Origin of the sequence: Pseudomonas sp. FSL L8-0168 (assembly GCF_037976155.1) — a bacterium.
Classification (GTDB): domain Bacteria; phylum Pseudomonadota; class Gammaproteobacteria; order Pseudomonadales; family Pseudomonadaceae; genus Aquipseudomonas; species Aquipseudomonas paracarnis.
Window position 1 is genome coordinate 345511 of sequence record NZ_CP150262.1, and the last position, 56854, is coordinate 402364.

General features: G+C 60.6%; 50 protein-coding genes and 1 pseudogene (1 of these 51 cut by a window edge). 32 read left to right on the top strand and 19 right to left on the bottom strand.

The genetic code is table 11. The annotated features are described in order from the left end of the window. Positions 1-72, bottom strand: partial view of a carboxynorspermidine decarboxylase gene (locus tag MHH62_RS01435; protein ID WP_019817180.1) — the beginning only. It extends 1026 nt beyond the left edge of the window; only the first 72 of its 1098 coding nucleotides appear in the window; its start codon is at positions 70-72; the stop codon falls past the left edge of the window. A gap of 344 nt (positions 73-416) precedes the next feature. Between MHH62_RS01435 and metE the strand changes: the two genes are divergently transcribed. Next, entirely contained in the window at positions 417-2705 is a 2289-nt protein-coding gene (gene metE / locus MHH62_RS01440; protein ID WP_339232287.1) for a 5-methyltetrahydropteroyltriglutamate--homocysteine S-methyltransferase, read from the top strand. A gap of 249 nt (positions 2706-2954) precedes the next feature. Here the strand turns inward: metE and MHH62_RS01445 are convergent, their stop codons facing one another. Beyond that, positions 2955-4109, bottom strand: a complete 1155-nt coding sequence (locus MHH62_RS01445; protein WP_038450415.1) for a DUF1624 domain-containing protein — start codon at positions 4107-4109, stop codon at positions 2955-2957. A 71-nt stretch (positions 4110-4180) separates the two neighbouring features. Between MHH62_RS01445 and MHH62_RS01450 the strand changes: the two genes are divergently transcribed. Further along, positions 4181-4723, top strand: coding sequence for a DUF924 family protein (locus MHH62_RS01450; RefSeq protein WP_019817183.1), 543 nt, complete (start codon positions 4181-4183; stop codon positions 4721-4723). On the opposite strand, the gene MHH62_RS01455 is transcribed toward MHH62_RS01450, so the two are convergent. After that, the gene (locus MHH62_RS01455; RefSeq protein WP_339232289.1) at positions 4720-6159 is read right to left on the bottom strand and encodes a hypothetical protein; all 1440 of its coding nucleotides are present in this window, start codon (positions 6157-6159) and stop codon (positions 4720-4722) included. The two genes, MHH62_RS01450 and MHH62_RS01455, sit on opposite strands and share 4 nt — an antisense overlap. Positions 6160-6305: 146 nt before the next feature. Between MHH62_RS01455 and yfcF the strand changes: the two genes are divergently transcribed. After that, positions 6306-6938 carry a glutathione transferase gene (gene yfcF / locus MHH62_RS01460; RefSeq protein ID WP_020301788.1) on the top strand — a complete coding sequence of 211 codons (633 nt, stop codon included), beginning with the start codon at positions 6306-6308 and terminating at the stop codon, positions 6936-6938. Here yfcF and MHH62_RS01465 read toward each other — a convergent pair. Next, the gene (locus tag MHH62_RS01465) at positions 6897-7181 is read right to left on the bottom strand and encodes a hypothetical protein (protein ID WP_014718781.1); all 285 of its coding nucleotides are present in this window, start codon (positions 7179-7181) and stop codon (positions 6897-6899) included. The two genes, yfcF and MHH62_RS01465, sit on opposite strands and share 42 nt — an antisense overlap. A gap of 139 nt (positions 7182-7320) precedes the next feature. On the opposite strand from MHH62_RS01465, the gene MHH62_RS01470 reads away from it, so the two are divergent. Continuing rightward, entirely contained in the window at positions 7321-7965 is a 645-nt protein-coding gene (locus MHH62_RS01470; protein WP_014718780.1) for a hypothetical protein, read from the top strand. Between the two features lie 45 nt (positions 7966-8010). Next, positions 8011-8352, top strand: coding sequence for a hypothetical protein (locus tag MHH62_RS01475; protein WP_014718779.1), 342 nt, complete (start codon positions 8011-8013; stop codon positions 8350-8352). Positions 8353-8634: 282 nt separating this feature from the next. Here MHH62_RS01475 and MHH62_RS01480 read toward each other — a convergent pair whose 3' ends face one another. Further along, entirely contained in the window at positions 8635-9381 is a 747-nt protein-coding gene (locus MHH62_RS01480) for a creatininase family protein (protein WP_339232292.1), read from the bottom strand. 30 nt (positions 9382-9411) lie between these two features. Continuing rightward, positions 9412-10140: a murein L,D-transpeptidase catalytic domain family protein gene (locus MHH62_RS01485; RefSeq protein WP_019817186.1), complete on the bottom strand. Its 729-nt coding sequence runs from the start codon at positions 10138-10140 to the stop codon at positions 9412-9414. Positions 10141-10179: 39 nt separating this feature from the next. Between MHH62_RS01485 and MHH62_RS01490 the strand changes: the two genes are divergently transcribed. Further along, positions 10180-11781 carry a L,D-transpeptidase family protein gene (locus tag MHH62_RS01490; protein ID WP_020301790.1) on the top strand — a complete coding sequence of 534 codons (1602 nt, stop codon included), beginning with the start codon at positions 10180-10182 and terminating at the stop codon, positions 11779-11781. A gap of 7 nt (positions 11782-11788) precedes the next feature. On the opposite strand, the gene MHH62_RS01495 is transcribed toward MHH62_RS01490, so the two are convergent. Beyond that, positions 11789-13180, bottom strand: a complete 1392-nt coding sequence (locus tag MHH62_RS01495) for a HAMP domain-containing sensor histidine kinase (protein WP_014718775.1) — start codon at positions 13178-13180, stop codon at positions 11789-11791. Next, positions 13158-13841, bottom strand: a complete 684-nt coding sequence (locus MHH62_RS01500; RefSeq protein ID WP_003191687.1) for a response regulator transcription factor — start codon at positions 13839-13841, stop codon at positions 13158-13160. The genes MHH62_RS01495 and MHH62_RS01500 overlap by 23 nt, the downstream gene beginning before the upstream one ends. A gap of 375 nt (positions 13842-14216) precedes the next feature. On the opposite strand from MHH62_RS01500, the gene MHH62_RS01505 reads away from it, so the two are divergent. After that, complete coding sequence (locus MHH62_RS01505; protein ID WP_014718774.1) at positions 14217-15122, top strand: hypothetical protein; 906 nt, start codon at positions 14217-14219, stop codon at positions 15120-15122. Positions 15123-15321: 199 nt separating this feature from the next. Here MHH62_RS01505 and MHH62_RS01510 read toward each other — a convergent pair whose 3' ends face one another. Beyond that, positions 15322-16230, bottom strand: coding sequence for a MurR/RpiR family transcriptional regulator (locus tag MHH62_RS01510; protein WP_005787722.1), 909 nt, complete (start codon positions 16228-16230; stop codon positions 15322-15324). Between the two features lie 284 nt (positions 16231-16514). On the opposite strand from MHH62_RS01510, the gene iolC reads away from it, so the two are divergent. The 13 genes and pseudogenes from iolC (at position 16515) to MHH62_RS01575 (ending at position 30547) form a co-directional block, all read left to right on the top strand. After that, positions 16515-18452 carry a 5-dehydro-2-deoxygluconokinase gene (gene iolC / locus MHH62_RS01515; protein WP_339232294.1) on the top strand — a complete coding sequence of 646 codons (1938 nt, stop codon included), beginning with the start codon at positions 16515-16517 and terminating at the stop codon, positions 18450-18452. A gap of 148 nt (positions 18453-18600) precedes the next feature. Next, positions 18601-19488 carry a myo-inosose-2 dehydratase gene (gene iolE, locus MHH62_RS01520; protein ID WP_019817189.1) on the top strand — a complete coding sequence of 296 codons (888 nt, stop codon included), beginning with the start codon at positions 18601-18603 and terminating at the stop codon, positions 19486-19488. A gap of 3 nt (positions 19489-19491) precedes the next feature. Next, positions 19492-20280 (top strand): 5-deoxy-glucuronate isomerase, encoded by a 789-nt coding sequence (gene iolB, locus MHH62_RS01525; protein WP_339232297.1) that lies wholly within the window; start codon positions 19492-19494, stop codon positions 20278-20280. A gap of 26 nt (positions 20281-20306) precedes the next feature. After that, the gene (locus MHH62_RS01530; protein WP_014718770.1) at positions 20307-21128 is read left to right on the top strand and encodes a TIM barrel protein; all 822 of its coding nucleotides are present in this window, start codon (positions 20307-20309) and stop codon (positions 21126-21128) included. Positions 21129-21277: 149 nt separating this feature from the next. Next, positions 21278-23203: pseudogene (gene iolD / locus MHH62_RS01535) on the top strand (3D-(3,5/4)-trihydroxycyclohexane-1,2-dione acylhydrolase (decyclizing)). Positions 23204-23222: 19 nt separating this feature from the next. Then, a complete protein-coding gene (locus MHH62_RS01540) occupies positions 23223-24233 on the top strand; it encodes a Gfo/Idh/MocA family oxidoreductase (protein ID WP_019817191.1) in 1011 nt (336 codons plus the stop codon). Positions 24234-24383: 150 nt separating this feature from the next. Beyond that, entirely contained in the window at positions 24384-25412 is a 1029-nt protein-coding gene (locus tag MHH62_RS01545; RefSeq protein ID WP_339232302.1) for a Gfo/Idh/MocA family oxidoreductase, read from the top strand. 126 nt (positions 25413-25538) lie between these two features. Continuing rightward, complete coding sequence (locus MHH62_RS01550; protein ID WP_003191673.1) at positions 25539-25715, top strand: hypothetical protein; 177 nt, start codon at positions 25539-25541, stop codon at positions 25713-25715. A gap of 49 nt (positions 25716-25764) precedes the next feature. Then, a complete protein-coding gene (locus MHH62_RS01555) occupies positions 25765-26700 on the top strand; it encodes a sugar ABC transporter substrate-binding protein (protein ID WP_014718766.1) in 936 nt (311 codons plus the stop codon). Between the two features lie 65 nt (positions 26701-26765). After that, positions 26766-28319: a sugar ABC transporter ATP-binding protein gene (locus tag MHH62_RS01560; protein WP_014718765.1), complete on the top strand. Its 1554-nt coding sequence runs from the start codon at positions 26766-26768 to the stop codon at positions 28317-28319. Positions 28320-28345: 26 nt separating this feature from the next. Next, complete coding sequence (locus MHH62_RS01565) at positions 28346-29368, top strand: ABC transporter permease (RefSeq protein WP_003191668.1); 1023 nt, start codon at positions 28346-28348, stop codon at positions 29366-29368. A gap of 412 nt (positions 29369-29780) precedes the next feature. Then, positions 29781-30185 (top strand): TraR/DksA C4-type zinc finger protein, encoded by a 405-nt coding sequence (locus MHH62_RS01570; protein ID WP_003191666.1) that lies wholly within the window; start codon positions 29781-29783, stop codon positions 30183-30185. A 158-nt stretch (positions 30186-30343) separates the two neighbouring features. After that, complete coding sequence (locus MHH62_RS01575) at positions 30344-30547, top strand: hypothetical protein (protein WP_014718764.1); 204 nt, start codon at positions 30344-30346, stop codon at positions 30545-30547. A gap of 1 nt (position 30548) precedes the next feature. Here the strand turns inward: MHH62_RS01575 and MHH62_RS01580 are convergent, their stop codons facing one another. The 3 genes from MHH62_RS01580 to MHH62_RS01590 form a co-directional block, all read right to left on the bottom strand. After that, entirely contained in the window at positions 30549-30791 is a 243-nt protein-coding gene (locus tag MHH62_RS01580) for a DUF2789 domain-containing protein (RefSeq protein WP_014718763.1), read from the bottom strand. A 69-nt stretch (positions 30792-30860) separates the two neighbouring features. Beyond that, positions 30861-31091, bottom strand: a complete 231-nt coding sequence (locus MHH62_RS01585; protein WP_014718762.1) for a hypothetical protein — start codon at positions 31089-31091, stop codon at positions 30861-30863. A gap of 110 nt (positions 31092-31201) precedes the next feature. After that, positions 31202-31477, bottom strand: coding sequence for a hypothetical protein (locus MHH62_RS01590; protein ID WP_032872432.1), 276 nt, complete (start codon positions 31475-31477; stop codon positions 31202-31204). 395 nt (positions 31478-31872) lie between these two features. On the opposite strand from MHH62_RS01590, the gene MHH62_RS01595 reads away from it, so the two are divergent. Further along, a complete protein-coding gene (locus MHH62_RS01595) occupies positions 31873-32322 on the top strand; it encodes a hypothetical protein (RefSeq protein ID WP_019817194.1) in 450 nt (149 codons plus the stop codon). Between the two features lie 131 nt (positions 32323-32453). Further along, on the top strand, positions 32454-33461 hold the full coding sequence (locus MHH62_RS01600) for an ABC transporter substrate-binding protein (RefSeq protein ID WP_014718759.1): 1008 nt from the start codon (positions 32454-32456) through the stop codon (positions 33459-33461). 157 nt (positions 33462-33618) lie between these two features. On the opposite strand, the gene MHH62_RS01605 is transcribed toward MHH62_RS01600, so the two are convergent. Beyond that, positions 33619-35745: a TonB-dependent receptor gene (locus MHH62_RS01605; RefSeq protein WP_339232307.1), complete on the bottom strand. Its 2127-nt coding sequence runs from the start codon at positions 35743-35745 to the stop codon at positions 33619-33621. A gap of 92 nt (positions 35746-35837) precedes the next feature. Beyond that, positions 35838-36227 carry a DUF2946 domain-containing protein gene (locus MHH62_RS01610; protein ID WP_014718757.1) on the bottom strand — a complete coding sequence of 130 codons (390 nt, stop codon included), beginning with the start codon at positions 36225-36227 and terminating at the stop codon, positions 35838-35840. A 93-nt stretch (positions 36228-36320) separates the two neighbouring features. Here MHH62_RS01610 and MHH62_RS01615 point away from each other — a divergent pair, with 93 nt between their 5' ends. The 6 genes from MHH62_RS01615 to MHH62_RS01640 all read left to right on the top strand — a co-directional run bounded on the left by MHH62_RS01615 (position 36321) and on the right by MHH62_RS01640 (position 45179). Continuing rightward, a complete protein-coding gene (locus MHH62_RS01615; protein WP_014718756.1) occupies positions 36321-36758 on the top strand; it encodes a DUF3995 domain-containing protein in 438 nt (145 codons plus the stop codon). Positions 36759-37072: 314 nt separating this feature from the next. Then, positions 37073-38239 carry an efflux RND transporter periplasmic adaptor subunit gene (locus MHH62_RS01620; RefSeq protein ID WP_014718755.1) on the top strand — a complete coding sequence of 389 codons (1167 nt, stop codon included), beginning with the start codon at positions 37073-37075 and terminating at the stop codon, positions 38237-38239. Then, a complete protein-coding gene (locus tag MHH62_RS01625; RefSeq protein ID WP_339232308.1) occupies positions 38236-41412 on the top strand; it encodes an efflux RND transporter permease subunit in 3177 nt (1058 codons plus the stop codon). Before MHH62_RS01620 ends, MHH62_RS01625 begins: the two co-directional genes overlap by 4 nt. Further along, complete coding sequence (locus MHH62_RS01630; protein ID WP_032901662.1) at positions 41409-42860, top strand: efflux transporter outer membrane subunit; 1452 nt, start codon at positions 41409-41411, stop codon at positions 42858-42860. Before MHH62_RS01625 ends, MHH62_RS01630 begins: the two co-directional genes overlap by 4 nt. Positions 42861-43415: 555 nt before the next feature. Continuing rightward, positions 43416-44522, top strand: coding sequence for a cell division protein ZapE (gene zapE, locus MHH62_RS01635; protein ID WP_032901681.1), 1107 nt, complete (start codon positions 43416-43418; stop codon positions 44520-44522). A gap of 165 nt (positions 44523-44687) precedes the next feature. Continuing rightward, the gene (locus tag MHH62_RS01640; protein WP_014718751.1) at positions 44688-45179 is read left to right on the top strand and encodes a GNAT family N-acetyltransferase; all 492 of its coding nucleotides are present in this window, start codon (positions 44688-44690) and stop codon (positions 45177-45179) included. Between the two features lie 101 nt (positions 45180-45280). Here the strand turns inward: MHH62_RS01640 and MHH62_RS01645 are convergent, their stop codons facing one another. From MHH62_RS01645 to MHH62_RS01660, 4 genes are all read right to left on the bottom strand, one after another. Next, entirely contained in the window at positions 45281-45493 is a 213-nt protein-coding gene (locus tag MHH62_RS01645; RefSeq protein ID WP_014718750.1) for a hypothetical protein, read from the bottom strand. Between the two features lie 141 nt (positions 45494-45634). Beyond that, complete coding sequence (locus MHH62_RS01650; protein ID WP_032901661.1) at positions 45635-47872, bottom strand: TonB-dependent siderophore receptor; 2238 nt, start codon at positions 47870-47872, stop codon at positions 45635-45637. Positions 47873-48000: 128 nt separating this feature from the next. Then, positions 48001-49743 carry a phosphoethanolamine transferase CptA gene (locus MHH62_RS01655; protein WP_020302095.1) on the bottom strand — a complete coding sequence of 581 codons (1743 nt, stop codon included), beginning with the start codon at positions 49741-49743 and terminating at the stop codon, positions 48001-48003. A 157-nt stretch (positions 49744-49900) separates the two neighbouring features. After that, positions 49901-50077: a DUF6026 family protein gene (locus MHH62_RS01660; RefSeq protein ID WP_196492057.1), complete on the bottom strand. Its 177-nt coding sequence runs from the start codon at positions 50075-50077 to the stop codon at positions 49901-49903. A 259-nt stretch (positions 50078-50336) separates the two neighbouring features. On the opposite strand from MHH62_RS01660, the gene gnd reads away from it, so the two are divergent. From gnd to MHH62_RS01675, 3 genes are read left to right on the top strand one after another with little or no spacing between them, the layout of a single operon-like run. Further along, complete coding sequence (gene gnd / locus MHH62_RS01665) at positions 50337-51320, top strand: phosphogluconate dehydrogenase (NAD(+)-dependent, decarboxylating) (RefSeq protein WP_019817573.1); 984 nt, start codon at positions 50337-50339, stop codon at positions 51318-51320. Next, positions 51317-52840, top strand: coding sequence for a glucose-6-phosphate dehydrogenase (zwf, locus tag MHH62_RS01670; RefSeq protein ID WP_019817572.1), 1524 nt, complete (start codon positions 51317-51319; stop codon positions 52838-52840). The genes gnd and zwf overlap by 4 nt, the downstream gene beginning before the upstream one ends. Then, positions 52837-53661: a Cof-type HAD-IIB family hydrolase gene (locus tag MHH62_RS01675; RefSeq protein WP_014718745.1), complete on the top strand. Its 825-nt coding sequence runs from the start codon at positions 52837-52839 to the stop codon at positions 53659-53661. Before zwf ends, MHH62_RS01675 begins: the two co-directional genes overlap by 4 nt. Positions 53662-53728: 67 nt before the next feature. Here the strand turns inward: MHH62_RS01675 and MHH62_RS01680 are convergent, their stop codons facing one another. Next, the gene (locus MHH62_RS01680) at positions 53729-53989 is read right to left on the bottom strand and encodes a hypothetical protein (protein ID WP_014718744.1); all 261 of its coding nucleotides are present in this window, start codon (positions 53987-53989) and stop codon (positions 53729-53731) included. 344 nt (positions 53990-54333) lie between these two features. On the opposite strand from MHH62_RS01680, the gene MHH62_RS01685 reads away from it, so the two are divergent. Then, positions 54334-55656, top strand: a complete 1323-nt coding sequence (locus MHH62_RS01685) for a sigma-54 dependent transcriptional regulator (RefSeq protein ID WP_014718743.1) — start codon at positions 54334-54336, stop codon at positions 55654-55656. The last annotated feature ends 1198 nt before the right edge of the window (positions 55657-56854 follow it).

Sequence of the window (56854 nt, forward strand, 5' to 3'; positions counted from 1 at the left end):
CACGTAGGCAATCTTCTGCATGTTGACCAGAAGCTTCTGTTTATCGATGAGGTAGTACGGCGTTTTGATCATTTTTGAGAGCCTGCGGCGGTGCCTGCCAAAAAAGGACACGCATTGTGCCCGCACTTGGAACAGATCGAAAGGTTAGCCGGCGGATTTTGCGTGCCACGTTAAGCATAGGGCGTAAGTATGACCGTTCATAAGAATCACCCCGCCCCCTGTGGGAGCGCTCGAGCCTCAGCGAGGCCGCGATGACGCCGGCTCTGGCACCACAAACACCCACAGTAGCGCCGCTAATATCATGCCCACCTGAACATGAGTGAATCTTGTGATGATCTATAGCAAAATGAGTTTGTCTCAAGACATACCTCTGCCGACAATGATCGCCATCAATTAGACCATCGGAGTTGTAAGTCATGGCAGTCGCTCATTCCCTCGGGTTTCCACGCATTGGACGCGATCGTGAACTGAAAAAAGCGCAGGAAGCGTTCTGGAAGGGTGAACTCGACGAGGCCGGCCTGCGCGCCGTTGGCCGTGACTTGCGCAGCACCCACTGGGCGCTGCAACAGCAAGCCGGTATCGAACTGTTGCCGGTCGGTGATTTCGCCTGGTACGACCAGGTGCTGACCCATTCGTTGATGTTCGGTGTGGTCCCTGAGCGGTTCCGCCCGGTCGATGGCCAGGCCACGTTGCATACCTTGTTCGCCATGGCCCGTGGCGTCAGTGACAGCTGCTGCGGCGGTGCCCATGCCCAGGAGATGACCAAGTGGTTCGACACCAACTATCACTACCTGGTGCCGGAGTTCAGCGTCGATCAGCAATTCCACCTGGCGTGGGATCAACTTTTCGAAGAGGTCCAGGAAGCCCTCGACCTGGGGCACAGCGTCAAGCCCGTGGTGATCGGCCCGCTGACCTATTTGTGGCTGGGCAAGGCCAAGGGCGCTGACTTCGACAGGCTCGACCTGCTCGAGCGACTGCTGCCGCTGTATGGCCAGATATTCCAGCGCCTGGCCGAATTGGGCGTGGAATGGGTGCAGATCGATGAGCCAATCCTGGCGCTCGATCTGCCCCAGGACTGGAAGAACGCTTTTGAGCGCGCCTATAACCTGATCCAGCGCGACCCGCTGAAAAAATTGGTGGCCACTTACTTCGGCGGCCTGGAGGAAAACCTTGGCCTGGCTGCCAATCTTCCGGTGGATGGCCTGCATATCGACCTGGTGCGTGCACCGGACCAGTACCCGACCATCCTCGACCGCCTGCCAGCGTACAAGGTGCTGTCCCTGGGCGTGGTCAACGGCCGAAACGTGTGGCGTTGCGACCTGGAAAAAAACCTGGCCATCTTGCAGCATGCCCATGAGAAGTTGGGCGATCGCCTGTGGGTCGCGCCGTCCTGCTCGCTGCTGCACAGCCCGGTGGACCTGGAACGGGAAGACCAGTTGGATGCCGAATTGAAAAGCTGGCTGGCCTTCGCCGTGCAGAAGTGTGCGGAAGTGGCGCTACTGGCCAAGGCCGTTGATCAGCCCGAAGCCCCTGGCGTACTCACCGCCCTGGCTGAGAGCCGCGCGGTGCAGGCAGCTCGCGCCGCATCGTCACGCATTCACAAACCTGCCGTTCAAGCTCGTGTGGCCGCCATCACGGCGCAGGACAGCCAGCGCCAGTCGCCGTTTGCCCAGCGCATCGAAAAGCAACGGGCCGGCCTTAACCTGCCGCTGTTCCCGACCACCACCATCGGCTCGTTCCCACAGACCGCGTCGATCCGCCTGGCGCGCCAATCGTACAAGGCCGGCAAGTTGAGCCACGCCGAATACGTCGATGCCATGCACAGTGAGATCAAGCACGCTGTCGAGGTGCAGGAAAACCTCGGCCTCGACGTGTTGGTGCACGGTGAAGCCGAGCGTAACGACATGGTCGAGTACTTCGCCGAACAACTGGATGGCTACGTGTTTACCCGGTTCGGTTGGGTGCAGAGTTACGGTTCGCGTTGCGTGAAACCCGCAGTGATTGTCGGCGACCTGAGCCGCCCGAACGCCATGACCGTGGAGTGGATTCGCTATGCCCAAGGTCTTACCGACAAGGTGATGAAGGGCATGCTGACGGGCCCGGTGACCATGTTGATGTGGTCGTTCCCACGGGAAGACGTGAGCCGAGAAGTGCAAGCCCGGCAACTGGCCCTGGCGATTCGTGACGAAGTGGTCGATCTGGAAGCCGCCGGCATCAAGATCGTGCAGATCGACGAAGCGGCTTTTCGTGAGGGCTTGCCGTTGCGCCAGGCGCAGTGGCAACCCTACCTCGACTGGGCGACTGAAGTGTTTCGTTTGTGCGCGAGTGGCGTGAGCGATGAAACCCAGATCCACACCCACATGTGCTACAGCGAGTTCAACGATGTGATCGAGTCCATCGCCGCCATGGATGCCGACGTGATCACCATCGAAACCTCCCGCTCGGACATGGAGCTGCTCGACGCATTCGAAGCCTTCGCCTACCCGAATGAGATCGGCCCGGGGGTCTACGACATTCACTCGCCGCGGGTGCCGGATGCCTCGGAAATGACCAACTTGCTGCGCAAGGCCGCCAAGCGGATTCCGGCAGAGCGCTTATGGGTGAACCCCGATTGCGGCTTGAAGACGCGGGGCTGGCCGGAGACCGAGGCGGCGCTCATTCATATGGTCACCGCCGCTCGCCAACTGCGTGCTGAACTGGCCTGATTCCTGAGCCCGGGCGCGGTTAAAAACTGTGGGAGCGGGCTTGCTCGCGAATGCGGTCTTCCAGTCACCGCAGCAGTGGCTGGCACACCGTATTCGCGAGCAAGCCCGCTCCCACAGGGGATCTGTGGCAGGCGCTGATTATGTGGGCGATGCGTAACCAGTGTGGGAGCTGGCTTGCCTGCGAAAGCGGTGGTTCAGTTGAATATTTAGTAGCTGACACACCGCCCCGCACAATTAGCCTGCATCAGGTCAGAGGTATTTGAGCCACGCCAGGTCCCGCCGCCGTGCTTTCAGGCCGGCGAACCAACGTACCGGCAAGTACAGGGCAATCGGCAACAGCAGCGCTGCCAACCACACCGCACCGATACCGTCGAAGCCAAAGTAATTGCCATGGTTGAGGCCAAACAGCGCAACGCAGGCCACATAGAGGATTTTCAGTACATAAAGGTGCAACAGATAAAAGAACATCGGCGCCGCGCCGAACACCGCCAGCACGCCGATCCAGCGCTTATGCCCCGCGCGTTCAAACGCCAGCAGCAACAGCAAGCCAATCCCCAGGGTCAACGCCAGAAACAACAGCGAAGGCGGATACTTGGTGATGTTGAAAAAGCTCATCAGCGTCAGCACGCTGCTGTCATACACCTGCCAAGGCTGCTCGCCATAGCCGTTGAGCGCGCGCAGCAACCCAAAGCCCACCAACGCGCCCACCCCCGCGACCCGTAAATAACGCTGGCGCACAGCCGGCAGCGTGGCATCGGCAAACCATGGCCCGAGGCCGTAACCCAGGGCAATCACACCGATCCATGGCAGCACCGGGTAGGTGGTGCGCAGGCGCAGGTTTTCAGAGACTTCAATCCAGTTGCGTTCATGCAAGATCGTCCACGGCACATGCAACATCGAGCCCGCTGCAACGTGCAACCCATCGAGCAGGTTGTGCCCGGCGATAATCACCAGCGCCAAGCCGATCAGCCAGGCACGCGGTAGCCAAACCAAAGCGGCGAGGGCGATCATGCTGATGCCGATGGCCCAGATGACTTGCATATAGATCACGCTGGGTGGCAGTTGGAAGGTCCACGCGAAGTTGACCAGGGTGAATTCCAGCACCACCAGGAACAGCCCGCGCTTGAACAAGAATGCCGACACGTCGCGACGGCCCTGATATTTCTGGCCGTACAGCCAAGCCGACAATCCGGTGAGCAGCACAAACACCGGCGCGCACAAGTGGGCCAGGGTGCGGCTGAAAAACAACGCAGGCTCGGTGCTGTCTATGCTCATGGGGTCGCTGACCTGGCGGTGCAGCAAGAAGGTTTCACGCACGTGGTCCAGCAACATAAACAGGATCACCAGGCCGCGCAGGGCGTCGATGGACAGCAGGCGTTTGCGTAAAGTCATAGCGTCAGTCATAAGTTAAGGGTCACACGCAGGCAAAATATTGACGTTATTCTATAACATTAAGCGAGGCGCTGATGACAAGCATGACCCCACACTCGGCCGAAGCCGTAATCGCGTTCTGGAAACAGGCGGGGCCCAAGCGTTGGTTCGCCAAGGACGACGAGTTCGATGCGACCTTTCGCGACAGCTTCCACGCCACTCATATGCAGGCGGCGCGGCGTGAACTCGAAGACTGGTTGACCACGGCGGATGGCGCGCTGGCGTTACTGATCCTGCTGGACCAGTACCCGCGCAACGCCTTTCGCGGCACGGCGCATATGTTCGCCACCGACCCGCTGGCGCGGTTGTATGCGCGAAAGATGGTGGACGCAGGATTGGATCAACAGGTTGAACCTCAGTTGCGTGCGTTCTGCTATTTGCCTTTTGAACATTCGGAAGACCCCCAGGACCAGCAACGCTCCCTGGCCCTGAACCAGCAGTTGGATGCCAGCACCTACCACTGGGCCAAGGAGCATGCCGACATCATCGAGCGGTTCGGGCGGTTTCCCCATCGTAATGGGGTGTTGGGCAGGACGAGCACCGACGAAGAACGCGCCTTCCTCAAGGCCGGTGGCTTCGCCGGTTAGACGTGCTCTGGCGCCAGGCTTCGCTGGGCGCCAACACGGCGAAACCGCCGCACACCCTTGAGGTCAATCGCCCATCGCAACGCTTCAGTGGCCGAAGGACGCGGGCCCTCGTTGATCGCCTGTTCATCCTTGCCCAGTGCGCTGAGGTAACCCTGCGTACCGCCGCGTTCGCTCCAATAGTGAGTGTGGCTCAACCAGGATTTGGCCAGCCAGCCTTTGCCATTGCCCACGGTCACCGGCAAGTCCAGCACGCCGCCGCCCATCACGGGCTTGACCGGGCCGCCGACGATGTCGCCGAACAGGCCGAAGGGGGCAGGGAAGTACAGGTTGGTCCAGCGCGTGACGGCAAAGGCTGCGGCGTGGTGCAGGTAGTGCGGGGTGAAGGGCTTTTGGCCGAGCATCAGCGGTTGGCGGGCGTTGTAGCCGTAGCCTTGGGTGTCTTCGGTGGGCGGGCAGGCCGGGGCTTCGCGGCGTTCCATACGCTGCTGGAAGTCACTGACGCTGCGGCCCAGCAACAGGCTGGCGTGGGCCATTGGGCTGCCGACCGTGACCAGGTCGGTGATGCGCCAGGGGTTGCCCAGGCCGCGCTGTTCGGCAAAAGCTTCGGTCTGTTGCTGACGAAAATTCAACAGGCTGCTCAGGCTGCCGTCCAGCAAGGCGCCGGCGGCGGGCAGGGCATCCTTGACCACCGGTTGCAGCGGTTCGCGGTTGGCATAACGGGCCGCCAGCTCACGGTTGCTGGGGGTCAGTTGGGTCAGTTGGTCGTGGTATTCATGCCAGAGGTAGCCGACGATGTCATAGGCAATCACGCTGCCCAGGCTGTGACCCACGACGATGATGCGCTCGTAGTCGCCCTGGTTGTGCAGGGCACGCAGCAGGTCTACACCGTCGGCACGGATCTGCTCGCGCACCCTCACGTTCTGCGGGTTGGGGCTGAGGTAGCGTGCGGCGTCTCCCAGGTACGCCAGCGCCGAATAGCGCAGCCCCAGTCCCATGGCCACGAGCAGCAGGGGGATCAGCGCGAAGGGGTTGTCGCTGGGGGGCAATTGGCCCCAGGCCGTGGCCAATGTACCGCTGGCAACCAGCAGCAATAACACCAGCACCGTCCAGCGCGTGCTGCGCCAGATCGGCACGATGGCCTCGGGAATGTCGCGACGCGGGCGCTTGAAGATGTCCCACAGCCAGCCCAGCAGATGGCCGAACTTGGTGCCCTGCATCTTGTGGGCCCAGTAGTACTCATAGAAATCCGTCGAGGTACGGCCCGAGGCCTTCAGTACGCGCAGGTCGAAGTTGCGCGATAGCCGATCCGGCTTGCTCCAGTACAGAGGTTTGCCATCGGGGGTGTCCGTGGGGATCATCGCTTCGACAAAGCCGCGCAAGGTGTCCATTGGGCGCTGCTCGCCGATGCCGTGGATAACCACAACTGCTTGTTTCATGTGCTGTTCCTTCCTTGAAAATCAGCGGTAGCCATAATATTGCCACTAGCCGCGCTATTCCCGCCAGGAATGCCCCCATAAAAACCCTGCATTGTCTTTATCGGCCGGGATCTCGTAGCGTGACGCCTCACCCCAGGAGATTGCCCATGAGCCAAGGCCCGCTGCACCTCTACGTTGATTCGCTGTTTACCAGCCCCTATGCCATGTCGGTGTTTGTCGCCTTGCGCGAAAAAGGCCTGGCGTTCGAGACCCTCACCCTGGACCTCGATGCCGGGCAAACCCAGGCGGCAGATTACGCCCAACGCTCCCTGACCCAGCGAGTGCCGACCTTGGTAGACGGTGATTTTGCATTGTCTGAGTCTTCGGCCATCACCGAGTACCTGGACCAGGCCTACCCCGAAACCCGCGTGTACCCGGCGGATGTGCAACAGCGGGCGAGGGCGCGACAGGTTCAAGCGTGGTTGCGCAGCGACTTGCTGCCGATTCGCCAGGAGCGCTCGACCCTGGTGGTGTTCTGCTCGCAGAAGAGGCCGCCGTTGTCAGCAGAGGCTCAAGCCGCCGCGACCAAGTTGATCAGCGCGGCGCAAGCCTTGCTGGCGGATAACCGCGAGTACCTGTGCGGCCAGTGGTCGATTGCCGATGTGGACCTGGCGGTGATGCTCAATCGCCTGATCCTCAACGGTGACGCCATGCCAGCGCAGCTGGTGGCCTACGCGCAACGCCAGTGGCAGCGGCCGTCAGTGCGCGAGTGGGTCGAGCTGCGACGGCCCGCGCTCTAGTTGTGCCTGCTGGGCAACACGCCGGTCGAGGTCTTCCCAGTCGGCCATGCCCAGCACGCGCATGGTGTTCAAACCGCGCAAATAACCGCGCAATTGCTCGGCGCTGGCGCTGCTTTTCGCGGCGTCGGCGTGTGAGTTCAGCAACACGGTTTCGTACTCAACCAGGTAGTCGGCGACTCGCTCGCGAAACTCTGGCAGTACCGCCTCGCGGATACGATCGAAGATTTTCTGGTAGGGCTTCATGGCGGGGTCCTTATAGATTTTATGGGCGGCCTGACACTATCGGTTCAAATGATAGTCACCATCAAGGATCACAAGTTCTGTTTTTTCGCCAAACGCGCAGAATCTGCACATCGAGACGCAGCCCAAGGAAAAATGCGCGATGAGGACGATTATCCAGTTGGCTTTGATGGCCCTGATGCTGGGCACCGCGGTCATGACCACCCCGGCGATGGCCGATGAAGTGCGTACAGGCCATTTGCTGCCACTGGTGGGTAGCGTAGACTCCCTGCAGCGTGCCCAGTCGGTGGGGGTATTGTTCAGTGAAAACACCCGCGACAACCTCAGCTACCTTGAACGCTACCACGCCATGGCGCAGAACGGCGCCAAGGATGCCCTGGATGGGCGGATTCGCGAGGCGTTCGTCAACAGCTCCGACCCGGAACTGGCGATCGACTGGTTGATGCACTCGTTGCAGGGCACTTTTCTCTCGGTGACGGTCTATAGCAGCCTGGATGAGTTGGTGCAGGCGCACCCGGATGTGGTGGTGGTGCTCGATACCCATAACCAATTGCTCACCCAGCGTAATGACCGGGTCGAAGCACGCTTTGTCGCACGCTTCTACGACGCGAACCTGCAATTTATCGCCAAGGCCGAAGGCTCGGTGGATAAGCACGTGCCGTCAGTGTGGGTGCACGACAAGGCGGCGCCGGAGATTGCTGCACTGATCGAGCAACAACGCGATGTACAGCAAGATGCCCTGAAGCAGTTCGATGCGTCGCTCAAGGCCCTGGTTCGCGCAGGTTGATCCGCGATGGTTGTGAACCCTATTTGGTTATTTTCAGGAATGTTTATGCGCTCTTTCTTCGCCTCGGCCCTGGCTTGTGCTTCGTTGCTGCTGACCGGTTGTATCACGGCGCCCAACGCCCCATCGCTGACCCTGCAAACCAACAAGACCCCCGATGGCTATGTGCAATGCGTATTGCCCAAGCTGGAAAAGCACGGCATCACCTCGACCGTCACCCAGAACTCGCGCCACGCCAAGGTGCTGTTGACCAGCAAGATTGCCGCCGATGATGTGCTGGAGGCCTACAAGTCCCAGGACGGCACCAAAGTGTTCCTGTATGAGCGCAAGCCGTTGGCTTCGGCGATCAAACCATCGCGGCTGGAGCAGGCCGCGCAGGATTGCAAATAAACCCGCACACACATAACGCAACCCACCCTGTAACCAATGTGGGAGCTGGCTTGCCTGCGAAAGCGGTGGTTCAGTTAAATATTCAGTGACTGACACGCCGCCTTCGCGGGCAAGCCCGCTCCCACAGGGGATCTGCGCTAGGCGCTGATTCTGTGGGCAATACATAGGAGCGAGCTTGCTCGCGAAAAACTCATAGGCGCCGCGTTTATTCGGGAGCGCGCGTAATCGTTGACTTCTTTCGCGAGCAAGCTCGCTCCTACAGGGTATTGGCGCCCATTTGGATCAGGGTTTGGCTTCGTTGCTGAAGCTGTCGACAGTCTTGACCAATCCCTGCGCCGCCAACGCCACCAACTCACCGCCTTTCTCCACAGTAGCCAACGCCGGGTCCGAGCCCATGCGGCCGTCAGGGAAGCGCGCACGGAAGTCCAGGGCTTCACGGATCGGACCAGTGTTGGCGATTTGCGGTGAGTACTCGGCAGACTTGATCGCATCCGGATACGCCCACTGCGTCACGGCAATTTCCGATGGCGTGGCGTGGCTGCCATGCCCCACCGGGAATTGACGCTGGGCCAGGTCAGTGACGCCTTCCAGGTCCCACCAGTTCACCAGTTTCAGCGCAAACCCGGCCGGGCGGCGGGCGAAGCTGGCTTCGGCGTACAGCTCGGAGAACGCCGCTTCAATCGTGGCGATGTTGCCGCCGTGACCGTTCAGGAACAGGATCTTTTCGAAACCATGCCCGGCCAGCGAGCGCACCCAGTCGCCAATCGCGGCGATAAAGGTGGAAGGGCGCAGGGAGATGGTGCCGGGAAAGCCCAGGTGGTGTTGGGCCATGGCGATATTGAAGGTCGGGCCGACCAGGATGTCGGCGTGCTTCTGGGCGTGGTGGGCGATGATCTCCGGGCACATCCAGTCAGTGCCCAGCAGGCCGGTGGGGCCATGTTGCTCGTTGGAACCGATGGGAATCACCACCGTGCGGCTGCGTTCCAGGAACTGCCCGATTTCGATCCAGGTGGAGGTGTGTAGAAGCATGCGACGTTCTCTTTTATCAGTGGGGACAGGCTATCCGCCACGGATTGTACGACTACTCGCCACCTGTTGGGGTTTGCAATTGAGGTAGGTCGATGACTTCAGCCAGCGCTGGTCGGGGTACCACGAAAACATGAACTGCCCGTCCTTGAGCTTGTCCACCACTTGGCGGGCGACTTGCGGACGCACGGCCGGGCAACCCTGGCTGCGGCCGATACGGCCTTCGCGCTTGCTCCACAATGGGCTGACGTAGTCGGCAGCATGAATCACGATGGCGCGGTCGCGGGCCTGGTCATTGAAGCCGGGTTCCAGACCGTCCATGCGTAGCGAGTAGCCATGGGCGCCCAGGTAGCTTTCCTGGGTGCGGAACAAGCCCAGGCTCGACTGGTGGCTGCCCTCGAGATTGGAGAACTGGGTAGCGAAGTTTTCCCCGGACTTGGCACCGTGAGCCACCAGGTCGCGTAGAACCAAGGTCTTTTTGCGCAGGTCGAAGATCCATAGGCGACGGGCGGTCGAGGGCTGGGAGTAGTCAATAACCGCAAGGCGATCGGAACGCTCCTCGCCGTTATTGACCGCGCACTGCACGGCGCTCAGGGCGCTTTTCAGCACGGTGGGATTGAGTTCTGGAGCCGAGCGCGCCAGGCTGCTATACAGGGAAGGAGAGGTGCCATTGGCGGCGAGCGCAACATTGCTCAATAAAGCCAGGCACCCAGTGATCAAGCCCAGGCTGGTTAGCCTGAGCAGGCGTATAAAAGTCAGCATCTACAGTCGAGTCCCCGCTGTGGAGTGGAGCTAAGTCAATTGTTCAAAAAACACGCATGTTACTTGAGCATTTGCCTGCTCGTTGCACCATTGGTCGCTACAGCCGAAACGCTGCCGGTGGAGCCATTGCCCGTCACCACCCCTGCGCCGGTCGCGCTGGCGCCGTTGCAACAGGCGTTAGCGCAGTTGACCAGTGTCTGCCCGCACCTTGCGCCGCGTATCGATGCCGCCGCGCTGGCGCGCCTACAAGCCTTTTACCAGCAGCAGGGCGATGCCCCGCTATGGTCGGCTGACGAACGCCGGCATGCCTTGCACAGCCAGTTGCTGATGCTTGCCGACGATGGCCTGGACCCCACCCACTATAGCTTGCCCGCGGCGGATGCCACGGCCAACGTGCTGTGCAGCGATATCGCCAACAGCCAGCAGTACCTGCAAGCCCTGCAGGATTTGCATTACGGGCGCCTGCAGCAATCGCGCTTTGAGCCCCTCTGGCACTCCCAGCCACCCAGTGGCGATCCGAATACCCAAGTACTGGCGTTCGCCGCCACCGGCCTGCAAGACATGGCCCAAGCCTTCGATCATGCGCGGCCCAGCGCCGATTTGTACCGCAGCCTGCGCAATGCCTATGCCGGCGTGCGCCAGCAGCCGCTGCCCCATTGGGACCCGGTCGCCGAGGGCGCGTTGCTGCGCCCGGGCATGAACGACGCCCGGGTGCCGGAGTTGGCGCGGCGCCTGCACAGCGGTGGCTACCTGGCCCAGTTGCCCAGCGGCAACGGCAAGCAATACCAGGGCGAATTGGTCAAGGCGGTGAAAGCCTTCCAGCTCAGCCACTCGTTGCAGGCCGACGGCGTGGTCGGCGCCGGCACCGTGGCTGAACTCAATATCAGCCCGGCGATGCGTCGTGAACAACTGCGCATCAACCTGGAGCGCTTCCGCTGGCTGGCCCAGGACCTGGAGCCTGAAGGCGTCGTGGTCAATGTGGCCGCTGCGCAACTGAGCGTGTACCAGAGCGGCATCCCGGTGTGGCAAACCCGCCTGCAAGTAGGCCGGGCCGAACGCCAGACGCCGTTGCTCAAGTCGCGTATTACCCGGCTGACCCTCAACCCCACCTGGACCATCCCACCGACCATCATGCGCGAGGACAAACTGCCCGCCATCCGTCTCAACCCTGAATACCTGCGCCAGCAAAACCTGCAAGTGCTCGACGCCGAAGGTCACCCCTTGACGCCCGACCAGGTCGACTGGGCACGCCCCGGCAATATCCTGCTGCGCCAGCAGGCCGGTCCGCGTAACCCGCTGGGCAAGATTGTGATGCGCTTTCCCAATCCGTATTCGGTGTACCTGCATGACACCCCCAGCCAGCCCTTGTTCACCAAGGGCCCACGGGCGTTCAGTTCGGGATGCGTGCGGGTCGAGCAACCGTTGTTATTGCGCGACCTGCTGGTAACGCCGGCCGAACGCACTCGCACCGATGAGCTGCTGGCGACCGGCGAAACCCATGAATTCAGGCTGGCCACGCCGGTACCGGTGCTGTTGGGGTATTGGACGGTAGAAGTGGATCGTCAGGGCGAGTTGGTGTACGCGCCGGATATTTATGCGCGTGACCCGGTGTTGATCAAGGCCATGGGCAGCGTGCTCTAGGGCACGCTTATTCCGGCATCAGTTGCTGGCGGCATTCCAGCACCAGGCGGGCGCCGCCCAACTCACTGGTGCCCACCTCCAGCTTGAACCCATGCAAGTTGATGATCGCCGCCACAATCGACAGGCCCAGCCCAAAGCCGCCTTGCTGATCACTCTCATCGACCCGATAGAAACGCTGGAACACCGACGCGCGCTCGGCAGCCGGAATGCCTGGCCCGGAGTCGAGCACTTCGATGCGCGTACTGCCCAGGTCGTTGACTGCTCGCAGGATCACCTTGCCCTTGGGCGGGGTGAACTTGATCGAGTTACTCAGCAGGTTGGCCAGGGCTTCGAATAGCAGCGCACGGTCACCGGTAATCCACGGCAGTGAATCAGGCGCTTGTAACACCAGCTCCAGTTCGCCTTCTTCGGCCAGGGGCAGGTAGAAATCATGCAGTTCGCGCAGCAACGGCAGCGGGTCCAGCACCAGGAAGCCAGAGCGACGCTGGTGGTCTTCCAGTTCCGAGATGCGCAGCAGCCCGCGAAAACGCGCCATCAGCGTGTCGGTTTCGGCGATGGCGTCATCGAGCTTTACCGCGTGGGCCGAGTCTTCCTCGGCTTGTTGCTTGATGCGGTAAAGCTGGGCGCGCAAGCGGGTGAGCGGGGTGCGCAGGTCGTGGGCGATGTTGTCGCACACGCCCTTGACCTCGTTCATCAGTTTTTCGATGCGGTCGAGCATGGCATTGACGATGGCGGCAAGCATGTCCAGCTCGTCGCGCCGGTTGGACAGCGGCAACCGGTGCGTGAGGTCGCCGGCGACGATGGCCTCGGCGCTGGCCTGGATCCCGCGAATACGCCGCAACGGGCGACGGCGCAGCAGGTGCCAGCCGGCAGCGCCAGGAATGATGGTCAAGGACAGCGCCCACAGCAGGGCGTGCCAGATAATCCGCGTTACCCCGAACAACGAGCCGTTGGCGCGTACCAGCACCAGCCAGCGGCCGTCTTCGGTGTGGGTGGCCACGGCATCGCAGCTGTCCTTGGGCAGTTTGGGGTCATCGGATTGCACGCAATTGGTCAGGGCGTAGATCTTGCCATCCAGCGGCAGGTCGGGTGGCACGGCACGGATCGGCCCGCTCAAGGGACGAAATTGCTCATCGAACAGGCCGTAGGCGTCCACGCCCTTCATGTCGAAGGTCATGCTGGTGGTCAGCGCTTCCACCAGTTCTTCGCCGTCGAAACGCTGGAAAAGATGCTGGCGCTGCAACAGGGAATGGCGCGACAAGTCGCTGAGGTAGCCTGAGACCTCGTAGTACAGCACCCCCATGAGGATGCAACTCCACGCCACGAATAACGAACTGTACAGCGCCAGCAAACGGCTGCTGGAAGAGCGCCAGCCTTTAGAGGGGTTCAGCAATGACATAACCCGAGCCTCGTACCGTGCGGATCAGCGGCGTGAGGCCCGGTGGGTCGATTTTCTTGCGCAGACGGCCGATGTGCACGTCGATCAGGTTGGTGCCGGGGTCGAAGTGATAGCCCCAGACTTCCTCGAAAATCATCATCCGCGACAGAATCTGCCCGGTGTTGCGCATCAGGAATTCAAGCAGTTTGTATTCAGTGGGCAGCAGGGTCAGCGGTTGATCGGCGCGGCTGGCTTCGCGGCTGATCAGGTTCAGTTCCAGGTCGGCCACGCGCAGGGCGGTTTCGAATTCCTGGACCGTACTTTTACGCCGCAGCAGCACTTCGACACGGGCGGCCATTTCATCCGAGGCGAACGGCTTGGTCAGGTAATCGTCGCCGCCGGCACGCAGGCCGCGCACGCGCTCGTCGACATCGGAGAGGGCGCTGATCATCAGGATCGGCGTAGACACCCCAATAGTGCGTAACGTGGTGACGATGGCCAGGCCATCCAGTTCGGGCAGCATGCGGTCAAGGGTGATCAGGTCGTAATCACCACTCACGGCACGGACCAGGCCCTCGCGGCCGTTGTCCACCCAATCTACGTCCAGTCCATGGCTACTCAGCTCGGCGACAATCTCGCGGGCCGTTACGGCGTCATCCTCGATGGTCAAAATGCGGGTCATAGGATTACCTGGTGAGCGTTCACACTAGAAGTGGCGACATTTTGCCAAGAAGTTGCTGAATGTTTCCTAAATAAAACTTCATCTTCTTAAAGCCGACATCGCACTGTGGGAGCTGGCTTGCCTGCGATGGCGGCTTACCTGCTGGCATATTCGTTGGCTGCCATGCCGCTATCGCAGGCAAGCCAGCTCCCACAGGGGAGTGCATTACGCCCGCCTAATATCGCCGTTTATTGCAACCTGCATGATCTGGCTAAGTTCAATTTAAATAAATCCTTGAAATTAAAGGAATTTAATTTTAATCGCAGCTGGCACGCTGCCTGCACTGTCCGTTTTGAGACTTGTAACATCATTTTTCGTGCCTGGAGCAAAACAACAATGATCACATCCTCATCCACGCTGCAAGAGTCAAGCACGCTCTCCGGGGTTTCCTGGGGGGCGATTTTCGCCGGTGCTGCTGCGGCGGCCGCCTTGTCATTGATCCTGGTATTGCTGGGCTTCGGCCTGGGCTTTTCGGCGGTGTCGCCTTGGGCTGACAGCGGTATCAGCGCCAAGGGCCTTGGCATTTCCACAATTGTCTGGCTGGCGTTCACCCAGATTGTCGCTTCTGGCCTGGGCGGCTATATCGCCGGTCGTTTGCGGGTGAAGTGGGCCAACATGCACGGCGACGAGGTGTACTTTCGCGACACCGCCCATGGCTTCCTGGCGTGGGCAGTGGCCACATTGATCACGGCGATGTTGGTGGTCGGTTCGGTCAGCAGTGTGGTCAGCGGCGGCGTGAAAGCTGGCGCCAGCGTGGCATCGGGTGCCGCCAGCGGCCTCACCCAAGCTGCGGGCAGCGCGGCAAAGGGTGCCGACAGTGGTGACTTCGGTTACTACGTCGACAGCCTGTTCCGCGATGATCGCCCCGCGGCGGTCAGCGATGATGCAGCCCACGCCGTAGTCGGTCGCATCCTGACGCGCACGTTGAGCAACGACGGCCAACTGGCAGCGGAAGATCGTGCCTACCTGGCCCAACTGATCAGCCAACGTACCAACCTGAGCCAGGCCGATGCCGAAGCCCGCATCGACAAGGTCTATGGCGATGCGCGCAAAGCCGTCGAAGACGCCAAGCTCAAAGCCAAGCAAGCTGCTGAAACCGCAGCGAAAGTGGCGGCTTACACCTCGCTGTGGACCTTTGTAGCGCTGCTCATCGGGGCGTTCTTCGCCAGCTTCGCCGCCACCTTCGGCGGTCGCCGCCGGGATGCCGTGGTGTACGTCGAAACCGAAAACTACGTTCGTTAATTCAAGGAGAACATGATGCGCTCATTACTGCTGTGGTTCCTCGGCGTGCCGATTCCGCTGATCATTCTGATCGCGATTTTCATGCACTAATTGTATGAGCGAGCTTGCTCGCGAAGAACTGCCGGGCGCCGCGTTCATTCAAAATGGCCGCGGCGTTCTTGCGTTTTGCGCGAGCAAGCTCGCTCCTACAGGTGGCGGGTCAGTCGTCGAACCCAACCTGCTCATGAATCTCATCCACCTTCAATTCCAACCGATACGCCACCGCAATGAACAACGCCTGGCACAGGCACAGCGTGGCGCTCAGCGAGCGGAAAGCAAACGAGGAGCCTTCATTGACCAACAGCACCGCATTCGCGCGCTTGGCCAGGGGCGACAGGTTGCTGTCGGTGATGATCAGGGTCTTGGCCTGGTGATGCTGCGCGATGCGCAGGCAGTGCTGGGTCTCTTTGCCGTAGGGCGTGAAGCTGATGGCTATCACCAGGTCATTGGCGCGCACGCTGCGCATCTGCTCGCGATAACTGCCGCCTAGCCCCGAGATCAGGTGGATGCGCTTGTTTGTGTGCTGCAGGTTGTAGACCAGGTAGTCGGCCACCGCAAAGGAGCGGCGCACGCCGACCACGTAGATGTTGTCGGCATTGACCACCAGGTCCACGGCTTTCTCGAAGGCCGCATCGTCCAACTCCAGCCCCAAGCGTTCGATGCCCGAGAGGGTGGCGTTGACGCACTCGCGCGCCAGGTCGCCGCCGCTGGCCTTCTGGGACTTGTTGGCGATCATGCTGCGGATGCGCTGCTGGTAGTTCTGTACCGGCGTGGTCTTGTGGGTATACGCCTCACGAAACAACGCCTGCATCTCACTGAACCCACTAAAGCCGAAACGCTGGGAGAACCGCACGATGGCCGAGGGGTGCACTTCGCATTCCCGGGCGATGTCGCTGATGCGGTCGACCATGATCCGGTCGCTCTGCTGGCTCATGTAGCTGGCGATACGCTTGAGCTGGCGCGGCAGGCTCTCGTATTCGTCGGTGATCAGCTGCAACAGGCGTTCGGCATTGATCGGAGGGCTGGCGACAGTTTCTTCCAGGGTGGTCTCGGGATCGGTGCGGGACATGGGCAATCCTTCTGGCGTGTTCGTCTGATGCGCTGATAGGTGGCGCAAGTCTACAGGGTAGGCGCAAAAAAATACCCCGGCATCACGGCCCGCGTGGCCTGCTGAAACGATGCATGGGCGCTGGCGTGCCGCTATCCTGAGGTATTGGAAAAAATATTCCACTAAAAATAATTATGGAATAAATATTGATTGCTGCCACCGGACGTTCTAGTCTGCTCCCACCAAGAGCGTTTGCCGTCGCCACGGCGGCACAACGCAGGCTGATAAAAATAACAGGAGCCAGCATGGGCCAGACTCGTTTTGCCAGTGGGCGTCAATTGGATCTGATTTGCCTCGGGCGCCTGGGCGTCGATCTCTATGCGCAGCAAGTCGGTGCGCGGCTGGAGGATGTGTCCAGCTTCGCCAAGTATCTGGGCGGATCTTCCGCCAACATCGCTTTCGGCACCGCCAGGCTGGGGCTGAAGTCGGCGATGCTGAGCCGGGTCGGCGATGACCACATGGGCCGTTTCCTGGTGGAATCCCTGGCCCGCGAAGGCTGTGATGTCAGTGGCATCAAGGTCGACCCTGAGCGCCTCACCGCCCTGGTCCTGCTGGGCCTCAAGGACCGCGAAACCTTCCCCCTGGTGTTCTACCGCGAAAACTGCGCCGACATGGCCCTGCGCGCCGAAGACATCAGCGAAGCCTTTATCGCCTCCAGCAAAGCGTTGTTGATCACCGGTACGCATTTCTCCACCGACGGCGTGTACAAGGCCAGCCTCCAGGCCCTGGATTACGCGGCCAGGCACAACGTCAAGCGCGTGCTGGACATCGACTACCGCCCCGTGTTGTGGGGCCTGGCCGGCAAGGCCGATGGCGAAACCCGTTTCGTCGCCGACCAGAATGTCAGCCAGCATGTGCAGAAGATCCTGCCGCGTTTCGACCTGATCGTCGGCACCGAAGAGGAATTCCTGATTGCCGGCGGCAGTGAAGACCTGCTCTCGGCCCTGCGCACCGTGCGGGAACTGACCCCGGCCACCCTGGTGGTCAAGCTCGGCCCCCAGGGCTGCACGGTGATCCACGGCGCAATCCCGGCGCGCCTGGAAGACGGGGCCATCTATCCTGGCGTGCGGGTTGAAGTGCTCAACGTGCTGGGCGCAGGCGATGCTTTTATGTCGGGCTTTCTCAGCGGCTGGATCAATGACGCCAGCGATGAGCGTTGCAGCCAGTTGGCCAATGCCTGTGGCGGCCTGGTGGTATCGCGCCACGCCTGTGCGCCAGCGATGCCGACCCCCGCCGAACTCGATTACCTGTTCAACAGCCCCGTGCCCATCACCCGGCCGGACCAGGACGTGACCCTGCAACGCCTGCACCGTGTCACGGTGCCGCGCAAAGTCTGGAAGCAACTGTTCGTCTTTGCCTTCGACCACCGCTGGCAATTGGTGGAGTTGGCGCAAAAAGGCGGCCAGGCCCCTGAGCGTATCAGCGACATCAAGCAGTTGTTTATCCAGGCCATCGAACGCGTGCAGCGCAAACTCAGCGAGCAGGGCGTCGAGGCGGATGTGGGCCTGCTAGCCGACCAACGCTTTGGCCAGGATGCCCTCAACGCCGCCAGCGGTCGCGGCTGGTGGATCGCTCGCCCGGTGGAAGTGCAGAACTCGCGGCCCCTGGCGTTCGAGCACGGGCGTTCGATCGGCAGCAACCTGATTGCCTGGCCCCAGGAACACATCATCAAGTGCCTGGTGCAGTTTCACCCCGATGACGAGCCGATGCTGCGCCTGGAACAGGAAGCGCAACTCAAGGCGGTGTACGAGGCGTCGCTGGTCAGTGGTCACGAACTGCTGCTGGAAGTCATCCCACCCAAGGATCACCCGTCCACCTACCCGGACGTGCTCTACCGCAGCCTTAAACGCCTGTACAACCTTGGCATTTACCCGGCCTGGTGGAAGATCGAAACCCAATCGGCCGAAGACTGGAAAAAGCTCGACGAACTGATCCAGGAACGCGACCCCTACTGCCGTGGCGTGGTGTTGCTGGGCCTGAATGCTTCCCCCGAGTTTCTCGCCGATGGCTTCAAGCAAGCCAGCCAGAGCAGCACCTGCCGTGGGTTTGCCGTGGGCCGCACGATCTTCCACGAGCCGAGCCGGGCGTGGATGGCGGGGGAGATTGATGATGAAACGCTGATCCAGCAGGTGCAGGCGACCTTCGAACAGCTCATCAATGCCTGGCTCAGCGCCCGACAGTAAATACGATCAAATGTGGGAGCTGGCTTGCCTGCGATAGCAATCTATCCGTTGCAAATGTACTGCCTGACACACTGCTATCGCAGGCAAGCCAGCTCCCACACAAAGCAGATCCCAGTGAATTCTGAAGATAAAAACAAAAGGTGCAGCCATGCCCGCAATCCGAATTGGCATCAACCCGATCTCCTGGAGCAACGACGACCTCCCGGCCCTCGGCGGTGAGACCCCGCTGAGCACGGCCCTGAGCGAAGGCAAGGACATCGGCTACGAAGGTTTTGAACTCAACGGCAAATTCCCCAAGGATGCCAAGGGCGTCGCTGACGTGCTGCGTCCTTATGACCTGGCGCTGGTGTCCGGTTGGTACTCCAGCCGTCTGGCCCACCGTTCGGTGGCTGAAGAAATCGAGGCGATTGCCGCCCATGTCGAACTACTCAAACACAACGGCGCCTCGGTACTGGTATACGGCGAAGTGGCTGACTCGATCCAGGGCTCGCGCATCCGCCTGATCGAGCGCCCGCGTTTTCACAGTGAACAGGCCTGGCAGGCTTACGCCGACAAGCTTACCGAGCTGGCGCGTTTCACCCTGTCCCAGGGCGTGCGCCTGGCCTATCACCACCATATGGGCGCGTACGTCGAATCCCCCGAGGACATCGACCAGTTGATGAAACGCACGGGCCCGGAAGTCGGCCTGCTGTTCGATTCGGGCCATTGCTACATGGGCGGCGGCGAACCCATCGAGGTGTTGCGCAAGCACATCGACCGCGTTTGCCATGTGCATTTCAAGGACGTGCGCAAGCCGGTGGTGCAACTGGCGCGCAACCAGATGTGGAGCTTCCCGGACTGCATCGTCAACGGCACTTTTACCGTGCCCGGCGATGGTGATATCGACTTCGCACCGTTGCTGGATGTGTTGCTCGCGGCGAACTACAAGGGCTGGCTGGTGGTGGAAGCCGAGCAGGACCCGGCCGTGGCGCCCAGCTATATCTACGCCAAGAAGGGTTACGACACCCTGCGTGCGCTTCTCAACCAGAGGACTTGAGTGATGAGCTTGTTGGTCAAAAGCAGCAAACGCGGGCAAACCATGGTGGCGCTGGAAGCCGGGCGCCTGGAATACGTGGGTTTTGCCGCCTACCGCCTTGGCCTGGGCGAAACCCTGCCGGTCAGTGCGGGCGATCAGGAACTGTGCCTGGTGCTGCTCAGCGGTCGGGTGAATATTGAAGGCGAGGGCTTCAATTGGCAGAACCTGGGGGATCGCCAGTCGGTGTTCGAAGACAAGTCACCGTTCGCCGCCTATTTGCCGCCGGGCACTGACGCCCGAGTCACGGCCCTGAACGATGTGCAGATTGCCGTCTGCGCAGCGCCGGGTGCTACGGGTTTTGCCCCGCGCTTGATCCGCCCCGAGCAGTGCAAGCGCAGTGTGCGCGGCAAAGGCGCCAATACCCGTTACGTGTGCGACATCCTGCCTGACAGCGAGCCGGCCCATTCGCTGCTGGTGGTGGAAGTGCGCACGCCGTCCGGGCATTCCTCCAGCTACCCGCCGCACAAGCACGACACTGACGACCTGCCGCACCAGAGCTTTCTGGAAGAGACCTACTACCACCAGGTCAACCCGCCCCAGGGCTTCGTGTTCCAGCGTGTGTACACGGATGATCGCAGCATCGACCAGGCCATGGCCGTGGAAAACAGCGACCTGGTGGTGGTGCCCAAGGGGTATCACCCGGTCAGCGTGCCGTATGGCTACGAGTCTTATTACCTCAACGTCATGGCCGGCCCCAAGCGCGCCTGGCATTTCCATAACGACCCGCAGCACAGCTGGCTGCTGGACCTTTAAACGGTTTTGGACGGAGAACAACAACAATGAAGTCGCCGCTACGTTTTGCCCTTAACCGTATGGTCGCGCCTGATTTGCCCCTGGCGGATTTTATCCAGTTGGCCAAAGCCCTTCAGTGCGATGCCATCGAGATCCGCAACGACCTCAAGAACCGCGAGATCGAATACGGCATGTCCGCCAGCCGCGTGCGTGAGTTGTGCGCCGCGCAGGGCATCAAGGTGTTGTCGATCAACGCGCTGTACCCCTTTGATGTGTGGAACGACGAACGCCGTGCCCAGGCAATCGAACTGGCCACCTACGCCCGTGAGTGCGGGGCCCAGGGCCTGGTGATGTGCCCGTTCAATCAGCCTGGTGATACGCGCAACGACGCGCAGCGCGCCGCCGGTTTGCGCACGGCGTTGAGCGAGCTGGCGTTGATCCTGCGCGAGTACGGGATTCTGGGTTTCATCGAGCCCCTGGGCTTCACCGTATCCGCCCTGCGCCGCAAGCGCGTGGCAGTGGATGCCATCAAGGCCATCGGTGGCCTGGATGTGTTTCGTGTGGTGCACGACACCTTTCACCATCACCTGGCCGGCGAGCATGAGTTCTTCCCGGAGCTGACCGGGCTGGTGCATATCTCCGGGGTGGAAGACCGCGAGGCGCCGCTCGACTCGATCCGCGACGGCCACCGCGTGCTGGTGGGCGAGGACGATATCCTCGGGAATGCGGCGCAGATCGACACCTTGCTCAGCACTGGCTACAGCGGCTATTTGTCGTTTGAGCCGTTTGCCGAAAGCGTGCATGGGTTGGCGGATATCCGGCAGGCATTGGGCAGCAGCATGGCGTATTTGCAAAAGCCCTTGCCATAACGCGATCAAAAATGTGGGAGCTGGCTTGCCTGCGATAGCGGTGTGTCAGGCAATACATGTGCAACTGATAGACCGCTATCGCAGGCAAGCCAGCTCCCACAGTGGATCGGTGTTGAACACTTCAATTGCAGTCACACAAGGTGCAAGTGATGACCACAACAAGATTGACCATGGCCCAGGCCCTGGTGAAGTTTCTGGATAATCAATACATCGAGGTCGATGGCGTACAGAGTAAGTTCGTCGCCGGGGTATTCACTATTTTCGGGCATGGCAATGTGTTGGGCCTCGGCCAGGCCCTGGAGCAGGACAGCGGCGACTTGGTGGTGCACCAGGGCCGCAACGAACAAGGCATGGCCCATGCCGCCATCGGGTTTGCCAAGCAGCACCTGCGCCGCAAGATCTATGCATGCACGGCCTCGGTCGGGCCGGGCGCGGCCAATATGCTCACCGCCGCAGCCACCGCCACCGCTAACCGCATCCCGTTGCTGTTGCTGCCCGGTGATGTCTATGCCAGCCGCCAGCCCGACCCGGTGTTGCAGCAGATCGAGCAATTCCACGACCTGAGCATCAGTACCAACGACGCCTTCCGCTCCGTAAGCAAATACTGGGACCGCATCAACCGCCCGGAGCAACTGATGACCGCGGCGATCCATGCCATGCGCGTGCTGACCGACCCGGCTGAAACCGGCGCGGTGACCCTGGCCTTGCCCCAGGATGTACAAGCCGAAGCCTGGGACTACCCCGACTATTTCCTGCAAAAACGCGTGCACCGCATCGACCGACGCCCGGCCACCAGCGCCATGATCGGTGACGCGCTGGCTGCGTTTCGCGGCAAGCGCAAGCCGCTGATCATTTGCGGCGGCGGGGTCAAGTACTCCGGCGCCAACCAGGCACTGCAAGCCTTTGCCGAGCGTTTCGATATTCCTTTCGCGGAAACTCAGGCGGGCAAGAGCGTCGTGGTTTCCAGCCATCCGTTGAACGTCGGCGGCATCGGCGAAACCGGCTGCTGCCGGCTAACCTGCTGGCGCCTGAGGCCGACCTGATTATTGGCATCGGCACTCGTTATACCGACTTCACCACCTCGTCAAAATCGCTGTTCAAGCACCCTGAGGTGAAGTTTCTCAACCTCAATATCAGCCCCTGCGATGCGTTGAAGCTGGACGGTGTGCAAGTGCTGGCCGATGCGAAAGTTGCGCTTGAAGCACTGGCCGATGCCCTGGGCGATTACCGTTCGGGCTGGGGCGGACAGGTCGCTGACGCGAAGGCGCAACTCGACGCCGAAGTGGACCGCGTGCATCAGGTGCACTACCAGGGCGATGAGTTTGTCCCCGAAGTCGACGACCACCTGGACCGTGCCGTCCTGCGGGAATTCATCGAGCTGACCGGTTCGTGCCTGACCCAAAGCGCGGTGCTCGGCGTGCTCAATGCACGCCTGGCCGATGACGCAATCATCGTGGCTGCCGCCGGCAGCCTGCCCGGCGATTTGCAGCGTGCCTGGCGCAGCAAGGGCGTCAACACCTACCACGTCGAGTATGGCTATTCATGCATGGGCTACGAGATCAACGCTGCCCTGGGCGTGAAGCTGGCCGAGCCAAGCAAGGAGGTGTACGCCCTGGTTGGCGATGGCTCCTACATGATGCTGCACTCGGAGCTGGCCACCTCGATCCAGGAGCGCCGCAAGATCAACGTGGTGCTGTTGGACAACATGGCGTTCGGATGCATCAACAACCTGCAGATCGGCGGCATGGACAGCTTCGGTACCGAGTTCCGCTTTCGTAACCCCGAGAGCGGCAAGCTCGACGGCGGCCTAGTGCCGGTGGATTTCGCCATGAGTGCGGCGGCCTATGGCTGCAAGACCTACAAGGTCAGCACGGTAGAGCAGCTGGAAGCGGCCCTGGCCGATGCGCGCACGCAAACCGTCTCGACCCTGATCGATATCAAGGTGCTGCCCAAGACCATGATCCACGGCTACCTGTCGTGGTGGCGGGTGGGTGTGGCGCAAGTGTCCACCAGTGAACGCACGAATGCAGCGGCAAAAAAACTCAATGAACACCGCCAAGGCCCGGCAGTACTAACAACAAGAGGAGTGTTTGCATGTCTTTGAAACTTGGAGTGATTGGTACGGGCGCCATTGGCCGGGACCATATTCGTCGTTGCAGCCAGGCCTTGCTCAACAGCCAGGTGGTGGCCGTCACCGACATCAACCTTGAGCAGGCGGCCCAGGTGGTGGCGGATTTAAAGCTGGACGCCGAGGTGTACCCGGACGGCCATGCGTTGATCAATTCGCCGGAGGTCGAAGCGATCCTCGTGACCTCGTGGGGCCCCAGCCACGAAGAGTTCGTACTGGCCGCCATCGCCGCCGGCAAACCGGTGTTCTGTGAAAAACCGCTGGCGGTGACGGCCGAGGGCTGCCGCAACATTGTCGAGGCCGAAGTAGCACACGGTAAGCGTCTGGTCCAGGTGGGCTTCATGCGCCCTTATGATCAAGGCTACCGCGCCCTCAAGGCGGTGATCGACAGCGGCCAGATTGGCGAGCCGTTAATGCTGCACTGCGCGCACCGTAACCCCACGGTGGGCGAGAACTACAACACCGGCATGGCGATCACCGACACCCTGATCCATGAGCTGGACGTGCTGCGTTGGCTGCTCAACGACGACTACGTGTCCGTGCAGGTGGTGTTCCCGCGCAAGACCAGCAAGGCGCTGGCGCACCTGCGCGACCCGCAGATCGTGCTGCTGGAAACTGCCAAAGGCACGCGTATCGACGTGGAAGTGTTTGTGAACTGCCAATACGGCTACGACATCCAGTGTGAGGTGGTGGGGGAGAGCGGTATCGCCAAGTTGCCGGAGCCATCTCAGGTGCAACTGCGCAGCGACGCGAAGCTGTCCAACGCGATCCTGATGGATTGGAAGGATAGGTTTATCGGTGCCTATGACGTGGAGTTGCAGGCATTTATCGACAGCGTGCTGGCCGGGCAGGTCGGCGGGCCGTCGGCCTGGGATGGGTTTGCGGCGGCGGTGGCGGCAGATGCGTGTATTGAAGCCCAGGGCAGTGGGCAGATTGTGAAAGTCAGCCTGCCAGATCGCCCACACTTCTACGGCTAACTCACTGAAGAAATGTGGTTAACACTGTGGGAGCTGGCTTGCCTGCGATAGCGGTCTATCAGTGGCAGATTCAGTGCCTGACACACTGCTATCGCAGGCAAGCCAGCTCCCACAGTTGCTTGGGTTCCCAAATCAATTCTGGAGTTGAGCATGCGAATCGGACTAGTGGGCTACGGCCACGGTGGGCGCTTTTTTCATGCGCCGCTGATCGCCACCCTGCCTGGCGCCACCTTTGTCGGCGTGGTGACGCGTTCACCCGAACGTCGCCAGCAATTGAGTACTGATCTTCCAGGTGTCAAAGCCTTCGACTCCATCGGCCAGATCGTCGAAGCCTGCGTCGATGCCCTGGTGATTTCCACCACCCTCAAAGGTCGCCCGGCCTTGGTGCTGGAAGCCATCGAGCACGGGGTGGCGGTGGTCAGCGACAAGCCCTTTGCCGCCAACGCAGAACAAGCCCAGGCCCTGATTACCGCTGCCGAGCGTCAGGGCTCGTTGCTCAGTGTTTATCAGAATCGGCGCTGGGATTCGGATTACCTGACCCTGCGCAAACTGATCGACGCTGGCGCCTTGGGCACCATCACCCGCTTTGAATCCCGCGTGGAGCGCTACAGCCCGCAAGCTGTGGGCAATGCCAGCGGTGGAGGATGGCTGCGCGACCTGGGCAGCCATCTGGTGGACCAGGCGTTGCAACTGTTCGGACCGGTGGAGCGGGTGTTCGCCCAATTGCACTACACACCAGAACATCCCACCGTGGACCACGGCTTCTTTGTCTCCCTCACTCATGCCAACGGCGTGATATCGCACCTGTGGGGCAACGCGTTGCAGAACAGCCAGGCGCCGCGATTTCGCGTCAGTGGCAGCCTGGGTTGCTACACCATCGACGGCCTGGACGGCCAAGAAGAAGTGCTGCTGGCCGGCAAGTCGCCGAAAACCGAAGGTGACCACTGGGGCGCTGAGGAGCACCGACGCTGGGGCTGGTTCGAACAAGGGTCGGAGCGTGAGCGGGTGCCGTCGGAGAAGGGCTGCTGGCCCCAATTCTATCGGCAGTTGCAAGCGGCCGTGGTGGGGCAGGGGCCGCTGCCGGTCAACGCCTATGACGCCCTGGAAACCACCCGTATATTGGATGCCGCACGTTTGAGCGCTGAGCGCCAGCAGGTGGTCTCGACAAAAATAGAATAAAATTCTAAAACAAGTTGATATGGAAATTATTTTCTAATACAGTCTTTTCCAGGTTGCATAAAGTACGTCCCGGAACCTACGGGCGACTCAACAAAAACAAGATCAAAAACAACCAGGTACCGTCAGATGAAAATCTTCAACGCTGTACTGCGAGTTTTACGCCCCCTCCAAGCGCCACGCGGACTGCCCCGCGCCCGGCCGTTCTACTTCTCCTTCCTGAATGTGCTGTGCGTCGAAAACCAGGGCGCGCTGGTGTGCTGCATTCCTGGCGCGCCGGTGGTGAGACTGACAGCCGAGTCCTGATCAACGCAACGTCGAAAAAAACCAACAAGAAAGTGGAGACAGACCGTTCATGAAGACCCCGATCCGTTTTACCGCCCTGGCCCTGTCCATGCTGCTGGCCAGTGGCGTTGCCGGCGCCGCCGACCTCAAGGTGGGCGTGACGATGTCCGCGTTCGATGACACCTTCCTCACTTACCTGCGCGAGGACATGGACAAGCAAGCCAAGTCCTATCCAAAAGGCGATGGCGTGCAACTGCAGTTCGAAGATGCCCGCGCCGATGTGGTCAAGCAGTTGAGCCAGGTCGAGAACTTCATCAGCCAGAAGGTCGACGCGATTATCGTCAACCCGGTCGATACCGCGTCGACCAAGAACATCATCAGTGCCGCCACCAAGGCGGGTATCCCGCTGGTGTTCGTCAACCGCCGTCCTGACCAGAAAGACTTGCCCAAGGACGTGGTGGCCGTGACCTCCGATGACGTCGAGGCCGGCCGCCTGCAAATGCAGTACATCGCCGAAAAGCTCGGCGGCAAGGGCAAGATCGTGATTCTTTTGGGCGACCTGGCGAACAACTCCACCACCAACCGCACCAAGGGCGTGAAGGAAGTGCTGGCCAAGTACCCGGACATCAAGATCGAGCAGGAGCAAACCGGCATTTGGTTGCGTGACAGGGGCATGACCCTGGTCAACGACTGGCTGACCCAGGGCCGGGAGTTCAATGCGGTGCTGGCCAACAACGATGAGATGGCGATCGGTGCGTCCATGGCCCTGAGATCGGCCGGCAAGGAAAAAGGCAGCGTGTTGATTGCCGGTGTCGACGGCACGCCCGATGGCTTGAACGCGATCACCAAGGGCGACATGACCGTGTCGGCGTTCCAGGATGCCAAAGGCCAGGCGGTGGGGTCGGTAGAGGCGGCGCGCAAGATGGCCAAGAACGAGCCGGTCGAGCAGAACGTGGTGATCCCGTTCCAGTTGATCACCCCGGACAACGTCAAAGACTTCAAGTAGCCCTGACACCACAACAATAAGCCGGCAGGGCGGTTACGGCCGTCCTGCAGATGGAGTACCTCCCTATGCTTGCTCAAGCCGCCACGTCGCAGCCCGCCGCTCAACCGGCGCTGGCGCTGGACGAACCCTACCTGCTGGAAATCCTCAACATCAGCAAAGGCTTTCCCGGTGTCGTGGCCCTGGACGATGTGCAACTGCGGGTGCGCCCCGGCACGGTGCTGGCGTTGATGGGCGAGAACGGCGCGGGTAAGTCGACGCTGATGAAGATCATTGCCGGCATCTACCAGCCCGACGCCGGCGAGATTCGCCTGCGTGGCAAGCCGATCACCTTTGAAACGCCGCTGGCCGCGCAAAAGGCCGGGATCGCGATGATCCACCAGGAACTCAACCTGATGCCCCATATGAGCATCGCCGAGAACATCTGGATCGGCCGCGAACAGCTCAACAGCCTGCACATGGTCAACCACCGCGAAATGCACCGTTGCACCGCCGAGTTGCTGGCGCGCCTGCGCATCAACCTCGACCCGGAAGAACAGGTCGGCAACCTGAGCATTGCCGAACGGCAGATGGTCGAGATTGCCAAGGCAGTGTCCTACGACTCCGACATCCTGATCATGGATGAACCCACCTCGGCCATTACCGATAAGGAAGTGGCCCACCTGTTTTCGATCATTGCCGACCTCAAGTCCCAGGGCAAAGGCATCGTCTATATCACCCACAAGATGAACGAAGTGTTCGCCATCGCCGATGAAGTGGCGGTGTTCCGCGACGGCCAATACATCGGCTTGCAACGGGCCGACAGCATGAACAGCGACAGCCTCATCTCGATGATGGTCGGGCGTGAACTGAGCCAGCTGTTCCCGGTGCGCGAAACGCCTATTGGCGAGCTGTTACTGTCGGTGCGCGACCTGAGCCTGGACGGCGTATTCAAGGACGTATCGTTCGACCTGCACGCCGGGGAGATCCTCGGGATCGCCGGGCTGATGGGCTCCGGGCGCACCAATGTGGCGGAAACCATTTTTGGTATCACTCCAAGTTCCAGCGGGCAAATCACCCTGGACGGCAAGGCGGTGCGCATTACCGACCCGCATATGGCCATTGAGAAAGGCTTTGCGTTGTTGACCGAGGACCGCAAGCTCAGCGGCCTGTTCCCGTGCCTGTCGGTGCTGGAGAACATGGAGATGGCGGTGTTGCCGCACTATTCGGGTAACGGTTTTATCCAGCAGAAGGCCTTGCGTGCCCTGTGTGAAGACATGTGCAAGAAGCTGCGGGTGAAAACCCCGTCCCTGGAGCAATGCATCGACACCCTGTCCGGTGGCAACCAGCAAAAGGCCTTGCTGGCGCGCTGGCTGATGACCAACCCACGCTTGCTGATCCTCGATGAGCCGACGCGTGGTATCGATGTGGGCGCCAAGGCTGAGATCTATCGCTTGATCGCCTTCCTCGCCAGCGAGGGCATGGCGGTGATCATGATTTCTTCCGAACTGCCCGAAGTGCTCGGCATGAGCGACCGGGTGATGGTAATGCACGAAGGTGAACTGATGGGCACCCTGGATCGCGCCGAGGCGACTCAGGAAAAAGTCATGCAGTTGGCTTCCGGGATGACCGCAGTCCACTGATCTACAAAATAAGAAGGTGATGGGTTATGAACGCAATAACAGACAACAAGCCGGCAACCGCACCGGTCAAGAACCGTCGACGCATGCCCACCGAGCTGAGTATCTTCCTGGTGCTGATCGGTATCGGCCTGGTGTTTGAACTGTTTGGCTGGATCGTGCGCGACCAGAGCTTTCTAATGAACTCCCAGCGTCTGGTGCTGATGATCCTGCAGGTGTCGATCATCGGCCTGCTGGCCATCGGTGTGACCCAGGTGATCATTACCACGGGCATCGATTTGTCGTCCGGCTCGGTGCTGGCCTTGTCAGCGATGATCGCCGCCAGCCTGGCGCAGACCTCCGACTTTTCCCGGGCGGTGTTTCCGTCCCTCACCGATTTGCCGGTGTGGATCCCGGTGGCGATGGGCTTGGGCGTGGGGCTTTTAGCGGGCGCGATCAACGGGAGCATTATTGCGGTCACCGGCATTCCGCCGTTTATCGCAACCCTGGGCATGATGGTCTCGGCCCGTGGCCTGGCGCGCTATTACACCGAAGGTCAGCCGGTGAGCATGCTCTCGGACTCCTACACGGCGATCGGCCATGGCGCGATGCCGGTGATTATCTTCCTGGTGGTGGCGGTGATCTTCCACATTGCCCTGCGTTACACCAAGTACGGCAAGTACACCTATGCCATCGGCGGCAACATGCAAGCGGCGCGCACTTCGGGGATCAACGTCAAGCGTCACTTGATCATCGTCTATAGCATCGCCGGTCTCCTGGCGGGCCTGGCCGGTGTGGTTGCCTCGGCACGTGCAGCGACGGGGCAAGCCGGCATGGGCATGTCCTACGAGCTGGACGCGATTGCCGCCGCAGTGATCGGCGGTACCAGCCTGGCCGGTGGAGTAGGGCGCATCACCGGCACGGTGATCGGCGCGTTGATCCTCGGGGTGATGGCCAGCGGGTTTACCTTTGTCGGGGTGGATGCGTATATCCAGGACATCATCAAGGGCCTGATCATTGTGGTGGCGGTGGTGATCGACCAATACCGTAACAAGCGCAAGCTCAAGCGCTGAGTACTGCCCTTGTAGGAGCGAGCTTGCGTGGGGCGAAGCACCCCCAATAAAACCGGAGACTGCTGCGCAGTCGGCGGGAGCAAGCTCCCTCGCCACAGCAAGCTCGCGCCTACAGGGGATGAGGCACTTTCAACCGTTTGTCTTCTATATAGCTCCACAACACTGAATTTCTTGCTATAAACGCACTCCGATGACCATTCGCCAAGCCCGTCCTGGTGCCTTTGGGGGTTAATCGGGAAAAAATGCCTGTCTTTTCAGTTGCTGCGCCCTCAAGTCGGCCTTAGACTGCCGCCCCTCGTAAATTGAGTGCCGGGTGGCGCTTGAAATGGACGGCGCCCTTCCGAGACCTGCACAGGCCTTGCGGAACGCTCCCTTATTCGCCTTAATGCACGTATTTTTTATAGAGAAATCAATGACAAAGGAAAAGTTGCTGGCCATGCCGGCGGATGACTACATGAATGCCGAACAGCACGCTTTTTTCGAGAAGTTGCTGCAAGACATGAAGGTGGAACACCACGAGCGCATTGAGCAGAACCGTATCGCCATTGAAAGCCTGGACACCCCGGCCGACCCGGCTGACGCGGCTTCTGTCGAAGAAGAGCGCACCTGGCTGGTGAACGCCATTGACCGCGACCAGCGCATGCTGCCGCAACTTGAGCGTGCCCTGGAACGCATCAAGGAAGATTCCTTTGGCTGGTGTGACGACAGCGGCGAGCCTATCGGCCTCAAGCGCCTGCTGATCAGCCCCACCACCAAGTACTGCATCGAAGCGCAAGAGCGCCACGAGCAGATCGACAAGCACCAGCGTCAAGCTTGATCTGATGAATGGGGCGGCACTCGAGCTGGCCGTCCCCGTCTCTACATTGTTGCTGTTTATGCAATGAAGCTATTCCGCAGATAGCTTTTTCCAACTGGAATAAAACCGTAGCATGGCCGACATTGTTAGCCAGCTAACTAATGCTGCGGAGAAGCTCCATGCAAAACAAAGTCGATGTGGCCGTGATGATCGGCAGTGGCGTGCCTGAAACCCTTCGTGCCCTGGGCCAGCGCGCCTGCTGGGTGGTGTTGCTCAACGGTGAGCAACGCGGCACCGCGTTCGCCAGCCGGGACGAGGCGCAGGAATGCCAGGCTGCCTGGCAAGCGCTGTTACGCAGTGAAGAGTCAGACAGCCTGCATTGAATCAACCGTGGGGACGTTCATGCAGCAGCGCATTGAGGTCATCCACTGCGGGCGCCCACTCTGCGTCGACGTGCAATTGTTCCCTGAGGAAGTTCGCCTGCTGTTCGCTCCAGAATGGCGCGTCGATGAGTTTTACCTCATCGGGCAGGCGATGTTCGGCGGTGAAACGTTCGATGGCTTCCTGGCTGGAATCCAGGCCCAGTTGTTCGAACAGGGTTTCAAGGGTTGGGGTCGTGGTGTCCATAACGTTCTCCATGCGGGTTTATCGTCATGCATGTGAGGGCTCGGGGGGCGCCAGAGTTCTATCGGATTGTCAGGAATTGAGCGCGCCGCAATCCACGGCGGCTTTCAGTGCCTTGGCCGCCTCTTTGCCAGCGACGGCTGCTGCGTCGGCGGTTTTGAACCAGCGGTCTTTTTCCACTTGGTGCGCGGTGACCTTGTTCAGCGGTGGTTTGGCTCGCATGATGATGACCGCTTGAAACTCACCGTCTACTTCTCTCGCATCGCCGTGGATAATAAATTCGCCAATATCAAATTCCGTCACGTATGGCTTTCCCTTCAAGGTAACTGCGTTGATGAAACCTGACCCGCGGGGGGCAAACTTCCATGGACAGGCCAGTATGGCAGTTGTTGAGGGGCAGTGGCGCGGTAAAGTCATCCAGGCGACGAAACGATTCCGCCGCCTGAGGCGTATAGCTTGGCTTCAAGGGACTTGGCCAGTTCGCAGGCTTTGATGTGATCGCTGCGAAACCCCTTGATCTTGCCGCTGGGCACTTCAAGAATATGAAAAAAGTTCTTTCCTGCGGGTACAACTTGGTAAAGCACTGAATTGGAGTACCCATTCAGGTTCAGCAGGCAGTAGTATTGCTGTTCGTCGGGACATGGTGAACGAGTGTGGAAAGACGTAGCGTCGTGTTGACGTCGTTGCATGCTCAGCTCCTGTCGATCGATCCGGTTAGCTTGTCTGCGATGTTTCGGGTGGTTTTCACCCTGGTTGCTGTTCTAGTATTGTCGTCGGTAGTTCGTGACTGGTTCCATGCCCAGATGTTTTTTTGTGTTGGGATGTCGGAAAACTGCATTTTTAATTGGGTTATTCTCTGAAGTCGGCAGACCCGTATTCTCGGGTCGTTGAACCTGTGATTTGCTGTATCACGGTTGACTTCGCATGAGGTCCGCCGTTGAGGTTTGTACTAGCCTTACGAGTTCTCTTCAGTTTTTTAATGACTCTGTATCGTGTCGTAACGGCCATTTTTTTGTGCTGTTCGCTTTGGCGGCCAGTGCTTTTTTGATGTGGGGGCGTTTCCTTGGCAGTCAGTAATCTGGATATGCACGCGTTATTCGTGCTGGGTGATTTGCGCGCAAAGTTGGTCAAGCAGTTTCAATCCCGGTTTGTCTACGTCACTGAACAGACGCCGGAAGGTATTTATATCGCCGAGATCGATACCGAAACGGCGCTGGTCGTGGATGACAAGCCACGTCTGGAACTCAAAGTGGGTGACCATTTTCGCGCGGCGGTGTTGCCCAGCCGTGAAGGTGGAAAGTTCGAATTGAGGTTTCGCGATATCAAGTTGACTGTGTACGGCATCGGCGACTATGCCTTTGTGTCGTCGAACGAAGGCCAGGGTATCGTGTTCAAGGAAGGCCACAGCGTGATGCTGGTATTCGCTGCCCACGATCAATTGCAAGAAGGGTTGACCAAAACCCTGAAAGCCGTGACGGGCAAAGCCGCCAAATGGCGCAAGGGTGAGCTGGTGACCTTCAAGGCCAGCGAGTAGGCGCTGAACATGTTGTGCCTCTTTGTCTTTTGGAACCTCTACTACAGTTGAGTTGACTTAACTATTCAGAGGCTTCGCGCATTTGCAGCAAAGCCGTTCGCCATGACTGCGAAAACGCGAGGTGCAAAGGCATGAAAGGATTGAAGTCACTGCTGGCGATGGGCCTGACGACCCTGAGTCTGTCATTGCCGGTATCGGCCGCCCAGGCGCCGGTGCATTTTGCCGACCTGAACTGGGAAAGCGGCAGCCTGATCACAGAAGTACTGCGTTTTATCGTCGAGAAGGGCTATGACCTGCCCACCGACACGTTGCCTGGCACCACCATCACCCTGGAAACCGCCCTGGCCAAGAATGATATCCAGGTGATCGGCGAGGAGTGGGCAGGCCGCAGCCCTGTGTGGGTCAAGGCGCAAGCCGAAGGCAAGGTGGCGGGCCTGGGCGATATCGTCAAAGGCGCTACCGAAGGCTGGTGGGTGCCGGAATACGTGGTCAAGGGTGACCCCTCTAAAGGACTCAAACCCCTGGCACCAGATTTGAAAAGCGTACAGGACCTGGCGCGCTACAAGGACGTGTTCAAAGACCCGGAGTCCCCAGGCAAGGGGCGCTTTCTCAACAGCCCCATCGGCTGGACCTCCGAGGTGGTCAACAAACAGAAGCTCAAGGCTTATGGGCTGGACGACAGCTACGTGAACTTTCGCAGCGGTTCGGGGGCGGCGCTGGATGCGGAGATTGCCTCGTCGATTCGCCGGGGCAAGCCCGTGCTGTTCTATTACTGGTCGCCGACCCCGTTGATGGGGCGCTATAAATTGATCCAGCTGGAAGAACCGCCATTTGATGCAGATGCGTGGAAGACCCTGACTGACGCAGACAACCCGAACCCGAAGCCGACACGCTCATTGGCTTCCAAGCTGAGCATTGGCGTGTCGACGCCGTTCCAGCAGGAACATCCACAGATTGCCCAGTTCTTCGAGAAGGTCGAGTTTCCCATCGAGCCGCTTAACAAAGCCTTGGCGACGATGAGCGAGCACCACACGCCGCCTCGGGAGGTGGCCCAGGCGTTTCTCAAGGAACATCCGCAGGTATGGAAGGCCTGGTTGACGGAAGATGTGGCGCAGAAGATCGAGGCGAGCCTCCAGTAACCGGCGGTCTTTGTATCGAGCGAAGATCAAGATGTGGGAGCTGGCTTGCCTGCGATGACTGAGTGTCAGACAACATATTTTTATGCTGACCCACCGCTATCGCAGGCAAGCCAGCTCCCACATTCAATTGCATTTCAAGTCAACGGTCGTTGCAGCGTTAGAACTTGGTGTGTACGGCCAGCTCAAAGGTCCTCGGTGATCCCAGATAGTACGCCGGCGACACATGAGCAAACTCTGCGTACACCTCGTTAGTCAGGTTACGCACGCGCCCGGTTACCGAGGTGTTCGCATCCAGCTTATAGCGCAGGAAGGTGCCGAACAGCGTATAGGCCGGTACGGTCTGGGTATTGGCATTGTCCGCGTACACCTGGGCGACATACCGCGCATCCACCCCACCTTGCCAATCCTCGGCAAAATCGTAGGTCAGCCATAGGTTACCCACGCGCTTGGGCACGTTGGTCGGCGTATTGCCCTTACGTGACACCACCGAGCCGCTGGCGATTTTCTCGTTGAACTCATCGTACTGCGCGTCCACCCAGGCGAAGTTGCCTTCGGCCAATAGCTTCGGCGTGATGCGCAACGAGCTGGCCAGTTCGATGCCCTTGGACGACTGCGCGCCCACCGGGATGCTGTTGGTCGGGTCCAGCGGGTCGGTGACGGCAAAGTCCTTGCGTTCGATCTTGTAGGCGGCGACCGTGGCGGAGCCCCGACCTTCCAGGTAATCGAACTTGCTGCCGATTTCCCATTGCTTGCCCGTGGACACGTCGAACACCTGGGTGGTGGTATTGGGCTGTTCGACGGCGGTGCTGTATTGCACATAGACGTTGGCGGACGGGATGAACTGATAGGTCAGGCCCACCCGGCCCGTTACCGGCTCCCAACTGCGCTTGAAGTGCCGCGGGTTGGTGGCGGTGATGGTGCGGTGGTTGGTCACGTCCAGGTCGATGGCGTCATAGCGCAGGCCGGTCAGCAGCGAGAGCTTATCCGTTAGTCCCAGACGGTTTTCCACGAACAGTGCCTTGGTGGTTACTTGGTTGGTCTTGTCCTTGACGAAACCTGGCTGGGTACCGGGAATATCATAGAAGTGCCCTGGGTCGTAGTGGTTCGGGTCCACGGTACTTTTGCCCGGCACGTTCAAGGGGCTGTTGGTGGTGCTGTTGACCTTGTACTCAAAACCACCCGACCAGGTGGTGGCAAGGCCGAACACGCTCGTGTCATGGCGCAGTTCGAACTGGTTGCCGTTCTGCTCGCCCTGATGCCGCACCTGATAGGCCGTTGAGCGGTTCACCGCGCTGTTGTCGGCGTTGTACTGGTAGGTCTCCAGGTTGCGATAGTCGCGCTGGCTGTCGAGGTGGTAGAGGGTGTTTTTCAGTGTGGTGCTGTCGTTGATCCGGTAGTCGATGATTGAACGTGCCCAGATCGTGCGTTGCTCATAACGGCCGTCGGCAACGTTGTAGTTATTGAAGCGGTTGTGCTTGTCGATCTTCAGTTCACCGGCCTTGGGGTTGAGCACCGGCGTACCCCAATACGGGCTGTCTTCATGTTCGTCCTGATATTCCAGGGCCAGGGTGTGGGACAGATTCGGGGTGAGGTCGCTGAGCAGGGAAAACGCCACGCTCCAGGCATCGCGCTGGTCGCGGTCGATGTAGCTGTGGTTGGTGTTGCGGCTCACATCCAGGCGGGCGTAATGCTGCACCTCGGCACCGGGTTCGGTCAGCGCATGGTTGAGGCCGAACGCCAGACCGGCGGTGTCGTAGCTGCCATAGCTCAGTTGGCCTTCGATGGCCTGTTCCTCGCGGTTTGCCAGCTTGGTCACGTAGTTCAGCGAGCCACCCACTGAGCCTGCGCCGTTGATCAAGGAGGAGGGGCCGCCTACCAGTTCGACGCGGTCATAGATCCACGCATCCACCGGCCGCGCCAGGCCCGTGGCGACATTGATGCCGTTGAACATCTGGGTGATCTGGCTACTGGTAAACCCTCGGTACGAGACAAAACCGCCAAAACCGGGCGGGGCGCTGGCGTTGACACCGGGCAGGGTATTGGCCGCATCGCGGAAGGTCTTGGCGCCGTGGCGCTCGATATCGTTGCGGTTGGCGATGGCCACTGACGCCGGGGTTTCCCGCACGCTCAGGCCCAGGCGCGAGGCCATGCCGCTGGATTGGTCCAGGGCCAGCCCAGGCTCGGCACTTTGCTCGCCGTCAATGGTGGTCGGGGCCAACTCAAGGGCCGAGGCGCAAACAGGCAGGCAGCCGAACAGGCCCGCCAGCAGGGGTAAATGTTTCATGGTTGGAATCCTGAAAACTTGGCTCGAAAACAACGCACAGCTACCCGTACTCCTGACGGAAACGGGGCGATGCAGATCAGTAAGCGCAGGGATCAGGCAAGGGCAGGTGGCGCGCGCGGATTAGCCGCAGGCCAGGTGAAGCGGGCAGGGATGTCAGCGGCAAGCACCACCGCAGCAGGCGGTGCATGGGGTTGCGGCAGGACCGCCACATTCAGGTGGGAGTTGAGCGCCGGGCCCATGCCGCCGGTAGAACACAGCGGGCAACCAAACGCCTTCGACAGCGTTGGCAGGTTCTCGTCCGTCGAGTTGCTGGGCAGCGGCGCCTGGGTACGTGGGTCGACCGTACAGAACTGGCCGCTGATGCCGTTGAGCTGCATCCCCACCCTTTGCCCATGACCAATACTGCAGGCGAACACATTGAACAGGACGCAGCAGTAGAGCATCCAGGCAATGAGTGAACGGTCGGCACGGGCAAGTTTCATGGGGCGGCACTTTATCATCAGCGACCGACGAAATGCCTGCAAAAAAACTCAGGGCGGCTATCCTCATTCGCACATTTTTGTGGAGCGCCGACCATGAGCTTTGTGATTGCGCGGTGGATCGTCGGGGTATTTACCTTCATCAGCATGGTGCATCTGTATTGGGCTGCGGGTGGCAAGCTCGGCAGCCTGGCCGCTATCCCGCAACTGCCCGGAGAGTTTGCCAGCGGGCCCAGGCCGGCGTTCAAACCGTCGGCGCTGGGCACTTTTCTGGTGGCGATGGGGCTGGTGGCGATTGCCTTGCTTGTGTGCCTGCGCGCCGGGCTGTATTTCTCGCCGGTGTCCCATGGGGCGTTGCAGTGGGGCATCAGCGCGATTGCCGTGCTGATGTTTGCCCGAGCGATAGGGGATTCGGAGCTGGTGGGGTTCTTCAAGAAGGTCGGCGGTTCGCGGTTCGCTCGTCTGGACACCTACTTCTATTCGCCGTTGTGCCTGGTGTTGGGCGCCGGCTTGCTGGTAGTCGCCTGGACCTGAGCCTGAGCCCACAGATACCAGGCTGACACCGCGCAATCCAAAGGTGGGAGCTGGCTTGCCTGCGATGCAGGCACCTCGGTCTATCAACCAAACCGGGTCGATCCCTTCGCAGGCAAGCCAGCTCCCACCTTCAGCCGCGTTCGACAGGTAACCCCGAGCGCCACCAAGCCACGCTGGCCGCCATTTGATTCACCTCCAAGTATTTCCCAGACAAAACACACCCCCGGTTTTATAGCGCTTGACCTTCCCAGTATGGCAAGCCGGATAAAAACCCACGTGTCGGTTTGTCTTGAAAATTCCAAGGAGGGTGAACGATGTACACCAAACCAGTCAGCCTGATCACCGGGGTGTTGGCCGTAGCGTTGACGCTGGGCGGATGCTCAGACAATTCACCGCCAGCCGCGGCCGCCAAGCCCCCTGGCGTGCCGGTAGCCCAGGTGGTGGCGCGTGCGGTGACGCCGTTTGTGGAGTACACCGGTTCGTTGACCGCCATCGACCAGGTTCAATTGCGCCCGCGAGTCAGTGGCTATCTGCAAAGTGTCAGCGTGCCTGAAGGGCAGTTCGTGGCCAAGGGCAGTCCATTGTTTGTGATCGATCCGCGTATGTTCCAGGCGGCAGTGAACGCAGCCAAGGCACGTCTGCGCGAGGCCGAGGCCAATGCGTTGCTGGCCCAGGCCGAGCATGGCCGTGCCGAGCAGTTATATGCCAAGAAGGTGGTGGCACGTGATCGTCTCGACACCGCCGTTGCTTCGTTGAACGCCGGCAGAGCGCAGGTGGAGGCCGCCAGGGCTGCGCTGGATACGGCCCAACTGGACCTGAGTTACACCCGCGTCACCGCACCTATCAGCGGGCGTATCGACCGCGCCCTGGTGACGGAAGGCAACTATGTCACCCGTGGGGAAACAGCGCTGACCACGATTGTTTCCATCGACCCCTTGCATGTGTATTTCGATGTGGATGAACGCACCTACCTGCATTCGTTGGCAGCGACGCGGCAACACGCCGGGGCCAAGGGCGAACAAGCCGCCAAGGTCATGGTGGCGATGCTCAACGACACCACCTATGCACGGGCCGGTCGCGTGGATTTTCTGGCCAACTCGGCTGACCGCAAGACCGGCACGGTGCGCGTGCGTGCGGTGGTGGAAAACCCGGATGGGCGCTTGACGCCGGGGCTGTTCGCCAAGGTCAAGCTGGATACCGGCGCGGCGCAACCCCGGGTGTTGATTGCCGACCATTCCATCGGCACCGACCAGGGCCGTCGCTATGTGCTGGTAGTCGGTGAAGGTGATAAAACCGAATACCGCCCGGTGGAACTGGGCCCAGTGGTCGACGGCCTGCGGGTCATCGAACAGGGGCTGCAACCGGGCGAGCGCATTGTCGTCAAAGGGCTGGTGCGCCCCGGCATGCAGGTGACACCGCTGGCCGCCAGCATCGAGGGCAAGCCGCTTGAGGCGCCGCTGGCGGTGGGGGGCGTGCAATGAGCTTCCCACGCTTTTTCATTGACCGACCGATCTTCGCCATTGTCCTCTCGGTGTTGATGATGATCGGCGGCATCGTGGCCTTCTTCCATTTGCCGTTGAGCGAATACCCGGCCGTCACGCCGCCCACGGTGCAAGTGACCGCGTCGTATCCGGGGGCCAACCCGCAGGTGATTGCAGAGACGGTGGCAGCGCCGCTGGAACAGGTGATCACCGGGGTGGAAGGCATGCTTTACATGACCTCGCAGTCGGCCACCGATGGCCGCATGATCCTGACCGCGACCTTCGCCCAGGGCACCAACGCGGACATGGCGCAGATCCAGGTGCAGAACCGTGTTTCGCGAGCTTTGCCGCGCTTGCCCGAAGAGGTGCAGCGCCTGGGCGTGGTCACGCAGAAGACCTCGCCGGACATCCTCATGGTGGTCCACCTGCTGTCCCCCGACCAACGTTATGATCCGCTCTATATCTCCAACTATGCCTACCTGCAGGTGCGCGATGAGTTGTCGCGCCTGCCGGGGATCAACGATGTGCTGGTGTGGGGCGCGGGTGAATACAGCATGCGCCTGTGGCTCGACCCGGACCTGATCGCCGCCCGAGGCTTGACCGCCGGTGATGTGATTGCTGCCGTGCGCGAGCAGAACGTGCAAGTGGCCGCCGGCTCGGTCGGCCAGGCGCCGGACTCTACTGCGGCGTTCCAAGTCACGGTCAATACCCTCGGGCGCCTGACGGACGAAGAGCAGTTCGGCGATATCATCATCCGCACCGGCGATAACGGCCAGGTCACGCGCCTGCGTGATGTGGCCCGTATCGAGATGGGCGCCGATGCCTACGCGCTGCGCAGCCTGTTGGACGGCGAGCCGGCGGTGGCCTTGCAGATCATCCAGAGCCCAGGGGCCAATGCCCTCGATGTGGCGCAGTCGGTGCGCGAGACCATGCAGCGTCTGCAAACCAACTTCCCCGAGGGGCTGGTGTCGCGGATTGCCTATGACCCCACCGTGTTTGTGCGCGCTTCGCTGGAGTCGGTGGCCATCACGCTGATGGAAGCGATCCTGCTGGTGGTGATCGTGGTGGTGGTGTTCCTGCGCAACTGGCGTGCGTCGCTGATTCCTTTGATGGCCGTGCCGGTGTCGATCATTGGCACCTTTGCGGTCATGCACCTGATGGGCTTTTCCCTCAATACCTTGTCGCTGTTTGGCCTGGTGCTGTCGATTGGCATCGTGGTCGACGATGCCATCGTGGTGGTGGAGAACGTCGAGCGGCATATCGAGAACGGCGAGGAGCCGATGCAGGCTGCGCGACGGGCGATGGGCGAGGTCACCGGCCCTATCATTGCGATCACCTCGGTGCTGGCGGCCGTGTTCATTCCCACCGCGTTTCTCAGTGGCCTGCAAGGCGAGTTCTATCGGCAATTTGCGCTGACCATCGCGATTTCCACTATCCTCTCGGCGGTCAACTCGTTGACCCTCAGCCCGGCGCTGGCTGGCCTGTTGCTGCGGCCACGGCATGCGGCCTTGGTGCATGACCCGCGCAGCCTGCGTGGTCGCGCCACGCGGCTGCTTGAGGTGCTGGGCCGGCCGTTTCAGCGAGCGCCACAAGCCTATGGCAATACCGTGCGCAAGGTCGTCGGCCGTCGCGGCGTGGCGCTGTTGGCCTACGGCGGTTTGCTCGCGTTGACCTGGTTCGGCTTCAACGTGGTACCGGCCGGCTTCGTGCCGATGCAAGACAAATACTACCTGGTCGGCATCGCCCAACTGCCGAACGCGGCCTCGTTGGAGCGTACCGATGCGGTGGTGCGACAAATGTCGAAAATCGCCCTGGATGAGCCGGGGGTCGAGAGCGTCGTGGCGTTCCCGGGGCTGTCGGTCAACGGCTTCGTCAACGTCCCGAATGCGGCGGTGATGTTTGTGATGCTTGATCCGTTCAAAGAGCGCACCTCGCCGGATATGGCGGCGGTCGCCATCGCCGGGCGTCTGCAAGCCAAGTTTGCGAGCATCCCCGACGGCTTCCTCGGCGTGTTCCCGCCGCCACCGGTGCCGGGGCTCGGGGTGACCGGGGGCTTCAAGCTGCAGGTCGAGGACCGTGGCGGCGTCGGGCTGGAGGCGCTGGTGCAGCAGACCCAGGTCCTGATGACCAAAGCCACTGAGTCAGGCCAAGTGGCCGGGCTGATGACCAGCCTGGACGTCAACGCGCCGCAACTGAATGTCGACATCGACCGCACCCAGGTCAAGAGCCAGGGCGTGCGCCTGGCGGATGTGTTCGAGTCGCTGCAGGTCTATCTGGGGTCGCTGTACGTCAATGACTTCAACCGGTTTGGCCGCACCTACAAAGTCACGGCCCAGGCCGATGCGGACCATCGCATGCAAGCCGAAGCCATCGGCCGTCTGCAGGTGCGCAATGCCGTCGGGGACATGCTGCCGTTATCAGCGTTTGTCACGGTCACGCCGAGCTCCGGGCCTGACCGGGTGATCCACTACAACGGCTATCCCTCGGCGGATATCTCTGGCGGCGCGATGCCTGGGGTCAGCTCAGGGCAGGCGGTTGCGCTCATGGAACGCCTGGCCCAGGAGGTACTGCCCGAGGGCGTGACCTATGAATGGACGGACCTGACCTACCAGCAAAAGCTCGCTGGGTCATCGGCCCTGTTTATTTTCCCGCTGTGTGTGTTGCTGGCGTATCTGATCCTCGCCGCGCAGTACAACAGTTGGCTGCTGCCGTTGGCGGTGTTGCTGATCGTGCCCATGTGCCTGCTCAGCGCAATCCTCGGCGTGTGGCTGGTGGAGGGCGACAACAACGTGTTCGTGCAGATCGGGTTGGTGGTGCTGGTGGGCTTGGCGGCGAAGAACGCCATCCTGATCGTCGAGTTTGCCCGCAGCCTCGAAGCCGAAGGCGCCAGCCCATTGGAAGCGGTGATCCACGCCTGTCAATTGCGCCTGCGCCCGATCCTGATGACGTCCCTGGCGTTTATCGCCGGCGTAGTCCCGCTGGTATTTGCCAGTGGGGCAGGCGCCGAGATGCGCCATGCCATGGGGGTTGCGGTGTTTGCCGGGATGTTGGGCGTGACGCTGTTCGGTCTGTTCCTGACGCCCGTGTTCTATGTGGTGATGCGCAGCCTGGCGCTGCGCGTGCAGCGCCAGGGGGCGAGTCCGAAGGTGCAGCTAAAGGAGAGCGCATCATGAAACAGGCGTATCCAGCTTTTCTGTTGTCGTTGACCCTGCTGGCCGGTTGCGGCTCGGTTGGGCCTGATTACTCCGCGCCGGTGCTGCCTGCTGCGCAGCGGGCGACGAGCTTCGGCGCGCCCATCGCCGGGCTTGGTCCGGGTGAGGTAGAGGTGCAGTGGTGGCAAGTGTTCGACGAGCCGGCACTGAGCCAATTGATCCAACAGGCACTGGCGGCCAACCACGACATCGGCATCGCTGCCGCGCGCCTGGACGAAGCCAAGGCGTTGCTGCGCGAAAGCCGCCAAGGCTTCCTGCCCAGCGGCGGCGCTGCCCTGGGCTACGAGCACCGCCAGCGTAGCGAGGTCGAGACTCCCTTCGGCGAGCAGCGCTCTATTGAAACCACCCGCGCGGCGGTGGATGCAGCCTGGGAAATCGACTTGTTTGGGCGCGTGCGTCGCTCGGTGGAGGCGGCCCAGGCCCAGGCGGGGTCGCGTCAGGCATTGCTGCGCAGCGTGCAAGCGAGCGTCGCGGCGACGGTCGCGGCAACCTGGTTCGAGTTACAAGGGATCGAAGCCGAACAGGCGGTGGTCGCGGATATCAGTCAGAGCCAGCGCGACAGCCTGGGCCTGGTGGGGCAGATGGTCAGCGTCGGCGCCGCCACCGAATTCGACCGGCTGCGGGCCGAGGCCTTGTTGCGCAATGTCGAGGCGGTAGCGCCTGACCTGGAGCGACGTCGCGCCAAGTCAACCAACGCGCTGGCGGTGCTGCTGGGGCAAGCGCCCCAGGGGTTCAAGCCACCGCTGGCCCGGCCTGGGCGTGAAACCTTGAACCTGCGCACGTTGCAGGTGGGAGACCCGGCCGGCCTGCTGGCGCGTCGCGCCGATATTGCCGCGGCCGAACGCACGCTGGCGGCTGCGACCGCGCAGATTGGTGTGGAAACCGCTGGCTTGTATCCGGACATCCAGGTGCAGGGTTCCATCGGTTTACTGGCCGGAAGTCTCAGCGCCCTGGGCGATGCGGGCATGCAGTCGAACTTTATCGCGCCGGTGATTCGCTGGTCGTTGCTGGACACCGGGCGCGTACGAGCGCGGATTGCCGCCAGCGAGGCACGCACCCAGGCGGCATTGATCGCTTATGACCAGACCGTGTTGCGAGCCCTGCAGGAAACCGATGATGCGTTCCAGGCCAACCGTACAGCCGGTAATGCCCTGGGCTTGCGGCTGCTGGAAGCGGCGGCCAATCGTGAGGCAGCCAGCTTCGCGCGTGAGCGGTTTGCGCAAGGTGAAGGGGTGTACCTGGATGTGCTTGAGGCCGAACGCGCGGACTTCACCAGCCGCCGGGCATTGACGGCGGCGCGCACGGAACAGCGCTTGGCGGTGGTGGGGATCTATAAGGCGCTGGGTGGTGGGTGGGAGATCTGTGAGAGGGCGGGGCAGGCGTGCAAGGGGGCCACGGTGTTGCGCTAACGTGGACCTGTGGGCGCTGGCTTGCCTGCGAAGGCGGCCCGCCAGCCGACGCCTATCTACCCGACACCCCAACGATCCAACTGTGGGAGCTGGCTTGCCTGCGATAGCGGCCTGACAGTCGATACAGTTATACCGAGTACATATCCATTCCTGCGGTAACGGCCACTTAGGGTTCCGCTTTTACAGCGGCTCACTTTTGAAAAGCCGGAATGCCGGCCCAGACAAAAGTAAGCAAAACGCTCTTGCCCCACCACTCGGCACCTCGCCCAGGCTCGGTGTGCCCGTAATCCGCCAGTGATTTGGGGGCCGCCGCCACGCGCCATCCATGGCGCGGGGCGGCTAAACCGGCATCCCTGCCGGTTTACCCCCCAAATCCCTGTCGAATTACGGCCAGCGTGGTTTAACGGGGCGCCTAAGATCAAGATCAAGAGCGGCTCGCTTCGCATCGTGGTTACCGTCTACCGTTACAGCGTTGTGCAAATACTCATCCTCGCCTCAGGCAAACAGGCCAAGATTTCGCGCCTCGACAGCTCTGCGTCCGTCATACTGGCAAGCATGACTTTCGACTCGCCTCTCGCCGCTTATCAACATGCAATCGCCCAACCAGGTTTCGTCGCCGACGATGCCCAGCGCCGGGCGGTACAAGCCTTGCAAGCCTGTCACGAGGCCTTGCATCAAGGGCGTTCGTCGATTGCCGGCGTTTACCTCTGGGGGCCGGTGGGGCGTGGCAAGACCTGGTTGATGGACCAGTTCTACCAAAGCCTGCACGTGCCTGCGCGGCGTCAGCATTTTCACCACTTCATGGCCTGGGTCCACCAGCGTTTATTCCAGCTCACGGGCACCCAGGACCCCTTGCAGGCGTTGGCCAGGGAGCTGAGCCAGGCGGTGCGTGTGCTGTGCTTCGATGAGCTGTTTGTGAATGACATCGGGGACGCGATCATTCTCGGTCGCCTGTTCCAGGTGATGTTCGAGGAGGGTGTGGTGATGGTGTGCACGTCCAACCAGCCGCCCGACCAGCTGTATGCCGATGGCTTCAACCGTGAGCGTTTCCTGCCGGGCATCGATGCGCTCAAGCAGCATATGCAGGTGGTGGCCGTGGACGGTGGCGAGGATCATCGCTTGCATCCCGGCGTGGGCATGCAGCGTTATTGGGTGAATCAACCCGAGGCACTGGCGGCGGTGTTCCGACAATTGAGCCAAGGCCAAGCCGTGAACAGTGTGGCGGTAAGCGTAGGGCACCGCACCATCATGACGGTGCAGGCCAGTGATACCGTGCTTTGGTGTCGCTATGCCGACCTGTGTGAGCAACCCCTGGCCGCCATGGATTTCATGCTGGTGTGTGATCGCTTCCACGCCATTCTGCTGGGAGACGTCCCTAACCTCAGTGCACAAATACGCCCGGGTCGAATTGCCCGTGGCACCGAAGATGGCGCCGAGCGCGTGGTGGCCGGGGATCGAGAGTTGCCGCAGTTGTCGGTGCACGATGACAGCGTGCGACGTTTTATCGCGTTAGTGGACGAATGCTACGACCGCAAAGTGCCACTCTTTATCGACGCCGCGGTGCCGTTGCACAGCCTGTACACCGAAGGCTACCTGGAGTTTCCTTTCCGCCGCACCCTGAGCCGTCTGCAAGAGATGCAGCTGCAACGCTTCGCCACATAGGAAAAATCGCTGTACCAAAGCTCATTGCACGCTTTGATGCGCGCAACCTTCGCACTTTCTGTCAGCTATTTGTCGCTTATCTCCTTCATCTACTGCCGACTCCACGCTTACAATCGCACCTCTCAAAGGGAACCGATTCCCTGGTTGTCGCTATCGAGGAAGGACATGGACACCCCAGACATCCTGGTGCTGCAAGCCAGCTATACCAACGCCGTGCACGCCGACGCCATTGGCCTGCTGCTCAACTCTTACGCTGAAGACCCGATGGGCGGCGGCCACAGCCTGCCAGCCGATCTCTTGCAGCAACTGCCAGCCGAACTGGCCAAGCGCCCACACGCGTTCAGTGTGCTGGCGTTCGTCGGGGGGGAGCCAGCGGGGTTGGTCAATTGCTTCGAAGGCTTTTCGACCTTCGCCTGCCGGCCCTTGGTCAACGTCCACGACGTGATGGTGAAGGAGCAATTTCGGGGTTTGGGGTTGAGTCAGAAGATGCTGCAAAAGGTCGAGGAAATCGCCCGGCAGCGCGGTTGCTGCAAGATCACCCTCGAAGTGCTGGAAGGTAATGCCCTGGCGCAGTCGGCATACCGCAAGTTCGGGTTTGACGACTCAGTGTTTGATCCCGCCCATGGGCGAATGCTGTTCTGGCATAAGCCGTTGTAATAAATAACCGGCAAAAAAAGGGCGCCATTAAAGGGCGCCCAATAAACCTTTGCCAACGGAGCAGAATGGCGCAGGGTGCTACGGATTAAGTAAGCATTAACTCAGCTGTTCGGTTGTGCCTGATCAACAGTCTCAGACTTAACCGATTTGCCATCGGCGCTGGCAACTTGTTGCTCAGCCTTGCCGTGGGTTTTTTCCTGAATGAAGCTGAAGTTGTTGTAGAACTCCTTGGAGCGCTCTGCGCCGCCCTCTGCAAAGGCGGCGGCGGAGGTCAGGGTCATCAGGCTGGCCAGTATCAAGGTCGACATTTTCATCGCGGTATTCCCATTAAAAGTGATAGGTGTCCGGTCGCTCCGTGATCAGATCATGGAGCGACTATGGCGCTATCTTATTAAGTGGGAATTAACGGGAGATGCCGTTGAAGTTAACAGTTTTGTTAACTTCAACGGGCGGGGCTATAACTTCCAATCCAATGCCAGCGTGACGGAACGCGGCTCACCCCAATACACGCCGTTATAAAAACCAACGCGCTCGTAGTATTTCTTATCAAAGAGGTTATTCACATTGACCGACGCCGAAACCTGTTCGTCGAACTGGTAGCGCGACATCAGGTTGACCACGGTATAGCCCTGTTGCGTGATCTTCGCCCGGGTGGTTATCGGCCGGCCTTCGCCGTTGCGCTGCCCGGTCGGGCGGTTGCTGAAGTCGTAGGTTTCGCTCTGCCAGTTCACGGCGCCGCCCACCGTCAGGTTGCGCCAGGCGCCCGGAAGGCGATAGGCGCTGGAGATCTTCACCAGGTTCAAGGGTTGGCTGGTGTTATTGCGTTTGTCCGAGCCATTGACTGAATGGGTGTAGGTGTAGCCGGCGGTCAGGTTCCAGTCCGGCGTGATTTCACCGGCGGCTTCCAACTCGAAGCCGTTGACCTTGTTACCTTTGCCGCCGGATCTGTAGTACTCCTCGCCCGTGACCGGGTTGGGCGGGACTGAGTCATCCCGCTCGGCGACGTTGTCCTGGGTACTCCAGAAGTACGCGGCGGCCAGGTTCAAGCGCTCGTTCAGCACGCTGCCCTTGAGGCCCACTTCGTAGTTACTGCCGACCACGGGCTCCAGGTACTTCTTGTTGGCATCACGGTAGTCCTGGGGTTTGAAGATGTCGGTATAGCTGGCGTAGACGGTGTACTGCGGCGTGATGTCGTAGAGCAGGCCGGCGTATGGCGTCCACATATCATTGTGGGTCTGACTGGTTTTGCCCGAAGCGGTCAGTTGGTCGTTGGCATCGTATTTGGGCTCTGCGCTTTCCAGCTCCCAACTGCCGTAACGGCTGCCCAGTACGGCGTGCAAGCGGTCTGTGAGGCTCAGCCTTGTGGCCAGGTAACCGGCTTTCTGTTGTTTCTTGCTGTGCTCACCCTTCAGGTCGGTCACCTGGTCGGTGAACTTGCCGATGCCGCCCATGTGCTTCCAGTCCTGGATGGGGTAGTAGCTGGCTGGCAGGTCGCTGCGCATGAAGGGCGAGACATCCCGTTGGGCGGCTTCGCCATAGCCCATCATCAGCGCGTGTTCGCGGCCCAGCAGCGTGTAGCTGCCGGCCAGGTTGAGGTCGATGGCCTCCATGCGCGAGGTGCCGCGCATATGGCTGGCCCAGGCCGTCATGCCGCTGCGGTCGGGGTTGGGGAAACCGGCGCCGCCGTAATACACCTTGCCATCGGTGTCGCTCTGGCGATGGGTATAGGCGGCCTTCAGGTGCCAGTCGCCGCCGAGCCGATGGTCGAGGGTGGCGAAGGTGGTCTTGTCGGTCAGCGGCCAGGAACTCCAGTGCGCCGCCATGTTGGTGGAGCGGGGCAGCCTGGCCTTGCCGCCCTGGCTGTTCCAGTAGGGCACGGTGCCCCAGGAGGTGCCTTGTACCTGTTTGTCCTGGTAATCAAAGCCGACGGCCAGCACGGTATCGTCGGAAAGATCGCCCTCGAGAATGCCGTAGCCCACTGCCCGCTGCAGCCCATAGTTGTCACGAAAGGACTGGCTGTCACGGTAAGCCAGCACGCTACGCCCGCGCAGTTTGCCGTCGAACGCCAGCGGGCCGCCGACGTCGACGTAGCTGTAGTAGTTGTCATGGCTGGCGCCACTGATACCGGTCTTGGCCTGCCAGTGGGCGGTAGGGCGCTTGCGTACCATGTTGACGGTGGCCGAAGGGTCGCCTGCGCCCGTGGTCAGGCCCGTCGCGCCGCGCACTACTTCGATGCGGTCGTAGATGATGGTGTCGGCGTCGGTCTTCATGTAGCCGAAGGTGTTGAGCATCCCGTCAACCTGGAAGTTGCTGATGCCATAGCCTCGGGCGGAGTAGTAGACACGATCGGAGTCGTAATGCTGAACGTTGACGCCCGTGGTCTGGCGCAACACATCCGTCAGGGTGTTGAGATTGAAGTCGTCCATCTGCTGGCGTGTGACCACCGAGATCGATTGCGGGGTTTCCTTGACGGAGAGGTTCAGCCGCGTGGCGGTGTTCATCGAGCCAGTAGTGTAGGCGCCGGTGTGCTCGGTGGTGGCGCCCAGGCTGTCGGCGCTGATGGTGGTCGCGCCCAGTTCCAGGGCTTTGGCGGGGGCTGTATCGGGGTCGGTGTCGGCCAGCGAATCCGGGCTCAGCGCCAGGCTGAACAGGCCGAGGGTGAAGGTCATGGAACGGGTGAAGGGCGCGAACATCGCTGCAGACTCCTTGTCGTCTTGGATACCTCCCCAGGCAGGGAGGGCTTGGTTCAAAGACGAAAGGAGCTGCGGAACTTTAGGGTTAAACGAGAATGATTATTATCTTTCTGTTGCAAGCCCCTGGCTTATTTGGCCACCACTTCGGCGCCGTCGGCCTTCTTGGGCTTGATCAGGCTGAAGTCGATCAGCGCCTTCTGCTTGGTCTCGTAAGGGTTGCCGATCAACAGGGGGCGTGGCTTGAAGCTGTCGCTTACCAGGCTCTTGCTGTGGTCCAGCTCATCGAAACTCAAGCCTGCCATGTCGGCCCAGGTGTGGATCAACTGCGAACTGCTGTAAGGCCGTTGCAAGTCGCTGGCGAAGCTCCAGTCGTGGCTTTCGCGCCATTTTGGCGAGGCGTAGGCCATGAACGGGATGGTGTACATCGGCGCGGTCGGCTTGCCTTCGTTACGGCCCAAGGTGTCGTGGCCGGCGGAGTCGAACACGTCTTCGCCGTGATCCGACAGGTACAGCAAAAAGCCGTTGGGGTCGGTCTTGGCGTAGTCCTTGATCAGGCTGGAGACCACGAAATCGTTGTACAGCACCGCGTTGTCATAGCTGTTGTAGGTCGGCAACTGCGCATCGCTGACACCCGCTGGCACGCCCTGGCGGTCGGTGAACTTGTCGAAGGTCGGCGGGTAGCGGTACTGGTAGCTCATGTGGGTGCCCAGCAGGTGCACCACGATGAACTTGCGTTCGGCGGTATCGGCCAGGGCCTTGGAAAACGGCGCCAGTACATCGCCGTCGTACTGACGGGCGTTCTGGTTGCGGTTGTTGTTGAGGTACACCTGCTCGTCGGCCTGTTCGGAAAAGGTCGTGAGCATGGTGTTGCGTTTGGTCATGGTCTGCTGATTGGTGATCCAGAAGGTCTTGTAGCCGGCCTGTTTCATCACGCTGACAATCGACGGTGTCTTGAGGTACAGGTCTGGGTTTTCTTCGTCAGCGAAGGTCAGCACCTGTTGCAGCGCTTCAATGGTGTAGGGGCGCGGGGTGATGACGTTATCGAACACGGCCAGTTGGTCGCGCAGCTTGTCCAGTTCCGGCGTGGTGTTGCGCGGGTAGCCGTAGAGGCTCATGCGCTGGCGGTTGGTCGACTCGCCGATGACCAAGACAAGTGTGGACGGCTGGCCGGCCATGCTGTCCTTGAGGTTGTTCAAGGGCGGGATCTTGCTTGCACTGGTGAGCATGCCTTGCATGTTATCCAGCTGCTCGGTGTAGCGACGGTAGGCGACGATCATCTGCCAAGGCACGGCAGGCTCGATGCGGGTTTCGAAACGGTCGATGGCCAATTCCATGGTTTCGCTGGTGGCGATCTGCTTGACCAGTGGGTAGCCCACCACCGCCAGGACGATGGCAATGGCTGCCACGATTGACTGACCGCGCGGCAGGTACACCGGGCGCAAGCGCGTCCACAGGAAGATGGCGAAGGCGGTGTGGGCAATGAACGCCAGCACGATCCACCAGGCAAAGTATTGGGTGGCGTATTCGCCGGCTTCAGAGATGTTCGACTCGAACATGATGAAGATGACGCTCTGGGAAAATTCCTGCTGATAAATGAAGAAATAACCCAGGCTCGCCATGGAGCAAGCCCACAGCACCACGCCGATCAAGGCGGCGAGCAGGCGTGTACGACGCGGGAACAGCAACATCGGCGCCAGCCACAGCGCACTCATGAAGAAGGCCTGGCGGAAGCCACTGAAGCCGGAGGTGCCGGTCAGTTGGATAAGAAGTTGGGTAATACCCGAGAAATACCAGAAAAACAGGAATAACCAGCCAAGGCCGGCCCAATCAAAGCCTTTCGCAGTCGTCGTGCTGCGTTTGAACATCGCCATCCAGCGCCCCATCAGAGAAAGATTGTCGCGCACAGGCGCGCAACATCGGGCCGCCCAGGAAGTGAGCGGCATCGCGGAACGGGAGTATCAAGAGGGGAATGTGAAAACTTTGTGAGTTTTCTGTAGGTATTGCCTTACAACGCGTTCGGCCCGGCTTTCAGCACAGGGCTGGCTTGGCATCCGACGGTTGATCGAGCTGGGCTTGAAGGTGCAAGCGCAGGCGCAGGACTTCCTGTTGCAACTGATCGCGCTCGTCTTTCAACTGGCGCAGTTCATCGCGACGGAGGGTGACGTAGAGGGTCTGTGGCGGACGGGTCATCTGTGCTGTGCTCATTGCTTACCTCGCAAATAGCCGGTAGATCGCGGTGCCAAAACAGGTTTTTGGCAACAGTCGGAAGCAAGTTTGAATTCTTTTTCGCAGCAAGGGAACTTTTTTATTTTTGGCGGTCGTGTGACTTTTGCCGGGGTGATGGTGAAACGATGGCCACTTTTTTGTCATGAAACTACACGGATCCGCTCTGGACTAACCCTCATTAGCCTCATTGCGCTATAAACTATGTCACACATTTTTTAGAAGTTAGGAGCATCAGCACATGCAACTGGGGATTATCGGACTAGGCCGCATGGGCGGTAACATTGCGCGGCGCCTGATGCTCAATGGGCATACCACCGTTGTATACGACCGTAACGAAGCCTTCGTCAAAGCCTTGAGCGAGGAGGGCGCCACCGGCGTCGCCGACTTGAAAGCGCTGGTGGCCGGCCTGCAAAAGCCCCGTGCTGTCTGGGTCATGTTGCCGGCGGGCGCGCCCACCGAAGACACCATCAACGCACTGAGCGAACTGCTGGAAGACGGCGATGTGATCATCGACGGCGGCAACACCAACTACAAGGACGACGTGCGTCGCGGCAAAGCCCTGGCTGAAAAGGGCCTGCACTATGTAGACGTGGGCACCTCGGGCGGCGTCTGGGGCCTGGAACGTGGCTACTGCATGATGATCGGTGGTGACACCGAGACCGTGAATCGCCTCGACCCGATCTTCAAAAGCCTGGCGCCGGGCCTGGGTAACATCCCGCGCACCAAGGACCGTTCGGCCTCTGCCGACCCACGTGCCGAGCAGGGCTACATTCACGCCGGCCCAGCGGGTTCGGGGCACTTCGTCAAGATGATCCACAACGGCATCGAGTACGGGATGATGCAGGCGTTTGCCGAAGGTTTTGACATCCTCAAGACCAAGAACTCGGAAAACCTGCCGGAAGACCAGCGCTTTGACCTCAACGTCGGCGACATCGCCGAAGTCTGGCGTCGTGGCAGCGTGGTGTCGTCCTGGTTGCTGGACCTGACCGCCGATGCCCTGGCCACCGACCCCAAACTTGACGGCTACTCGGGCTCTGTGGCCGACAGCGGTGAAGGTCGTTGGACCATCGAAGCAGCCATGGAGCAGGCGGTGCCGGTTCCGGTGTTGTCGACCTCGCTGTTCGCGCGTTTCCGTTCCCGCCAGCAGAGCACCTACGGTGACAAAATGCTGTCTGCCATGCGCTTCGGCTTTGGTGGCCATGTGGAGACTTCCAAAAAATGACCGTCAACGGCAAGAAACCCAAGGCCGAACCTGCTCCACCCACCACATTGTTTCTGTTTGGCGCCCATGGCGACCTGGTCAAGCGCCTGCTCATGCCGGCGCTGTACAACCTGAGCCGCGATGGGTTGCTGGGCGATGGCCTGCGTATTGTCGGCGTTGATCACAACGCCATCAGCGACGCGGACTTTGCCAAGAAACTTGAGGACTTCATTCGTACCGAAGCCTCCAGCAAGGTCAGGGGCAATGCCGAGAACGCCCTCGACCCCGCGTTGTGGGCACAATTGGCCAAGGGCATCAGCTACGTCGAGGGCGATTTCCTCGACGACAGCACCTATGCCGATATCGCCAGCAAGATCGCTGACAGCGGCACCGCCAATGCGGTGTTCTACCTGGCCACCGCTCCGCGCTTTTTCAGTGAAGTGGTGCAGCGCCTGGGCAGCGCTGGCTTGTTGAATGAAACGGACGATGGCTTTCGGCGCGTGGTGATCGAGAAGCCGTTCGGCTCCGACCTGGCCACCGCCGAGGCGCTCAACGCCTGCCTGCTCAAGGTGATGAGCGAGAAGCAGATCTACCGCATCGACCATTACCTGGGCAAGGAGACGGTGCAGAACATCCTGGTCAGCCGTTTCTCCAACGTGCTGTTCGAAGCGTTCTGGAACAACCACTACATCGATCACGTGCAAATCACTGCCGCTGAAACCGTCGGCGTTGAAACCCGGGGCAACTTCTTCGAGAAGACCGGCACACTGCGGGACATGGTGCCCAACCACCTATTCCAGCTGCTGGCGATGGTCGCCATGGAACCGCCGGCCGCCTTTGGTGCCGATGCGGTGCGGGGTGAGAAGGCCAAAGTGGTCGGTGCCATCCGCCCCTGGTCGCTGGAAGATGCGCGGGCCAACTCCGTGCGCGGCCAATACACCGCCGGAGAAATCGCCGGCAAGCCATTACCCGGCTATCGCGAAGAAGCCAACGTCGCGCCGGACAGCAGCACCGAGACGTTCGTCGCGCTCAAAGTGATGATTGATAACTGGCGTTGGGTCGGTGTGCCGTTTTACCTGCGTACCGGCAAGCGCATGAGCATCCGTGACACCGAGATCGTGATCTGCTTCAAGCAGGCGCCTTATGCGCAATTTCGCGATACCGAAGTCGATGAGCTCAAGCCCACTTACCTTAAGATCCAGATCCAGCCGAACGAAGGCATGTGGTTCGACCTGCTGGCCAAGCAGCCTGGGCCGACCCTGGAAATGGCCAATATCGAATTGGGCTTTGACTACAAGGACTTCTTCGAGATGCAACCGTCGACGGGTTACGAAACCCTGATCTACGACTGCATGACCGGCGACCAGACCTTGTTCCAGCGTGCCGACAACATCGAGAACGGTTGGCGTGCGGTGCAGCCGTTCCTGGATGCATGGAAGGAAGATGACGGTATCCAGGCTTACAAGGCTGGTGAGGATGGCCCAGCAGCGGCCGATGCCTTGCTGGCCCGCGATGGCCGCGCTTGGCATAGCCTCGGATGAGTGACGCGACGATTCAACCCATCCGGTTTGTCCTCAGTGATGTGGACGGGACGCTATTGCATCCCGACCACAGCCTCAGCCAACGCACCGCCGATGCCATTCGCGCCATGCGCGAGGCCGGGGTGCTTTTCAGCCTGGCCAGCGGGCGTCCGCCCAAAGCCATGCGGCATTTGATCGAGACCTTTGGCATCGATGTGCCGGTGGCTGGCTTTAATGGCGGTACGTTGGTCAACCCGGATGGCAGCATCCTGGTTGCTCACCATCTGCCGGCGGAAGCGGCGCTGATCACCCTGGCGCTGTTTTCGGCCGAGCCGGACGTGGAAGTCTGGGTGTTTGCCGATGGCGACTGGCTGCGCCGTGATCCGCCCGGGCCCATGGTGCAGCGCGAAGCCGACGGCTTGGGCTATGGGCCGGTGGTGGTGGAGAGTTTCGAGCCTTACCTGGACCGGGTCGACAAGATCGTCGCCGCCAGCAACAACACCCAGTTGCTGGTGGAGCTGGAGGCGCAATTGCAGCCGAAAGTGCAGGGGTTGGCCCAGGTATCGCGCTCGCAGCCGGTGTATCTGGACGTGACCGCGATGCTGGCCAACAAAGGCGAAGCCTTGAAAACCCTGGCCGAGCACCTGGGCGTGCCGCTTGCGCAAACGGCTGCGATTGGTGACGGTGGCAATGACCCGGCGATGTTTCATGTGGCGGGATTGTCGATTGCCATGGGCCAGGCCGAAGAAACCGTCAAGCGCCAGGCCAATGTGGTGACCGGCAGCAATGTCGAGGACGGCGCTGCCGAGGCGTTCGAACGGTTTATTCTCGCGGCACGCTAAGTAACTGACGTTTTAGTGCGCAACTTCCAGCCGATGTTTGGCGTTGGCTGGAAGTTGCCGCATTGCATTACTTCGGCATTGCCCAGGACTGCAACTGGTGGCCATCTTTATCGAGCTCGGCGCGGGCCTGTAACAACAGGTTTTCAAGTTGAGCCGGGTCGGTATACGCAGTGCAGGACAGCTGTTTGCTGCCAATGCGGGTGTTGGTACGGTCGATGACGCTCAGGCTGAGGGCGCCGACGCCATCGTGCCAGGCCACGCACTGAAAGGGCTGGAAAGCACGGTCTGCAATCAAAAGAGCTTCGTTGATGCGCAGCGGAGCGTTCATTTGGGTCTTCTCTCTGTATGCCCATTCAAGTGAGTACCGGCGGTTGGGCTGACCGTGCGGTGGGTTACTTGTACTGATGCACGATGGTGGCGTGCGGGTCACATGCTAGGGCAAGAAAATTTAACTTTTCCTGATTGACGTCATGTAAGCGGCTGTTTTGAAAGCGCCATAAGCGTTTCACTGACGAGCAACTTTCGGCGTGCTACGAAACAAGCATGGCTTTTTGCCCGCACTTATAGCGAAAGGGTACAAGGAAAGCGTCAAGATCTTGCTAGGGTTACCAACGGTCGCCACAAACTGTTGTTTCTAAATAACTTTAACAATCTTGGCGCCAAGGAATAGTCATGATTGCGACACCCGCCCAACGCCGCTTATTGGTGGTCGACCCCTGTGACGATTGCCACGGGTTATTACCCGGTTTACGCACCGCCGGCTGGGAAGTAGACAGCTGTGCCTTGGAGGCGGTGGGGGAGCGCTCCTGCGATGTGGGCCTGCTGCGCTTGCAGCGGGATCACCTGGAGCGCCCCGAAGCGGTCAAGGAGTTGATTGGTCGCAGCGGCACCGAGTGGATCGCCGTGCTCAGCCAGGATGTACTGCGTTTGCAGAACGTAGGCGATTTTGTCTGCGAATGGTTTTTCGACTTCCATACCTTACCCTTCGATGTGTCCCGGGTACAGGTGACCCTGGGTCGCGCGTTCGGCATGGCACGCCTGCGTGGCAAGGGCTACGCGCCGGTGGATGAGCCTCATGAATTGCTGGGCGAGAGCCGCCCCATTCGTGAGCTGCGCAAATTGTTGTCCAAGTTGGCGCCGACTGAATCCCCGGTGTTGATCCGCGGTGACAGTGGCACGGGCAAAGAGTTGGTGGCCAAGACCCTGCACCGCCAATCCCAGCGGCATGCCAAGCCGTTTGTCGCGATCAATTGTGGCGCTATTCCTGAACACCTGATCCAGTCCGAGCTGTTCGGTCACGAAAAAGGCGCGTTTACCGGCGCCCATCAGCGCAAGATCGGGCGTATTGAAGCGGCCAACGGCGGCACCCTGTTCCTCGATGAAATCGGCGATCTGCCGATGGAGCTGCAAGCCAACTTGTTGCGCTTTCTTCAGGAAAAACACATCGAACGCGTTGGCGGCAGCCAGCCGATCCCGGTGGATGTACGGGTGTTGGCCGCCACTCACGTCAACCTTGAGGCTGCGGTAGAGAAGGGCGCCTTTCGCGAAGACTTGTATTACCGCCTGAATGTGCTGCAAGTGGTCACCGCGCCGTTGCGCGAACGCCATGGTGACGTGGCGATGCTGGCCAACCACTTTTCACGTTTTTACAGCCAGGAAACCGGACGGCGCCCGCGCAGTTTCAGCGAAGAGGCCTTGGTGGCGATGGGGCAACACCCGTGGCCGGGCAATGTGCGTGAACTGGCCAACCGCGTGCGGCGTGGCCTGGTACTGGCCGAAGGGCGGCAGATCGAAGCGGCTGACCTGGGGCTGCAAGGCCAGCAAGCCATGTCGGCGCCGATGGCGACATTGGAAGACTACAAACACCGCGCCGAACGTCAGGCGTTGTGCGATGTGCTCAACCGGCACAGCGACAACCTCAGTGTCGCGGCCCGTGTACTGGGGATTTCCCGGCCGACGTTCTACCGGTTGCTGCATAAACACCAGATCCGCTAGGGCGGGTAAACCCAATGTGGGAGCTGGCTTGCCTGCGAAAGCGGTAGTGCAGTCACAGATGCAGCAACTGATACACCGCCATCGCGGGCAAGCCCGCTCCCACAGGGGATTTGTGTCAGGCGCTGATTTTGTGGGCAATGCATGGCCAATGTGGGAGCTGGCTTGCCTGCGAAAGCGGTAGTGCAGTCACAGATGCAGCAACTGACACACCGCCATCGCGGGCAAGCCCGCTCCCACAGGGGATTTGTGTCAGGCGCTGATTCTGTGGGCAATACAGGGCCAATGTGGGAGCTGGCTTGCCTGCGAAAGCGGTAGTGCAGTCACAGATGCAGCAACTGACACACCGCCATCGCGGGCAAGCCCGCTCCCACAGGTGATCTGTGCCAGGCGCTGATTCTGTGGGCAATACAGGGCCAATGTGGGAGCTGGCTTGCCTGCGAAAGCGGTAGTGCAGTCACAGATGCAGCAACTGACACACCGCCATCGCGGGCAAGCCCGCTCCCACAGGGGATTTGTGCCAGGCGCTGATTCTGTGGGCAATACAGGGCCAATGTGGGAGCTGGCTTGCCTGCGATAGCGGTGGTTCAGTTAGAGATTCAGTGACTGACACTCCGCCTTCACGGGCAAGCCCGCTCCCACAGGTGATCTGTGCCAGGCGCTGATTCTGTGGGCAATACAGGGCCAATGTGGGAGCTGGCTTGCCTGCGAAAGCGGTAGTGCAGTCACAGATGCAGCAACTGACACACCGCCTTCGCGGGCAAGCTCGCTCCCACAGGGGATTTGTGTCAGGCGCTGATTTTGTGGGCAATGCATGGCCAATGTGGGAGCTGGCTTGCCTGCGAAAGCGGTAGTGCAGTCACAGATGCAGCAACTGACACACCGCCATCGCGGGCAAGCCCGCTCCCACAGGGGATTTGTGTCAGGCGCTGATTCTGTGGGCAATACAGGGCCAATGTGGGAGCTGGCTTGCCTGCGAAAGCGGTAGTGCAGTCACAGATTCAGTGACTGACACTCCGCCTTCGCGGGCAAGCCCGCTCCCACAGGTGATCTGTGCCAGGCGCTGATTCTGTGGGCAATACAGGGCCAATGTGGGAGCTGGCTTGCCTGCGAAAGCGGTAGTGCAGTCACAGATGCAGTGACTGACACTCCCCCTTCGCGGGCAAGCCCGCTCCCACAGGGGATTTGTGTCAGGCGCTGA

Bases quoted from the DNA above. Each gene is read 5' to 3' on its own strand.
- MHH62_RS01480 (WP_339232292.1), bottom strand. From the start codon at position 9,381: ATGCTTCTACACACCTCCACCTGGATCGAAATCGGGCAGTTCCTGGAA.
- MHH62_RS01450 (WP_019817183.1), top strand. From the start codon at position 4,181: ATGACCCCACACTCGGCCGAAGCCGTAATCGCGTTCTGGAAACAGGCG.
- MHH62_RS01625 (WP_339232308.1), top strand. From the start codon at position 38,236: ATGAGCTTCCCACGCTTTTTCATTGACCGACCGATCTTCGCCATTGTC.
- MHH62_RS01650 (WP_032901661.1), bottom strand. From the start codon at position 47,872: ATGTTCGCGCCCTTCACCCGTTCCATGACCTTCACCCTCGGCCTGTTC.
- MHH62_RS01630 (WP_032901662.1), top strand. From the start codon at position 41,409: ATGAAACAGGCGTATCCAGCTTTTCTGTTGTCGTTGACCCTGCTGGCC.
- MHH62_RS01620 (WP_014718755.1), top strand. From the start codon at position 37,073: ATGTACACCAAACCAGTCAGCCTGATCACCGGGGTGTTGGCCGTAGCG.
- MHH62_RS01495 (WP_014718775.1), bottom strand. From the start codon at position 13,180: ATGTCATTGCTGAACCCCTCTAAAGGCTGGCGCTCTTCCAGCAGCCGT.
- MHH62_RS01560 (WP_014718765.1), top strand. From the start codon at position 26,766: ATGCTTGCTCAAGCCGCCACGTCGCAGCCCGCCGCTCAACCGGCGCTG.
- MHH62_RS01600 (WP_014718759.1), top strand. From the start codon at position 32,454: ATGAAAGGATTGAAGTCACTGCTGGCGATGGGCCTGACGACCCTGAGT.
- MHH62_RS01555 (WP_014718766.1), top strand. From the start codon at position 25,765: ATGAAGACCCCGATCCGTTTTACCGCCCTGGCCCTGTCCATGCTGCTG.
- metE (WP_339232287.1), top strand. From the start codon at position 417: ATGGCAGTCGCTCATTCCCTCGGGTTTCCACGCATTGGACGCGATCGT.
- MHH62_RS01465 (WP_014718781.1), bottom strand. From the start codon at position 7,181: ATGAAGCCCTACCAGAAAATCTTCGATCGTATCCGCGAGGCGGTACTG.
- MHH62_RS01605 (WP_339232307.1), bottom strand. From the start codon at position 35,745: ATGAAACATTTACCCCTGCTGGCGGGCCTGTTCGGCTGCCTGCCTGTT.
- iolB (WP_339232297.1), top strand. From the start codon at position 19,492: ATGAGCTTGTTGGTCAAAAGCAGCAAACGCGGGCAAACCATGGTGGCG.
- MHH62_RS01510 (WP_005787722.1), bottom strand. From the start codon at position 16,230: ATGTCCCGCACCGATCCCGAGACCACCCTGGAAGAAACTGTCGCCAGC.
- MHH62_RS01645 (WP_014718750.1), bottom strand. From the start codon at position 45,493: ATGAAAATGTCGACCTTGATACTGGCCAGCCTGATGACCCTGACCTCC.
- MHH62_RS01575 (WP_014718764.1), top strand. From the start codon at position 30,344: ATGCAAAACAAAGTCGATGTGGCCGTGATGATCGGCAGTGGCGTGCCT.
- zwf (WP_019817572.1), top strand. From the start codon at position 51,317: ATGACCGTCAACGGCAAGAAACCCAAGGCCGAACCTGCTCCACCCACC.
- MHH62_RS01485 (WP_019817186.1), bottom strand. From the start codon at position 10,140: ATGCTGACTTTTATACGCCTGCTCAGGCTAACCAGCCTGGGCTTGATC.
- MHH62_RS01610 (WP_014718757.1), bottom strand. From the start codon at position 36,227: ATGAAACTTGCCCGTGCCGACCGTTCACTCATTGCCTGGATGCTCTAC.
- MHH62_RS01540 (WP_019817191.1), top strand. From the start codon at position 23,223: ATGTCTTTGAAACTTGGAGTGATTGGTACGGGCGCCATTGGCCGGGAC.
- yfcF (WP_020301788.1), top strand. From the start codon at position 6,306: ATGAGCCAAGGCCCGCTGCACCTCTACGTTGATTCGCTGTTTACCAGC.
- zapE (WP_032901681.1), top strand. From the start codon at position 43,416: ATGACTTTCGACTCGCCTCTCGCCGCTTATCAACATGCAATCGCCCAA.
- MHH62_RS01475 (WP_014718779.1), top strand. From the start codon at position 8,011: ATGCGCTCTTTCTTCGCCTCGGCCCTGGCTTGTGCTTCGTTGCTGCTG.
- MHH62_RS01640 (WP_014718751.1), top strand. From the start codon at position 44,688: ATGGACACCCCAGACATCCTGGTGCTGCAAGCCAGCTATACCAACGCC.
- MHH62_RS01685 (WP_014718743.1), top strand. From the start codon at position 54,334: ATGATTGCGACACCCGCCCAACGCCGCTTATTGGTGGTCGACCCCTGT.
- MHH62_RS01615 (WP_014718756.1), top strand. From the start codon at position 36,321: ATGAGCTTTGTGATTGCGCGGTGGATCGTCGGGGTATTTACCTTCATC.
- MHH62_RS01550 (WP_003191673.1), top strand. From the start codon at position 25,539: ATGAAAATCTTCAACGCTGTACTGCGAGTTTTACGCCCCCTCCAAGCG.
- MHH62_RS01580 (WP_014718763.1), bottom strand. From the start codon at position 30,791: ATGGACACCACGACCCCAACCCTTGAAACCCTGTTCGAACAACTGGGC.
- MHH62_RS01680 (WP_014718744.1), bottom strand. From the start codon at position 53,989: ATGAACGCTCCGCTGCGCATCAACGAAGCTCTTTTGATTGCAGACCGT.
- MHH62_RS01660 (WP_196492057.1), bottom strand. From the start codon at position 50,077: ATGAGCACAGCACAGATGACCCGTCCGCCACAGACCCTCTACGTCACC.
- MHH62_RS01470 (WP_014718780.1), top strand. From the start codon at position 7,321: ATGAGGACGATTATCCAGTTGGCTTTGATGGCCCTGATGCTGGGCACC.
- MHH62_RS01590 (WP_032872432.1), bottom strand. From the start codon at position 31,477: ATGCAACGACGTCAACACGACGCTACGTCTTTCCACACTCGTTCACCA.
- gnd (WP_019817573.1), top strand. From the start codon at position 50,337: ATGCAACTGGGGATTATCGGACTAGGCCGCATGGGCGGTAACATTGCG.
- iolE (WP_019817189.1), top strand. From the start codon at position 18,601: ATGCCCGCAATCCGAATTGGCATCAACCCGATCTCCTGGAGCAACGAC.
- MHH62_RS01500 (WP_003191687.1), bottom strand. From the start codon at position 13,841: ATGACCCGCATTTTGACCATCGAGGATGACGCCGTAACGGCCCGCGAG.
- MHH62_RS01455 (WP_339232289.1), bottom strand. From the start codon at position 6,159: ATGAAACAAGCAGTTGTGGTTATCCACGGCATCGGCGAGCAGCGCCCA.
- MHH62_RS01655 (WP_020302095.1), bottom strand. From the start codon at position 49,743: ATGGCGATGTTCAAACGCAGCACGACGACTGCGAAAGGCTTTGATTGG.
- MHH62_RS01505 (WP_014718774.1), top strand. From the start codon at position 14,217: ATGATCACATCCTCATCCACGCTGCAAGAGTCAAGCACGCTCTCCGGG.
- MHH62_RS01545 (WP_339232302.1), top strand. From the start codon at position 24,384: ATGCGAATCGGACTAGTGGGCTACGGCCACGGTGGGCGCTTTTTTCAT.
- MHH62_RS01595 (WP_019817194.1), top strand. From the start codon at position 31,873: ATGCACGCGTTATTCGTGCTGGGTGATTTGCGCGCAAAGTTGGTCAAG.
- iolC (WP_339232294.1), top strand. From the start codon at position 16,515: ATGGGCCAGACTCGTTTTGCCAGTGGGCGTCAATTGGATCTGATTTGC.
- MHH62_RS01565 (WP_003191668.1), top strand. From the start codon at position 28,346: ATGAACGCAATAACAGACAACAAGCCGGCAACCGCACCGGTCAAGAAC.
- MHH62_RS01530 (WP_014718770.1), top strand. From the start codon at position 20,307: ATGAAGTCGCCGCTACGTTTTGCCCTTAACCGTATGGTCGCGCCTGAT.
- MHH62_RS01570 (WP_003191666.1), top strand. From the start codon at position 29,781: ATGACAAAGGAAAAGTTGCTGGCCATGCCGGCGGATGACTACATGAAT.
- MHH62_RS01675 (WP_014718745.1), top strand. From the start codon at position 52,837: ATGAGTGACGCGACGATTCAACCCATCCGGTTTGTCCTCAGTGATGTG.
- MHH62_RS01445 (WP_038450415.1), bottom strand. From the start codon at position 4,109: ATGACTGACGCTATGACTTTACGCAAACGCCTGCTGTCCATCGACGCC.